General features: G+C 63.8%; 48 protein-coding genes (2 of these 48 running past the window's edge). 28 read left to right on the top strand and 20 right to left on the bottom strand.

From position 1 onward, the window contains the following. Positions 1–2,043, bottom strand: partial view of a thioredoxin domain-containing protein gene (locus tag K5607_RS02645; RefSeq protein WP_221048105.1) — the 5' portion only. Its footprint begins 42 nt before the window's first position; only the first 2,043 of its 2,085 coding nucleotides appear in the window; the start codon lies at positions 2,041–2,043; its stop codon lies off the left edge, out of view. Between the two features lie 59 nt (positions 2,044–2,102). On the opposite strand from K5607_RS02645, the gene K5607_RS02640 reads away from it, so the two are divergent. Next, complete coding sequence (locus K5607_RS02640; protein WP_221048104.1) at positions 2,103–2,723, top strand: DNA-3-methyladenine glycosylase family protein; 621 nt, start codon at positions 2,103–2,105, stop codon at positions 2,721–2,723. A gap of 9 nt (positions 2,724–2,732) precedes the next feature. Here K5607_RS02640 and K5607_RS02635 read toward each other — a convergent pair whose 3' ends face one another. Next, on the bottom strand, positions 2,733–3,131 hold the full coding sequence (locus K5607_RS02635) for a hypothetical protein (protein WP_054774513.1): 399 nt from the start codon (positions 3,129–3,131) through the stop codon (positions 2,733–2,735). Positions 3,132–3,425: 294 nt separating this feature from the next. Between K5607_RS02635 and K5607_RS02630 the strand changes: the two genes are divergently transcribed. The 13 genes from K5607_RS02630 to K5607_RS02560 all read left to right on the top strand — a co-directional run bounded on the left by K5607_RS02630 (position 3,426) and on the right by K5607_RS02560 (position 23,459). Further along, entirely contained in the window at positions 3,426–3,869 is a 444-nt protein-coding gene (locus K5607_RS02630) for a hypothetical protein (protein ID WP_156303071.1), read from the top strand. Position 3,870: 1 nt separating this feature from the next. Next, positions 3,871–4,659 (top strand): alpha/beta fold hydrolase, encoded by a 789-nt coding sequence (locus K5607_RS02625; RefSeq protein WP_221048103.1) that lies wholly within the window; start codon positions 3,871–3,873, stop codon positions 4,657–4,659. 78 nt (positions 4,660–4,737) lie between these two features. After that, on the top strand, positions 4,738–5,967 hold the full coding sequence (locus K5607_RS02620) for an argininosuccinate synthase (RefSeq protein WP_221048102.1): 1,230 nt from the start codon (positions 4,738–4,740) through the stop codon (positions 5,965–5,967). A 170-nt stretch (positions 5,968–6,137) separates the two neighbouring features. Further along, the gene (locus K5607_RS02615) at positions 6,138–8,795 is read left to right on the top strand and encodes a sensor histidine kinase (protein WP_221048101.1); all 2,658 of its coding nucleotides are present in this window, start codon (positions 6,138–6,140) and stop codon (positions 8,793–8,795) included. Further along, complete coding sequence (locus K5607_RS02610) at positions 8,792–9,436, top strand: response regulator (RefSeq protein WP_221048100.1); 645 nt, start codon at positions 8,792–8,794, stop codon at positions 9,434–9,436. The genes K5607_RS02615 and K5607_RS02610 overlap by 4 nt, the downstream gene beginning before the upstream one ends. A gap of 228 nt (positions 9,437–9,664) precedes the next feature. Continuing rightward, entirely contained in the window at positions 9,665–10,912 is a 1,248-nt protein-coding gene (locus tag K5607_RS02605; RefSeq protein ID WP_221048099.1) for a GGDEF domain-containing response regulator, read from the top strand. Beyond that, positions 10,909–14,418, top strand: coding sequence for a PAS domain-containing protein (locus K5607_RS02600; protein WP_221048098.1), 3,510 nt, complete (start codon positions 10,909–10,911; stop codon positions 14,416–14,418). The genes K5607_RS02605 and K5607_RS02600 overlap by 4 nt, the downstream gene beginning before the upstream one ends. 22 nt (positions 14,419–14,440) lie before the next feature. Then, a complete protein-coding gene (locus tag K5607_RS02595; RefSeq protein ID WP_054773196.1) occupies positions 14,441–15,859 on the top strand; it encodes a GGDEF domain-containing protein in 1,419 nt (472 codons plus the stop codon). Position 15,860: 1 nt separating this feature from the next. Next, a complete protein-coding gene (locus K5607_RS02590) occupies positions 15,861–16,955 on the top strand; it encodes an HD-GYP domain-containing protein (protein ID WP_221048097.1) in 1,095 nt (364 codons plus the stop codon). A gap of 148 nt (positions 16,956–17,103) precedes the next feature. Further along, positions 17,104–19,251 carry a methyl-accepting chemotaxis protein gene (locus tag K5607_RS18000; protein WP_054773197.1) on the top strand — a complete coding sequence of 716 codons (2,148 nt, stop codon included), beginning with the start codon at positions 17,104–17,106 and terminating at the stop codon, positions 19,249–19,251. 191 nt (positions 19,252–19,442) lie between these two features. Continuing rightward, entirely contained in the window at positions 19,443–21,758 is a 2,316-nt protein-coding gene (locus tag K5607_RS02570; protein ID WP_221048096.1) for an EAL domain-containing protein, read from the top strand. A gap of 19 nt (positions 21,759–21,777) precedes the next feature. After that, positions 21,778–22,233 carry a bacteriohemerythrin gene (locus K5607_RS02565; RefSeq protein ID WP_054773203.1) on the top strand — a complete coding sequence of 152 codons (456 nt, stop codon included), beginning with the start codon at positions 21,778–21,780 and terminating at the stop codon, positions 22,231–22,233. A 248-nt stretch (positions 22,234–22,481) separates the two neighbouring features. Beyond that, complete coding sequence (locus K5607_RS02560; protein WP_054773204.1) at positions 22,482–23,459, top strand: hypothetical protein; 978 nt, start codon at positions 22,482–22,484, stop codon at positions 23,457–23,459. Between the two features lie 24 nt (positions 23,460–23,483). On the opposite strand, the gene K5607_RS02555 is transcribed toward K5607_RS02560, so the two are convergent. From K5607_RS02555 to dapA, 9 genes are all read right to left on the bottom strand, one after another. Next, complete coding sequence (locus K5607_RS02555; protein ID WP_054773205.1) at positions 23,484–23,885, bottom strand: RNA-binding S4 domain-containing protein; 402 nt, start codon at positions 23,883–23,885, stop codon at positions 23,484–23,486. 5 nt (positions 23,886–23,890) lie between these two features. Further along, on the bottom strand, positions 23,891–24,256 hold the full coding sequence (locus tag K5607_RS02550; RefSeq protein ID WP_221048095.1) for a rhodanese-like domain-containing protein: 366 nt from the start codon (positions 24,254–24,256) through the stop codon (positions 23,891–23,893). Positions 24,257–24,333: 77 nt separating this feature from the next. Beyond that, positions 24,334–25,266 carry a 4-hydroxy-3-methylbut-2-enyl diphosphate reductase gene (ispH, locus tag K5607_RS02545; RefSeq protein ID WP_221048094.1) on the bottom strand — a complete coding sequence of 311 codons (933 nt, stop codon included), beginning with the start codon at positions 25,264–25,266 and terminating at the stop codon, positions 24,334–24,336. 59 nt (positions 25,267–25,325) lie between these two features. Further along, positions 25,326–25,892: a cob(I)yrinic acid a,c-diamide adenosyltransferase gene (locus K5607_RS02540; RefSeq protein WP_221048093.1), complete on the bottom strand. Its 567-nt coding sequence runs from the start codon at positions 25,890–25,892 to the stop codon at positions 25,326–25,328. A gap of 4 nt (positions 25,893–25,896) precedes the next feature. After that, positions 25,897–26,388 (bottom strand): ribonuclease E activity regulator RraA, encoded by a 492-nt coding sequence (gene rraA, locus K5607_RS02535; RefSeq protein ID WP_054774738.1) that lies wholly within the window; start codon positions 26,386–26,388, stop codon positions 25,897–25,899. 118 nt (positions 26,389–26,506) lie between these two features. Further along, positions 26,507–26,932, bottom strand: a complete 426-nt coding sequence (locus K5607_RS02530) for an Hsp20/alpha crystallin family protein (RefSeq protein WP_054774739.1) — start codon at positions 26,930–26,932, stop codon at positions 26,507–26,509. Positions 26,933–27,012: 80 nt separating this feature from the next. Beyond that, the gene (purL, locus tag K5607_RS02525) at positions 27,013–30,891 is read right to left on the bottom strand and encodes a phosphoribosylformylglycinamidine synthase (protein WP_221048092.1); all 3,879 of its coding nucleotides are present in this window, start codon (positions 30,889–30,891) and stop codon (positions 27,013–27,015) included. Positions 30,892–31,074: 183 nt separating this feature from the next. Then, the gene (gene bamC, locus K5607_RS02520) at positions 31,075–31,851 is read right to left on the bottom strand and encodes an outer membrane protein assembly factor BamC (protein WP_221048091.1); all 777 of its coding nucleotides are present in this window, start codon (positions 31,849–31,851) and stop codon (positions 31,075–31,077) included. 5 nt (positions 31,852–31,856) lie between these two features. Beyond that, the gene (gene dapA, locus K5607_RS02515) at positions 31,857–32,732 is read right to left on the bottom strand and encodes a 4-hydroxy-tetrahydrodipicolinate synthase (protein WP_054773592.1); all 876 of its coding nucleotides are present in this window, start codon (positions 32,730–32,732) and stop codon (positions 31,857–31,859) included. Between the two features lie 118 nt (positions 32,733–32,850). On the opposite strand from dapA, the gene K5607_RS02510 reads away from it, so the two are divergent. From K5607_RS02510 to K5607_RS02490, 5 genes are all read left to right on the top strand, one after another. After that, positions 32,851–33,411, top strand: a complete 561-nt coding sequence (locus K5607_RS02510) for a glycine cleavage system transcriptional repressor (RefSeq protein ID WP_221048090.1) — start codon at positions 32,851–32,853, stop codon at positions 33,409–33,411. Between the two features lie 7 nt (positions 33,412–33,418). Then, positions 33,419–33,892 carry a peroxiredoxin gene (locus tag K5607_RS02505; RefSeq protein WP_054773594.1) on the top strand — a complete coding sequence of 158 codons (474 nt, stop codon included), beginning with the start codon at positions 33,419–33,421 and terminating at the stop codon, positions 33,890–33,892. Between the two features lie 118 nt (positions 33,893–34,010). Continuing rightward, a complete protein-coding gene (locus K5607_RS02500; protein ID WP_221048089.1) occupies positions 34,011–36,296 on the top strand; it encodes a Tex family protein in 2,286 nt (761 codons plus the stop codon). A 106-nt stretch (positions 36,297–36,402) separates the two neighbouring features. Further along, entirely contained in the window at positions 36,403–36,993 is a 591-nt protein-coding gene (locus K5607_RS02495; protein WP_156302439.1) for a hypothetical protein, read from the top strand. A 10-nt stretch (positions 36,994–37,003) separates the two neighbouring features. After that, a complete protein-coding gene (locus K5607_RS02490) occupies positions 37,004–37,909 on the top strand; it encodes a formylglycine-generating enzyme family protein (protein WP_221048088.1) in 906 nt (301 codons plus the stop codon). A gap of 106 nt (positions 37,910–38,015) precedes the next feature. On the opposite strand, the gene K5607_RS02485 is transcribed toward K5607_RS02490, so the two are convergent. From K5607_RS02485 to K5607_RS02475, 3 genes are all read right to left on the bottom strand, one after another. Then, positions 38,016–38,774 carry an HAD family hydrolase gene (locus K5607_RS02485; protein WP_054773598.1) on the bottom strand — a complete coding sequence of 253 codons (759 nt, stop codon included), beginning with the start codon at positions 38,772–38,774 and terminating at the stop codon, positions 38,016–38,018. Between the two features lie 168 nt (positions 38,775–38,942). Beyond that, positions 38,943–39,761 (bottom strand): shikimate dehydrogenase family protein, encoded by an 819-nt coding sequence (locus K5607_RS02480; protein ID WP_246598934.1) that lies wholly within the window; start codon positions 39,759–39,761, stop codon positions 38,943–38,945. A gap of 354 nt (positions 39,762–40,115) precedes the next feature. Further along, a complete protein-coding gene (locus K5607_RS02475) occupies positions 40,116–41,846 on the bottom strand; it encodes a sulfatase-like hydrolase/transferase (protein ID WP_221048087.1) in 1,731 nt (576 codons plus the stop codon). 476 nt (positions 41,847–42,322) lie between these two features. Between K5607_RS02475 and K5607_RS02470 the strand changes: the two genes are divergently transcribed. Further along, positions 42,323–43,783 (top strand): alkaline phosphatase D family protein, encoded by a 1,461-nt coding sequence (locus tag K5607_RS02470; protein ID WP_221048086.1) that lies wholly within the window; start codon positions 42,323–42,325, stop codon positions 43,781–43,783. Positions 43,784–43,826: 43 nt separating this feature from the next. Here the strand turns inward: K5607_RS02470 and K5607_RS02465 are convergent, their stop codons facing one another. From K5607_RS02465 to gatC, 5 genes are read right to left on the bottom strand one after another with little or no spacing between them, the layout of a single operon-like run. Then, positions 43,827–44,483, bottom strand: coding sequence for a methyltransferase (locus tag K5607_RS02465; protein ID WP_221048085.1), 657 nt, complete (start codon positions 44,481–44,483; stop codon positions 43,827–43,829). A 16-nt stretch (positions 44,484–44,499) separates the two neighbouring features. Further along, positions 44,500–45,930 (bottom strand): Asp-tRNA(Asn)/Glu-tRNA(Gln) amidotransferase subunit GatB, encoded by a 1,431-nt coding sequence (gene gatB / locus K5607_RS02460; RefSeq protein ID WP_054773768.1) that lies wholly within the window; start codon positions 45,928–45,930, stop codon positions 44,500–44,502. Positions 45,931–45,948: 18 nt separating this feature from the next. Then, a complete protein-coding gene (locus tag K5607_RS02455; protein ID WP_054773767.1) occupies positions 45,949–46,284 on the bottom strand; it encodes a hypothetical protein in 336 nt (111 codons plus the stop codon). Positions 46,285–46,328: 44 nt separating this feature from the next. Next, positions 46,329–47,783, bottom strand: a complete 1,455-nt coding sequence (gene gatA, locus K5607_RS02450) for an Asp-tRNA(Asn)/Glu-tRNA(Gln) amidotransferase subunit GatA (RefSeq protein ID WP_221048084.1) — start codon at positions 47,781–47,783, stop codon at positions 46,329–46,331. An 18-nt stretch (positions 47,784–47,801) separates the two neighbouring features. Then, on the bottom strand, positions 47,802–48,089 hold the full coding sequence (gene gatC, locus K5607_RS02445; protein ID WP_054774980.1) for an Asp-tRNA(Asn)/Glu-tRNA(Gln) amidotransferase subunit GatC: 288 nt from the start codon (positions 48,087–48,089) through the stop codon (positions 47,802–47,804). Positions 48,090–48,213: 124 nt separating this feature from the next. Here gatC and K5607_RS02440 point away from each other — a divergent pair, with 124 nt between their 5' ends. The 8 genes from K5607_RS02440 to K5607_RS02405 all read left to right on the top strand — a co-directional run bounded on the left by K5607_RS02440 (position 48,214) and on the right by K5607_RS02405 (position 57,067). Then, positions 48,214–49,260, top strand: coding sequence for a rod shape-determining protein (locus tag K5607_RS02440; protein ID WP_221048083.1), 1,047 nt, complete (start codon positions 48,214–48,216; stop codon positions 49,258–49,260). Between the two features lie 25 nt (positions 49,261–49,285). Then, positions 49,286–50,182, top strand: a complete 897-nt coding sequence (gene mreC, locus K5607_RS02435; protein WP_221048866.1) for a rod shape-determining protein MreC — start codon at positions 49,286–49,288, stop codon at positions 50,180–50,182. After that, complete coding sequence (mreD, locus tag K5607_RS02430; RefSeq protein ID WP_221048082.1) at positions 50,163–50,651, top strand: rod shape-determining protein MreD; 489 nt, start codon at positions 50,163–50,165, stop codon at positions 50,649–50,651. Before mreC ends, mreD begins: the two co-directional genes overlap by 20 nt. A gap of 31 nt (positions 50,652–50,682) precedes the next feature. Continuing rightward, positions 50,683–52,533: a penicillin-binding protein 2 gene (mrdA, locus tag K5607_RS02425; protein WP_221048081.1), complete on the top strand. Its 1,851-nt coding sequence runs from the start codon at positions 50,683–50,685 to the stop codon at positions 52,531–52,533. Next, entirely contained in the window at positions 52,530–53,690 is a 1,161-nt protein-coding gene (rodA, locus tag K5607_RS02420; RefSeq protein WP_221048080.1) for a rod shape-determining protein RodA, read from the top strand. Before mrdA ends, rodA begins: the two co-directional genes overlap by 4 nt. Beyond that, complete coding sequence (gene mltB, locus K5607_RS02415; RefSeq protein ID WP_221048079.1) at positions 53,687–54,691, top strand: lytic murein transglycosylase B; 1,005 nt, start codon at positions 53,687–53,689, stop codon at positions 54,689–54,691. The genes rodA and mltB overlap by 4 nt, the downstream gene beginning before the upstream one ends. Positions 54,692–54,717: 26 nt before the next feature. After that, the gene (locus K5607_RS02410) at positions 54,718–55,611 is read left to right on the top strand and encodes a septal ring lytic transglycosylase RlpA family protein (RefSeq protein WP_221048078.1); all 894 of its coding nucleotides are present in this window, start codon (positions 54,718–54,720) and stop codon (positions 55,609–55,611) included. 85 nt (positions 55,612–55,696) lie between these two features. Then, positions 55,697–57,067, top strand: a complete 1,371-nt coding sequence (locus K5607_RS02405; protein WP_221048077.1) for a TolC family outer membrane protein — start codon at positions 55,697–55,699, stop codon at positions 57,065–57,067. A gap of 19 nt (positions 57,068–57,086) precedes the next feature. Here K5607_RS02405 and mtgA read toward each other — a convergent pair whose 3' ends face one another. Further along, positions 57,087–57,671, bottom strand: partial view of a monofunctional biosynthetic peptidoglycan transglycosylase gene (gene mtgA, locus K5607_RS02400; RefSeq protein WP_221048076.1) — the 3' portion only. It continues 171 nt past the right edge of the window; only the last 585 of its 756 coding nucleotides appear in the window; its start codon lies off the right edge, out of view — the gene reads right to left on this strand; it ends in the stop codon at positions 57,087–57,089.

Here is a 57,671-nt window from a genome sequence, read left to right as displayed (position 1 = left end):
AACGGCCGGCGGCAGGCAACGGTTGCCGGCGCATACGTAGGCCAAAGTCGCCTCTCCCGCCTGCCGCGCGGCCAACGCGCCGGGCAGGCGGCTTTCCCGGGGGATGGCAAACACCATGCGGCGCGGATGCCATGACAAGCCGGCCTGCTCCTGCCAAGCCGCCATGGCTGCCTCGTCGCCGCGCAACACGACGATTTGCGGCGGCTCCAACCACTCGCCCAAGGCCGTCAGCAAGGCCGCATGCGCCTGGGGGTGGCGGGTCATGGCGCTGCCCGCCGCCCGCAACGTCTGCTCCGCCGCTTGCAAATAACGCGGCTCGCCCAGCAAATGCCCCAACCGCGCCAGGCTTCGAGCGGCAACGCCATTGCCGGCGGGAACGGCGTCGTCGCCGAAGGACTTCGGCCGGAGGATCAGGGCCTCATGGTCGGCGGCGGTGAAATAGAATCCGCCGCGCTCCGCGTCGACATAGCGTTCCAGCAAATCGTCGGCCAAAGCCGTGGCCCACGCCAACCAATCGCTGTTCCACCGGGCTTGCAGCAATTCCAGCAGCGCATCCAGCAGATAAGCGTAATCGTCCAGATAGGCCGGCAAGCCGCCGCGCAGCGGAATACCCAAGGCTTCTTGACGGCTGCCCCCGCCGCCCGGACAGCCGGCGTACAGGCGACCGCCGACCCAGGCCCGTTGCCGCAGGAACTCGCAGGCGCGCGCGCCCGAATCGATGAAATCCGGCCGCCCCAGCCAGCGCCCGGCGAGGGCCATGGCGCGAATCGCCATGGCGTTCCAGGCGGTGAGTATCTTGTCGTCGCGGCCGGGGCGCACCCGCCCTCCCCGCGTTTGCAGCAACTTGACGCGGGCCGATTGCAACAGGGATTCGGCTTCGGCGGCTTCCAGGTTCAAGGCTTGCGCCGCCTGGGACGGCGTCGCGGCCAAGCGCAGGTGCCAGCGGCCTTCGAAATTCGGCGGCGAATCCAGGCCGAAGCAGCGCTGCGCGACGGGCCATTCCGCCTCGCTCAGGGCGTGCCGGACTTGATCCCGGCTCCACACGTAAAAGCGGCCCTCCTCGCCTTCCGAATCCGCGTCCAACGCGGCGTAATAGCCACCCTCGGGGGCTTGCATCTCCGCGATGAGCCAGCCGGCAGCCGCCAGCGCCGTGTCGCGCAACGGCGGCTCGCCGCTACGGGCGTACGCCTCGCTGTAGAGCGCCAACAGCAAGCCGTTGTCGTAGAGCATTTTTTCGAAATGGGGGATTTCCCAGCGCTCGTCCACCGAGTAACGGTAGAAACCGCCGGCCAAATGATCCTGCAAGCCGCCCACCGCCATGCGAGACAAAGCGTGCAACGCCATTTCCCCCGCCTCACGGTCTGCGCCATCGCCATAACGCAGCAGAAACTCCAAGCTGCCGGCCATGGGAAACTTGGGCGCCCCGCCGAATCCGCCCCAATGCGAATCGTAATCCGCGGCCATGGCGTCCCGGCCTCGGCGCAACACCGTCGCATCCGGCATCGACGAAGGGCCGCCGGCATCGACGGAACGCAGGATTTCCAGCACCGACCGGTTGTTTTCCGCCAGGCTGTCCTTGCGCCGGTGGTAATAATCGGCCACTTGTCGCAAGGCATCGCGGAACGACGGCAAACCGTAGCGGGCTTCCGGCGGAAAATAGGTGCCGGCGAAAAACGGCGCTTGGTTATGGGGGTTGAGGAACACCGTCAACGGCCAGCCGCCGGGCCGGCGCGCCAGCACCTGGTGGGCCAGTTGGTAGATTTTGTCCAGATCGGGCCGCTCTTCCCGGTCCACCTTGATATTGACGAACAAAGCATTCATCAACGCCGCCGTGGCCTCGTCCTCGAAAGACTCGTGGGCCATCACGTGGCACCAATGGCAGGCGGAGTAGCCGATGGACAGCAGGATGGGCAGGTCCGCGTCGCGGGCCTGGGCCAAAGCCTCCTCGCCCCAGGGATGCCAGTCCACCGGATTGTGGGCGTGCTGCAACAGGTAGGGGCTGGTTTCCAGCGCCAGGCGGTTGGTGTGGGATGTGGCTTGCATTCGCTCGCACCGGGAATATAGTGAGATTGCCAGTGTAGCAAAAACCTAGCGTTTCACTCGTGTATATCCATCCGCCGCACCACCCTCTGCATCCGGCCGAACGGCACCTGCGCGCCGCCGATCCGCTCATGGCGCAACTGATCGACCGACACGGCCCCTGCGCCCTGGCCGAGCCGCCGCCGTCCCACTTCCACGTTTTGATCAAAACCGTCATCGACCAGCAATTGTCTGTGAAAGTGGCCCAACGCATCGCCGACCGGCTGCTGGCGGCGCAAGGCGGCGAGCGCTTCGTCGCGGAAACGCTGCTGGAGTTGGAAGAGGAAGTCCTGCGCGGCATCGGCTTGTCGCGCGGCAAGATCCGCTACATACGCGGCTTGGCGGAAGCGGTGGCGTCGGGACGCTTGGATTTGGAGGAATTGCGGAAGCAACCGGACGCAGCGGTGGCGCGCGAGCTGACGGCCTACCCCGGCGTCGGCCCGTGGACGGCGGAGGTTTTCCTCATGTTCGCCTTCCAACGCAGCGACATCCTGCCCCTGGGCGACCTGGCGCTGCGCAACGCCATCCGCCGCCACTGCGAACTGGCCGCCGAGGCGCCCCGCGACGACTATTTCGCCGCGGCGGAAAAATGGCGCCCTTACCGCTCCATCGCCAGCTGGTATTTGTGGGCGGCGGTGGATTGAAACGAACGGCTATTCGGGCTTGCCCACCAGGAAATTCACCGTCATCAAGCCGCCGACGCCGGCCAGGGCGCCGTGCAGCACCACCCAAACGGGCAAGCTGTCCAGGAAAGGCGCCTGGATGCCGAACATGAATGAAAAAGCCACTGCCGCCACGGCGGTCAACAGCGTGCCGAAAGCCCCCGCGTTGAAACCGTGCAAAAAGCCTCGCTCTCCGGCGATGCGCCCCGCCACATAGCCAGCTCCCAGACAGATGGCGACACCGAGAACCTGGCGGAACCCGGACAGGCCGACGCTTTTCCAGCCGCCGTCGACGAATTTAGCCAACACCGGTATCAAAAGGATTTGCAACGTGTACAGGCCGATAAACACCAAAGTGCCTTGAATAATGGCTTTACGGTTGAAATTCATAGTCTATCTCCCGAGGCAGGGCCGGTTAACGGATGGCCGGCACTATAACTGCCGCGGGACGCATCGAACAAGTGATGCTTGCTTAGCGACGGTGGAGAACTAAAATGGCCCCACTATGCAACGATTGATCTGCGTCATCGGCGAGACCAGCGGCACTGGCGACACCCCCGTGTCCCGCGCGCTATGCCATGGCCCGGACTCGCCGGATCGGCGTACCATCGCCGTCGCCGCGTCCCCGCCGCCGCCCGAAGGGCGCCGGCGCATGGCTCGGCCCGCAGCCAAGGAATCGCGCCCGTGACGCCGGCCGCCCACCCAGCGCGACGGCGCAGAAGCTTTCCCTGGCACCAACGCCTGGCTTTGCTGGCGGGGCTGACCGCCCTGTTCTACTTCGCCAGCGACATCGTGCTGCACCTGCTGGAGGAAGGCACCCATGTGCTGCTGGAATCCCTCGAAATGCTCATCGAGGAATTCTACGAGCACGTCCTGCACATGCACCGGCGCCAAGCGGAAATCTTCACCGTCTGGACCGGCACCACCCTCATAATCATCGTGTTGTACTTCACCGCGCGCAGCCTGATACGGCGCATTGTGCGCGCCTATATCCAAGCGCGCGACTGGTGCCTGGCCACGGTCGCGGCCCTGGTCGCCTGGCGGCGCACATGGAGCGAAGCGGATATCGCCATCCTGGCGGTGGCGGGCGGCGTGGTGGTTTTCACGCTGTTGGCCCTATTCCTCTGACATGACGGCGCTGCCTCTGGCCCACGCCTGCTTCGGCACAGGCGGACCGCCCGTGCTAATCATCCACGGCCTGCTGGGCAGCGGCCGCAACTGGCAAAGCGTCGCCCAGTCCCTCGCCGAACACCACCAGGTGGCCGTGCCCGACTTGCGCAACCACGGCGCCTCACCCCACGCCGACGCCATGGACTATCCGGCCATGGCCCGGGACGTGGAAGCGCTGCTGGATCGGCTGCAATGGCCTCGGGCGCACGTCATCGGCCACAGCATGGGCGGCAAAGTGGCCATGTATCTGGCCATGAGCCGGCCAGAGCGGGTGGCATCCCTGCTGGTGGCCGACATCGCCCCCAGCCATTACCCCGACCGCCACTCGCCCTACCTGGACGCCATGGAAACCTTGCCCCTGGCAACGCTGCGCAACCGCGCGCAAGCCGACACCCACCTGGCCGCCAGCATTCCCCAAGCGGCCGTGCGGCTGTTCCTGCTGCAAAACCTGGTAGCGGACAACGGCGGCTACCGCTGGCGCGCCAACCTGGCGGCGATCCGCGCCAACCTGCCGGCCGTGCTGGCCCCGCCGCACCTGAAAGCGCTGCCGCCCTACCCCGGCGAAACTTTGTTCCTGGCCGGCGCGGACTCGGACTATATCCAGCCGGAGCACTACCCCGCCATCGGCCACTGCTTCCCCCAAGCCCGCGTCCGCACCCTGCACGGCGCCGGCCACTGGCTGCACGTGGAGCAACCCACCGCGTTCCTCCAGGCGACGCGGGACTTTTTCGCGGCCGGACAGGCCTGAGCCGCTGGGGCTATAATTTCCCTTTCGGATTTTCGCGCGCCGACCAACGGCGCTCCCTCTAGCAACTTTGGAAACACTATGTCGCAAATCAAAAAAGCGGTTCTCGCCTATTCCGGCGGCCTGGACACCTCCGTCATCCTGACCTGGCTGCAGGAAAACTACCAGTGCGAGGTGGTCACGTTCACCGCCGACCTGGGCCAGGGCGAAGAACTGGAGCCGGCGCGCAGCAAAGCGCTGAAATTCGGCATCAAGCCGGAAAACATCTTCATCGACGATTTGCGCGAAGAATTCGTCCGCGACTTCGTCTTCCCCATGTTCCGCGCCAACACCGTCTACGAAGGCGAATACCTGCTGGGCACCTCCATCGCCCGCCCGCTGATCGCCAAGCGCCTCATCGACATCGCCAACCAGACCGGAGCGGACGCCATCTCCCACGGCGCTACCGGCAAGGGCAACGACCAGGTGCGCTTCGAACTGGGCGCCTACGCCCTGCGCCCGGACATCAAGATCATCGCCCCCTGGCGCGAATGGGACCTGCTGTCCCGGGAAAAGCTGCTGACCTACGCCGAACAGCACGGCATCCCCATCGAAATGAAGCACCGCCAGGGCGGCTCGCCCTATTCCATGGACGCCAACCTGCTGCACATCAGCTACGAAGGCCGCCACCTGGAAGACCCGAAAGCCGAGGCCGAGGAAGAAATGTGGCGCTGGACGGTTTCCCCGGAGGCCGCCCCGGATGAAGCCGAATACCTGGACATCGAGTACCAGCACGGCGATCCCGTCGCCCTCAACGGCAAGAAAATGGCCGCCCACGACATCCTCGCCGAACTCAACCGCCTGGGCGGCAAGCACGGCATCGGCCGGTTGGACCTGGTGGAAAACCGCTACGTCGGCATGAAATCGCGCGGCTGCTACGAAACCCCCGGCGGCACCATTTTGCTCAAGGCCCACCGCGCCATCGAATCCATCACCCTGGACCGGGAAGTGGCCCACCTGAAGGACGACTTGATGCCGCGCTACGCCAGCCTGATCTACAACGGCTACTGGTGGAGCCCGGAACGCAAGGCGTTGCAGGTGCTGATCGACCACACCCAGCAACGGGTCAACGGTTGGGTGCGGGTGAAGCTGTACAAGGGCAACGTCATCGTCAGCGGCCGCGATTCGGCCACCGACTCCTTGTTCGACAGCACCATCGCCACTTTCGAGGACGACGCCGGCGCCTACGACCAAAAGGACGCCGCCGGCTTCATCAAGCTCAACGCGCTGCGCATGCGCATCGCCGCCAAGAAAGGCACGAAGTTCGCTTAATCCTCCATCTCCCCGGCCCAAATCGTGCCTAAGTCGACGCCGGCCCGCCTGGCGTTGACCCTATGCTGCGAGAAGGGCCGGCAGAGCCCCCCGCCCCAATGCCGCCCAGGCGGCGCTGGGGCGGCGATCGGCGACGCCTTGCGGCACCGGCATTCGTTAGAGAGACGCTTATGACAGCCTGGCCGCCCCGCATTACGCTTTCCAACTTCAATCAGCTGTTTGAAGCCAGCCCCGCCCCCATCGCGATCGCGCGCCTCGACGACGGCGTTTTCGTCCAGGCCAACGACGCCTTCCTCCGATTGTACGGCTACTCCCTCGAAGAAATCATCGGCCACACCAGCACGGAGCTGGGGTTGTGGAGCAAGCAGGAGGAACGCGACAAGATCATCGAGTTGATCGAACGCCAGGGCCACGCCCACAACTTCATCCACGAATACCGTAACAAAGCCGGCAAGGTGGGACGCAGCATGGTCTCCCTGGACTTGATCGAGATCGACGGCACACCCCACATGCTGGGCGTCCTGACGGACCTGGCCGAGCTGGACCAAGCCCAAGCGGCCCTGGTAACCAGCGAAGAACGTTTGCGTTTTGCCCAACGGGCATCCGGCATCGGCGTTTGGGAATGGCTGCCCGATACGGATGCGGTTTATTGGACGACCGAAACCGAGGCGATGTTCGGCCTGCCTCCGGGAGGCTTCGGCGGAAACTACGACAGCTTTCTTGCGCTGGTGCACCCGACCGACCGAGACTTGATCACGCAACAACGGCAAGCCCTTTTGGCGACGGACGGCGTTTTCGAACTCGAATACCGTATTGTGCGGCCGGACGGTTCGATCCGATGGGTGCTGACGAAAGGAGCGCCGGAACGGGACGAAAGCGGCGCGTTGCTGCGCGTGGCCGGCCTGAACATCGACATGACCGAGCGCAAGCAAAGCGAATTGCGTTTGCAGCAAAGCCATGCCCGCATCCAGGCCATCATCGACGCCTCGCCTGTGCCGCTCGCCCTGAACGACGAGCAAGGAAACGTCAACTATCTCAACCCGGCTTTTACCAAAGCCTTCGGTTACGACTGCCACGACATCAAAACCGTGGAGGAATGGTGGCCGCAAGCCTATCCCGATACCCAGTATCGCCAGTGGGTAATGGATTCGTGGCGCAGTCGCATGGCTCTGGCGAAACACACCCGCCTGCCTTTTTCCCCGCTGGAAGTGAGGGTCGCCTGCAAGCACGGCGGCGAAAAAGTCGTTCTTGCGACGGCGACGACCTTGGATAACGCGTACGACAACGAGTACCTGGTGGTTCTCTATGACATCACCGAAAGAAAGCGCCTGGAAGCGGAGCGGGAAGAAAACACCAGGCGCTTGCACGCGGCGGTGCGGGGCGGCAGGGTCGCCTTGTGGGAGTGGGACCTGCGCACCGACGAAGTGCTCTATTCGGAAGAATGGAAAGCCCATCTGGGCTATGAGGAAGGCGAAATATCGAATTCGTTCGCCGAATGGCAAAGCCGCGTCCATCCCGAGGACTTGGGGCCGACGCTCCAAAAAGTCGATGCGTACTTGAAACGCCACGAATCCGCCTACACGGCGGAATTCCGCATGCGCCACAAGGATGGCTCTTACCGGTGGATTTTTTCCCAAGCGACCCTGGTGGCCGACGAGCAAGACAACCCTATACGTCTTTTGGGCTCCCATGTGGACATTACGGAAACCAAGGGAATTCAGAGCCGGTTATACGAAAGCGAAGAACGGTTGCGCCTGCTCATCGAGCACGCGCCGGTCGCCTTGGCCATGTTCGACCGAGAGATGCGTTACCTGGCGGTGAGCCGCGGCTGGTTGAATGATTTCGAGCTTGGCGATAGGGACATTATCGGCGTCTGCCATTATGAAATATTCCCCGACATTCCCGAGCGCTGGAAGGACATCCACCGCCGCGTCCTTGCGGGCGAGGTCGTCTCTTCGGACGACGACTACTACGAACGCGGGCAGGCAATAACCTACAGGCTGCGCTGGGAAGTCCGCCCATGGTACGCGGCCGACGGCAGCGTCGGCGGCATCGTCATCTTCAGCGAGGACATCACCACGCGCAAGCGGATGGAAGAGGCATTGCAGCAGGCCAATACCGAACTGGAGCACCGCGTCGCGGAACGAACGCGGGAATTGCGCCAATTGGCGGCGGAAACGACCTTGCTGGAAGAAAAGGAAAGGCAGCTCATCGCCCACGATTTGCACGACGACCTGGGGCAGTTGCTCTATGCCGCCAAGGTCAAGCTCGGCTTGCTGGCCAAATCCGCGGCAGACGGCCCGGCGGCGCAATTGGCCGGGGAGCTGGACGCGCTGTTGGCGGACGCCAGCACGCGGGTGCGCACGCTGACCGCGCAATTGAACCCGCCGGTATTGGAGCGGCTGGGCTTGATACCGGCCCTCGAATGGTTGGCGGAGCAAATGGAGCAGGTGTACGGCCTAACCGTGGAAGTGGAGGACGACGGCTTGCCCAAGCCGCTGTCGCCGGTGCAAGCCGCCATTTTGTTCCGCGCCGTGCGCGAACTGGTCATCAACGTCTTCAAGCACGCCCAATCGCCGATCGCCTTCATCCAGACCCGCCTAGAGCAGGGTCAAGTGGAGGTGCGGGTCTCCGACGAAGGGGCCGGCATCACCGACCTGGAAACGGCCTTATTGAACGCGAAGGGATCGGGGCTGGCCCGGTTGCGCGAACGCATCGGCTATTTAAGCGGCTCGACCACCATTGAATCGTCGCCCGGCGTCGGCACCGTCGTGGTCATGCGCTTGCCGCTGAACCAACCGCCGCCCGGCGAAGCGGAACAGCCGTGACGATCAAAATCGTGCTGGCGGACGACCACCGCATGTTCCGCGAAGCCATCCGCGCCTCCTTGCTGGCCGAGGGCGACTTCGCCATCCTCGCCGAAGCCGGCAGCGGCAGGGAAACATTCGCCGCCTTGCAACAGGCGGCGGCGGACATCCTGGTGCTGGATATCGCGCTGCCGGACATGAGCGGCATCGACGTCGCCCAGCAAGTGAGCCGCCAGTACCCGCGGATCGGCATCGTGGCGCTCTCCGGCTATTCGGACAAACTGTTCATCCAAGAAATGTTCAAGGCGGGGGCCAAAGGCTACGTGCTCAAATCGGCGGCGACGACGGAACTGTTGCTGTCGATTCGGGCCGTGCACCAGGGCAACCGCTTCTTGTGCAACGAGCTGACCGGCGTGGTACTGGGCCGCTTTGCCGAACAGGACGCCGACGGCTGCCCCCCGGTCTCGGTGCTCAGCCCGCGCGAGCGGCAAATTCTCGGCCTCTTGGCCAGCGGCAAGCGCGCCGCGGAAATCGCCCCGGCGCTGGGCATCTCCATCGCCACGGTGGAAGTGCACCGGCGCAATATCAAGGGCAAGCTCGGGGTTCGCACCACCGCCGAACTGACGCGTTACGCGATTCGCGAAGGCCTGATCACCGCTTAGGTCGTCCGCCGGCTACCTATTTCCGGGTAGCCCTTCTACCCAAATTCGAGAATTCCCCCCGTATTTGCCTTTGGCTAGGCTAGGTGGCTCTAGTTTCCATGAGGTAATCGGTGATGGCCGGTGTTTTTTGCGCACACGAAGGACCGGGGGCCGTTGTCCGTTGTCTAGCCTAGCCGCGAAACGCCCGCGGGCAGCCCATCGGCGCCGTCGACGGACGGGCCGCTGCGCATGAATATCCTGCTCGCCGACGATTCGCGCGCCACCGCCACGCCCACCATCCACTTCCTGACAACGCAAGGCTATCGGGTCACTCACGTGCTGAACGGCCAGGAAGCGCTGGCGGCGTATCAAGCCGACCGGCCCGACCTGGTGCTGATGGACGTGGTGATGCCGATCATGGACGGCATCGAAGCCACGCGCCGCATCAAGGGGCTGGGCGGCGCGCGCTGGGTGCCGCTCATGCTGATGACCGGCTTGTCGCAGCAGGACGAGATCGTGGCCGGCTTGGACGCCGGCGCGGACGACTACCTGATCAAGCCCATCAGTTTCCAGGTGTTGTCCGCCCGCATGCGCTCCATGCATCGCATCGCCACCATGCAGGACAGCCTGTTCGGCATCCTAGACAACGTCTACGAGGCGATCGTCACCATCGACGAAGCGGGCATCGTCCAAAGCTACAACACCGCCGGCGAGCGGATTTTCGGCTACAGCGCCGCCGAGGTCGTCGGACGCAACGTCAAGCTGCTGATGCCGCCGCCGTATGCGGAAGAGCACGACGGCTATTTGGCGCGCTACCTCCGCGAGCGAACGCCGCACGTCATCGGCACAGGGCGCACGGTGCGGGGACGCCGCAAGAACGGCGACGTGTTTCCCATGCGGTTGGCGATCACCGAGATCCGCCGCGCCGACGCCAGCCTGTTCATCGGCTTGCTGCGCGACGTTTCCGAAGAAGAAGCCGCGCGCAAGCGCATCGAATTCCTGGCTCTGCACGATCCCCTCACCCGCTTGGCCAATCGGGCGTATTTCAACGAAACCCTGGCGGGTTTGTCGGCCAAGCCCGGGGACGATCCGCACGCGCTGATATTCATCGACCTGGACGGCTTCAAGCCCATCAACGACCGGTTGGGACACGAAGCGGGCGACGAAGTGCTCAAAGTGGTTGCGGGCCGATTGAGCCACGCCCTGGCGCGCTGCGATTTCGTCGCCCGCCTGGGAGGCGACGAATTCGTCGCCATCGCCAAAAACGTCGGCTCGGCGCAAAACGCCAAACGCGTCGCCCAGCGTTTGCTGGAAGTCTTGTCCGTCCCCATGACGCTGCAGGGAGCCACCTGTCGCGTGGGCGCCAGCATCGGCGTGGCCCTGTTGGGGCGGGGCATGGACACCGGCATGGCGCTGAACGCCGCGGACAGCGCCATGTACGCCGCCAAGCGCGACGGCAAAGGGCGAGTCGCCCTGGCGGGAGAGGCATCGCCGTGACCGCATCCGCCCCGCCGGCGATCCGGGTGATCGCGCTAGGCCAATTCGCCGATCCGATTCCGCCCTTGGCGCCGCGTCTCGCCGCTTTGAACATCGCCCCCCACCACTGCCCCGGCCTGGAGTCGCTGCCGCCGGCCCAAGGCGCGCGCGACGTGTTGCTGACGGATATGGATTGGCTATCCCGCCTGGACGAAGGCCAGCGCGCCGCCCTGTGCCGGCGCGCGGCGCAGGCGGGGGAGTGGATCGTGCTGACCTCCGGCGGCGCCGGGCTCGAGGAGCGACTGGAATGGCTGCGTGCCGGCGCGGGCCGCGCCCTCCCGAAGCCCTTGGACGGCGAGCGGCTTGCCTCTTGGCTTGAAGAACTGCACGAGCGGTGGATCGGGCCTCCGGTGCGGGTGATTTTGCTGGACAATGACGCAACGGCGCAGGCCTATTACGGAGAGGGCCTGCGAACCGCCGGCATAGAGGTGCAGACGCTGCGGGACCCCATGCGGGTGCTGGAACGTCTCGACGCCTTCCAGCCCGACGTGCTGCTGCTGGAAATCGAGACGCCCGGCTGCCGCGGGCCGGAACTGGCACGGCTGCTGCGCCAGCACGCCCGCTACGAGGGCTTGCCCATCCTGTACCTCGCCGCCATGGACCATTTGCAGGAATGGGTAGAGACTGCGTCCTCCGCCGCCGAGGCCTTTCTCGCCAAGCCGGCGCGCTTGGAGCTGCTGGCGGCCACCGTCCGCGCCCACGCTTTGCGCTATCGCTCCCAGCGGCGGGCGGACGAGGCACAGCGAGAGCGGGAAGCCCTTTCGCTGCGGCGTTTGGAGCGGTTGAACCGGGCCATCGACGAGCACGCCATCGTCAGCGTCGCCGACGCCCAAGGCAACATCGTCCACGTCAACGACCGTTTCTGCGCCATCAGCGGCTACGACCACGACGAATTGCTCGGCCGCAATCATCGCATCGTCAAATCCGCCCATCATCCCGCCCGGTTTTACCGGGATTTGTGGCAAACCATCGCGTCGGGGCAGGCGTGGCACGGCGAAATCTGCAACCGCCGCAAGAACGGCGAGCTGTATTGGGTGGAAGCCAGCATCGTGCCGCTGGCCAACGGCGACGGCGCGCCCCACGAATACATTTCCATCCGCACAGACATCACCGCCCTGAAGCGCAACCAAGCGGCCCTGCACGAGAGCGACGAACGGCTGCGCCGCAGCCAGGTGTTCGCCAATATCGGCACCTGGGACTGGAACATCGTCAGCGGCGAACTCTACTGGTCGGAACGGATCGCCCCCCTGTTCGGCTACCCCGCGGACGAACAGGATGTCCGCTACGAAAAGTTCTTAGCCGCCGTCCATCCCGAGGATCGTCCCCTCGTGACGAAGGCGGTGGACGCCTGCATCGCCGACGACGTTCCCTACGAGATCGAACACCGCGTGGTATGGCCCGACGGCACGGTGCGCTGGCTGCTGGAACGCGGCGCCGCGGTGCGCGACGCCGCGGGCCGGCCCTCGCATATGCTGGGCGTGGTGCAGGACATCGACGCGCGCAAGCGCGCCGAGTTGGCGCTGAGCGAACGGGAAAAGCTCTTGCGCGAAGCCCAGTCCCTGGCCCATATCGGCAACTGGCACGCCAACCTGGTCAGCGGCGAGCTGATTTGGTCCGACGAGATCTACCGCATTTTCGGCTACGAGCCGGGCGCGATCAGGCCCAGCCTCGAGGTGTTCTTCGCCGCCGTGCATCCCGACGACCGCCAGCGCGTGCGCGACAGCGAAGAGCGAGCGGCGCACACCGGCTGCCACGATGTGGTGCACCGCATCGTGCGTCCCGACGGCAGCGTGCGCCATGTGCACGAATTGGCCCGCGGGGCGGTGGATGGCGACGGCCGCCTGGTGGGGCTCACCGGCACCGTGCAGGACATCACCGAGCGGATCGAGACGGAGGCGCGCCTGCGGGAAAGCGAGGAACGTTTCGCCTTCGCCATCGAGGGCGCCGACGAAGGCGTGTGGGATTGGCACATTCCCAGCGGCGCCTTGTCGCTGTCCGGCCGTTACGAAACCATGCTCGGCTACGCCAAGGGCGAGATGCCGCCAGCCATCGAGTCCTGGGCGGCCAACGTCCATCCCGAAGACATCGAACGAGCCCGGCAATACCTGGAGGATTACCTGGCCGGGCGCATAGACCGGTACGCCATCGATTTGCGCCTGCGCTGCAAGGACGGCGACTACAAATGGATACTCTGCCGCGGCATCGTCGCGGCGCGGGACGACGCCGGCCAACCGCTGCGCATGATCGGCGTGCACACCGACATCGGCGAGCGCAAAGCGGCCGAGCAAGCGCTCATCGACGCCCGCAACGAAGCCGACCGGGCCAATCAGGCCAAATCGGAATTCCTCTCCAACATGAGCCATGAGTTGCGCACGCCCCTAAACGCCATACTCGGCTTCACTCAGCTGCTGCAAGACGACGAAAACCTGAGCGAGGATCAGCAGGATAGCCTGCAGGCGGTGATCAAGGCGGGCCAGCATTTGCTGGGACTGATCAACGAAGTTCTGGATCTCGCCAAGGTCGAGGCCGGCCACGTCGACCTGACCCTGGAACCGGTGGCGGTCGCCCCGCTGATCCACGAATGCCTGGACCTTGTGGCGCCCCAGGCGGACCGATGCGCCGTGACCTTGGAACAAGCCGGCAGCGGCGAAGCGTTCGTGCGCGCCGACCGCACGCGCATGAAGCAGGTTCTGCTCAACCTCCTGTCCAACGCCATCAAATACAACCGCGAGGGAGGCAGCGTCCAGATCGATGTGCAACCGGCGGAGAGGGGACATTGGCGCATCGGCGTGAGCGATACCGGCCCGGGCATTCCGGCCGAGCGGCTGGGCGAATTGTTCCAGCCGTTCAATCGCTTGGGCGCGGAAAGCAATGCCATCGAAGGCACCGGCATCGGCCTGGTCATCACGCGCCGCCTGGTGGAGATGATGGGAGGCTCCATCGGCGTGGAAAGCACGGTCGGCGTCGGCACCCGCTTCTCCATTCATTTGCCGGCCGCCTGGCCGACGGCGGCGGAAGCGGGCTCAAGCCATGGCCTCGATTCGGAAGCGGCTTCCCCGACGGCGGCGGAGCGCCAGGCCACCGTGCTGTATATCGAGGACAACCCCACCAACCTCAAACTGGTGACACGAATTTTCGCCCGCCGCCGCCAGATACGCCTGCTGACCGCCCTTACCCCGGAACAGGGTATCCAATTGGCGACGGCCCACCGGCCGGACTTGATTTTACTGGATATCAATATGCCCAGCATGACCGGCTACGAAGTGCTTGGCGCATTGAGGAAACAGGCCGAACTCGTTGCGGTGCCCATCGTCGCCGTAACAGCCAATGCCATGCAGCGGGACATAGAACGCGGCATCAAAGCGGGATTTGCCCGATACCTAACCAAACCGTTCGTTATTTCGGAGTTTTTAGAAACCGTGGATAGTTTGCTGACTCGTACCTGCAGAAAGTATTCGGCCATCTAATATCAAGCAGCGGACTATTGCCATGGACTATTCGCGCAAAGCCATTCGCGTTATTTACATCGAATATTTTTCCCATTTATTCGAGAGCTGCCCCCGGGCGTTGCTGGAAGACATCCGCAAAGCGATAGATCCCGTCGCCGGAACCCTGGCCGAAACCTTTTACCGTTTCATGCTCAATGACACGGAAGCCAGCCGGTTTCTCGATCATGTCCTGGTTCACCGGCATCTGCACGATTCCATGACACGCTGGCTACAGGAGCTGTTCGTCTGGCGCGGCCCGGAAGAAATCGCCCGGTTCGTGGACACGCAGTTGCACGTCGGCGAAGTGCATGCCCGCGTCGATTTGCCGCCGCATATTCTGAATTTGGGCTTCCGCGTGCTCAAGGCGGCGTTAGCCGAACAGCTGAAAGAGGCCTATCGGAACTCCCCGGAGCGCCTGGCCGAAGCATTGGCAAAAACGCATGCCCTGGTGGACATCGCCAGCGCAGTGATGAACGAAAGCTATTTCGGCGACATCATGACCACGGAAAGGCAAGCCCAGGCCTTGCAAGCGCAAGTGGTGGGACAGAACCTCGTCGTCCGCATCGAACGGATTCGCGCCGATATTTTCGATTGGCAACGGCGCATCGTGACCAAGCTGCACCAGAACAAGGCCGCGGAACTGGAGCAATTGCCCAGCGCCGTGCATTCCGATTTCGGACTGTGGATCACCCACAAGGCCAGCCTGTTTTTCAGCGGCTCCGCCGAGCTGGCCAAGCTGGAACTGTATTTGCGGCAGCTCGACGAGCTGGTGCCCTCGATGGCGGAGGCGCGTTCATCGAACGATGGCGGGGCGACGTTGGATGATGCGATACAAAAACTGGATTCGCTGGTTACCCGCATTTCCTGGCTGCTGTCTTCCCTGGCCGAGCGCTACGCGGAAGCCGATGCGGGACGCGATACGCTGACGCGGCTATTCAACCGGCGCTTTCTCGATCCGATTTTGCAGCGCGAAACGCGCCACAGCCTGCGTACCGGCTCCCGCTACGCGTTGTTGCTGGTGGACTTGGATCACTTCAAGCGGGTGAACGACAGCTACGGCCATGAGGCGGGCGATTGCGTGTTGCGGCAGTGCGCGGAATTGCTGCAAAGCCATATCCGGGCCGGGGATTTCTTGTTCCGCTACGGCGGCGAAGAGTTCCTCATCGTCATGGTCGATGTGCAGCCGTCCCAGGCGGAACATGTCGCGGACAAGCTGGTCGAGCTGAGCCGGCGGAAACGCTATCGCGTGAATCGGGATACCGAAATCGGCGTCACCATCAGCCTCGGCGTCGCTATACACGATGGCCACCCGGATTTCGGCACATTGCTGGCGCAGGCGGATCGAGCGCTTTACCGAGCGAAAAACAGCGGCCGCGACCGTTACGTCGTTGCCGATGCCGCCGAGGCGGAAGATCGATGAAATGAGCGATTTGGCTCCCGGTAAAGCCCGAATTTTCATTGTCGACGACAAGGCCGCCAATTTGCGGCGGCTGGAGGAAATGCTGACGGAGGAAGGTTACGGCCGGATTGTTTTGATAGCGGATTCGCGCCAAGTGCTGGACCGCTACCAGGAAGCGCGCCCGGACCTGATATTGCTGGCGATCCACCTGCGTCATCGCGACGGTTTTGAAGTCATGCGGCAGATCAAGGCGCTACGCGATCCCCTGTCGCCCCCTATCGTGATGCTGGCGGGCCGGCGCGGCGAGAACGATTTGGTCCAGGCATTGGCTGCCGGCGCCAGCGATTTGGTCGCCAAGCCTTTCGACGGGGTTGCCCTGCTGCTGCGGGTACGCAATCTGCTGGCGGCGCAATTGGCTCACCGCTCGCTCCATGCCCAGAAAGCGGTGCTGGAGGCAAGCATGCGGGGCCGCACCGAGGACGTGTCCCGATCTGCCTTGCAGGTGGTGCACCGTCTGGGACGAGCCGTAGGGTATCGCGACAGCCGAGCCGGCCCGAGCATTGCCCGTATCGGCGAGTATTCGGCGCTATTGGCCGAGGCCGCCGGATGGAGCAGCGCCGATTGCGAACTAATGTGGCACGCCAGTTCCATGCACGACATCGGGAACATCGGCATTCCCGACACCGTTTTGTTCAAGCCGGGGAAATTCGAGCCGCACGAATGGGCCATTATGAAAAACCACGCGGCCATCGGCGCCTACATTCTCGAGGACGGCGATTCGGACTTGTTGCGTATGGCCCACGCGATCGCCTTGAACCATCACGAAAAATGGGATGGCGGCGGTTATCCGCGCCGGCTGGCGGGCGAGGCGATTCCCCTGGCCGCCCGCATCGTCGCCGTGGCCGACGTGTTCGATGCGCTAACGTCGCCGCGGCTATACCGGCCAGCCTGGCCGGTGGAGCGGGCCGTGGCCTATTTGAGGAACAATGCCGGCACCCATTTCGATCCCGCCGTTATTGGATTGTTCATGGCGCATTTGGAAAAAGCGATCGCCCTATGGGCAAGACACCGCGAACCTGGATATGTTCACCGAGTCCCGACGAAACGCCCCCGATGAAACGGTTGCCCGGCTTGTGCGGTTCCATCGCGTTTCGTCGGTTCGCTGGAAACTTTTTAGACGTTGGTATGGCTTTGGCGGCGGATGAATCCGTCGCCGAGGAAAGCGGCTTAAAAAGCCACACTGAGGCTTGGCAACGGTATTACGCATGAGAAAAAATCTTCCCGTAACGGACAAAGAAGCGCCTTTTCCGAAAGAACAGTATCTCGTATCCAAAACGGACGAAAAAGGAATCATCGTTTATGCCAACGATGCGTTCGTAAAAATCAGCGGCTTTTCCCGTAAAGAACTAATCGGCCAAAGCCACAATATCGTCCGGCATCCCGACATGCCGCCCCAAGCTTTCGGGGACTTATGGCGCACGGTAAAAGCGGGAAAGCCCTGGCAAGGTTTGGTGAAAAACCGGACGAAAGACGGCGATTTTTATTGGGTGGATGCGTTCGTCATCCCCACGCGGCAAAACGGCGAGATCGTCGGCTATATGTCGGTGCGCTCCGAGCCGGCGCGCAAGGACATCCAGGCGGCCGAGGCGCTTTATCGCCAACTGAACCAGTCCAACCGGCCTTTGCCGAAAGCGAAGGCCGGGGTGTCGGGCACGTTGAAGGCGCGCATCGGCGCGGTGGTGGCCGTTGCGGCCGTGGTGATGGCGCTCATCGCCTGGGTGGGATTCAGCGGCATCCGGCAAGGCAATCGCTTTTTGCTGGAGGCGTATGAACAGCAGGCGGAACCGCTGTATGCGGTACAGGATGCCCTGGCGCAAATGGATGCCGCCTACAAGCACGTCGCGTTGGGCGTCATGCACGATCCGGCGGGCGCTGCGGCGAAGCAGCACGATCACCCTTTGTCCCAGCATACGGACAAGATCGACGACAAAATCGAGGGGATTCGCGCCGCCCACGGCGTTTTGCGGAAAGCCCTCGACGATGCCGAGGCCCAGGCGTTGGTGGCGGCGTTTCAGGCGACCGGAGAATCCTATATCCGCGACGCCTTGTTGCCGGCCAAGGCGTCGCTCGAGGCCGGGCAGTACCAGGTCGCGTCGGAGCTGATGGAAGGCAAGCTGTTCCTCCTTTACGAGGAGGCCAAAGCCAAAGGCCAGGTGTTGCGCCGGCACATACTTCAAACGATGGAGCAGCGGCGGGAGGAATCGGCCAAGAGCTACCACAGCGCGGTTTACGGACTAGGAGGAATCGCTTTGGGCGGCCTGCTGATCTCGCTGGCTTTGTCGCTGGGGCAGCTGCGGGCGATCATGCGGCCGATAGAAGAGGTCGTCGCTTATTTCAACCGCATGGCTGAAGGCATTTTGACCGATCGAATCGACATTTCCCGGCGCGACGAGTTCGGCGACATTTACGGCTCGCTGGCGGTCATGCAAACCAGCATCAAGGTCATGCTGGACAACATCCGCGATGCGGTGGCGGCGTTGCGGCAGAACGGCGCCGATTTGGACGCGCAAATGTTCCTGGTGACCATGCAGTCCCAGAATCAGCAGCGGCAGGTGGAGAGTGTGGTCGCCACCACCGAGCAGTTCACCCAGGCCGTGGTCGAAGTGGCGCATAGCGCGCGCTGCACCGCGGACGCCGCCGGCGACTCCCGGCAACTGGTGGCGGCCTGCAATGCCAGCATGTCCCAAGGGATGGCGGCCAATATGCGAGTGGTCGGCACCGTCAACGATTCCAGCCGGATTATCGGCGCCCTGAGCCAGAGCATCCAGAAGATCGGCGACATGACCGGCGCCATCAAGGAAATTGCCGACCAGACCAATCTGCTGGCGCTCAACGCCGCCATCGAAGCGGCCAGGGCCGGAGAATCCGGGCGGGGGTTCGCCGTGGTGGCGGACGAAGTGCGCAAGCTCGCCATCAGCACCGCCGGCAGCACCGCGGACATTACCGCCTTGGTAACGGAAATCCGCAGCATCGCCGGCAGTGCGGTAAGCTCTATGAACTCGGCCGTGAGCGAAGTGGACGAAGGCGTGTCTATGATGCGGGCCAGCGTCGACGAGCTGGACCAAATCACCGCCGCCAGCAAGGAAGTCTCCGAAATGTCGCAACGCATTTCCGAGGCCGCCGGCGAGCAGGCAAAGGCCGGAGAAATCGTGGCTTCCAGCATGATGGACGTCGCCCAGCTGGTGGAACAAAACACCACGGTGGCGCAACAGGCCTTCCAGCTTTCCAAGGACTTGCTGCAAACCTCGGAGCGAATGCGGGCGCTGATCGGAGAATTCCGTCTATTCGAGTCTAAACTGGATAGTAAGGATCCCCTGCCGCAGCAACCCGCAGGTGAATTTATCGAATTTTAACGAACGCGAGCCGGCCTATGGCGGGGCGGCTGCGGCTTCGCGCGCCGCTTTCCGTATCGCAGAGTAGCGAACGCTTGCTTGGAACCGTCATTGCCCGTCGCATGAAGCGTCTGCCAGACATGGTCGCCACCGGCGGCCATGCCCCCCGACCACCCCGTATCGAATGCCCGATGACAATTAGTCCCAAACTGTTGACTACCAAACAGGAGCGAACCTACCTGGCTTTGGCGCTGGTGGGTTCCATTTTTTTCGGTGAAATCGCGGTGATGCTGCTGCTTATGCACATCCCGCCCCTCAACCCCATCGTCGAGGCTCTGATTGACGCGACGACGCTGGTGATCCTGGTTTTCCCCACCCTGTACTTTTTCGTGTTTCGCCCTATGGCGATGCACATCAAGGCGCTCAAGCGCGCCGAACTGGAACTGCGCGTCGCCGCCACCGCCTTCGAATCCCAGGAAGGCATGATCATCACCGATGCCGACTGCGTGATCCTCCGGGTCAACCAGGCCTTCACCGACATCACCGGCTATACGGCCGAGGAAGCCATCGGCAGGAAAATGAACCTGCTCAAATCGGGACGCCACGACGCGGCCTTTTACAAAGCCATGTGGCAAAGCATCGCCGACACGGGAAGCTGGCAAGGGGAAGTCTGGAACCGGCGCAAAAACGGCGAAATTTACCCGGAATGGCTCACCATCACGGCGGTTTACGACGCCACCGGCACCACCAGCCACTATGTCGGCACGCTGACCGACATCACCGCGCGAAAATCGGCGGAAGACGAAATCCGCAATCTGGCGTTTTTCGACCCGCTGACCCAACTGCCCAACCGCATGCTGCTGGCCGACCGCATGCGCCAAACCCTGGCGCGCGCACGCCGCACCGGCGAGCTGATCGCCGTCTGCATGCTCGACCTGGACGGCTTCAAGGCCGTCAACGACAGTCTGGGCCATCACGCCGGCGACCAACTGCTGCGCGAAGTGGCGCAACGCCTATTGGATTGCATCCGCCAGGAAGACACCGCCGCTCGCCTCGGCGGGGACGAGTTCGCCCTGCTGCTCGGCGGCTTCCAGACGAACGGCGCGTGCGAGCAAACCCTCGGCCGCATCGTCAGCCTGGTGGCCAATCCCTACCAAGTGGCCGGACAGAGCGCCAAAGTCTCCGCCAGCATCGGCGTTACCCTCTATCCCAGCGACGGCAGCGCTCCCGACCTGCTGTTGCGCCACGCCGACCAATCCATGTACGAGGCGAAACAGGCCGGCAAAAACCGCTATCACATCTTCGATCCCAGCATCGATCAGCGCCAACACGCCAAACAAAGCACCCTCAAAAAAATCGGCAAGGCGCTGAACGCCGGACAGTTCGTTCTTTATTACCAACCCCAGGTCGATTGCCGCCGCGGCAAAGCGGTGGGCGCCGAAGCCTTGGTGCGCTGGAACCACCCGATACTGGGCCTGCTGGGACCGTCCGAGTTCATACCGCTGCTGGAGCACGACGACCTGATCGTCGAACTGGGCGAATGGGTGATACAGGAAGCGTCGCGGCAATTGCGCGAATGGCTCGACGACGGCTTCGACCTTAAAATCAGCGTCAATATTTCCGCCCGCCAACTGCATCAAAAGGAATTCACGCAACGCCTGCGGGAACTGCTCGCCCAGCACGGCGCGGACGTCGTCGGCCGGCTGGAGCTGGAAATCGTCGAAACGGCGGCGCTGGAGGACGTCAACGCCGTGGCGGACGCCATCCGCGCTTGCCAAGCCATGGGCATCGGCATCGCGCTGGACGATTTCGGCACCGGCTTTTCCTCGCTGGTGCACTTGAAACGCCTCGCCGCCGACATCCTGAAAATCGACCAAAATTTCGTGTTCGGCATGCTCGACGACCCGGGCGACCTCGCCATCGTGGAGGGCGTCATCGGCTTGGCGGCCTCCTTCCGGCGCGGCGTGATCGCCGAAGGCGTGGAAAGCATCGATCACGTTTTCATGCTGATGGGGCTAGGCTGCGATGTCATGCAGGGTTACGCCCTCGCCCGCCCCATGCCGGCGGAACGCATGCCGGTATGGCTCAAGGCTTTCACGCCCGATCCCCTGTGGGAACTGGCCGGCGCGTCGCGCCCCTCGCGGGATTATTTCGAACTGCTGCTGGCGGAAGCCAACCATCGCCACTGGATCGAACAAGTCGTCGCCCAACGCAGCAATCCCCAACACAACCAGGAGCAAGAGCGCGAATCGCTGGCGGATCACCGGCAATGCCGTTTCGGCTGCTGGTATTATCGGGAAGGCATGCGCCGCTTCCGCAATTTAAGCGAGTTCCAGGCCATCGACGCGGTACACCGGAACATACACGAAAGCGCGCTGCGTTTGAGCGAATACCGGCAAGCCGGCCAAGCCAGCGAGGCCCTTGCCGAAGAAAACCATTTGCTGACGCAACAACTCGACTTGATCGCGCTCCTGCGGCGGCTTCGCGTCGTGCTGGCCGATGAATTGCGGGGCAAAAGCCCCGATTGAAACAGAAGGGAACCGAACCATGGCCGACCATGACCCCATCATTTGGGACAACACGCTCGTCACCGGCATCGACATCATCGACGAGCAACACCGCATCCTCGTCAACACCCTCAACGACGCCAACGCCAAACTGACGACCGACGTCGGCGCCGCGTTTTTGGAGCAGATCACCCACGACCTTCTCGGCTATGCCTTATACCACTTCGAAACCGAAGAGGAATTGATGCACGAATACGGCTACGGCCAGGACCATCCCGGCGACGCCGATACCCACACGCGGCAACATCGCGAATTTTCCGCCAAGGTGGTCGCCGCGCGGGAAAGCCTCAAAAAAGGGCAGCCGATTTCACGAACGGAGTTGCTCGCCTTCCTCAACGGCTGGCTGGTCAACCATATCCTCAACACCGACAAGCAACTGGCCGCGTTTCTGCTGGCATCGGCCCAATATCGGCAGAAACACGCGCATACCGATTAAACGGAAAGCCAGCCGCGCCAAGCGCCCGTCCCATGATCCTAGGCCCAGCGCCGACCCACCGACAAACGATGTAAGCCAAGGCTTACGCCGTGTAAACTTTGGCCGACTTGCCGGCCACCACCGACCGGCGCTAGCGTATGCGGCTGGTAACAGGGAAGAAAAACCAGCGCCAGGGACGGCCAAGCGCCCCCGCCCACTCCCCCCGTTGCCGACCATCCTCGCTAACGCCGCAACCCCGGGAGTCACGCATGAACGCCTTGTCCGCCATCCTCGACGTCATCATCAGCCTGTCCTTCGTCTACCTGCTGCTCAGCCTGATCTGCACCGCCAGCGTCGAATACCTGGAAATCCTGCTGAAAAAACGCGGCCGCTTCCTGCGGCTGGGACTGATGGAACTGCTGGCCGGCGACAACAACGACAGCCTCGCCAAACCGCTGGTGGACGCCGTTTACAACAATCCGCTGGTCTACGGCCTATACCAAAACGACGCCAAGGAAGGCGGCATGTTCAAGCCCAGCAACCTGCCCTCATATATTCCTTCCAATACCTTCGTCCTCGCCCTGCTGGACGAAATCGCCCAAAAGCAAACCGGCGACCAACCCGCCGCGCCGCCTAAAACCGTGGACGACATCGCCCACGTCATCGCCAACACCACCCTGCTGGACGACGGCCAAAAACGCGCCCTCGCCAGCCTGCTGGCGGCAGCCAAGGACGACTACAACGCCGCCATCAAGCAACTGGAAACCTGGTACGACACCGGCACCCAGCGGGTGTCCGGCTGGTACCGCAAGCATACGCAACAACTGTCGCTGATCATCGCCGCCGTCCTGGTGGTGTGCCTCAACGTCAACACCCTCGCCATCACCCAGGCCTTGATGGTCGACGACACGCTGCGAAACCAGATCGTCGCCAATGCCGACGCCTACATGGTCAAGAATCCGGCCGCGCCCACGGCGGGGGTAAACGAAAAAGCCTTGCAAGACCAAATCCAAGACACCCAGATGGCGTTGGCGTCCCTCAAACTGCCCATCGGCTGGCAACGGAGCGAAGCCAAAGCCGGCGAAAAACAATCCGGCGAAAAAGACCGTTGCGTTGCCTATGTGGAAATTTTCTTCGGCTGGCTCATCTCCGCCATCGCCATCTCCTTCGGCGCGCCGTTCTGGTTCGACGTGCTGAACAAGGTCATGCAATTCCGCTCGGCGCTGAAGCCGCTGCCGAAAGCGTAAGCGGAAACCGTAGGCGGTGCGGACTTATCGCTCCGCCCGCTTGAAGCGGTGGATTTGGCGACGCTCTTTTTTGTCGGGACGGCTTTCCGATTGCAGGCCGTAGTCCCATTGGTCGCGTCTTTGCTGGGCCAGTTGCTGGCGCTTGGCGAGGCTCTCCGGGGTTTCTTCGTAGAGCAGCGCGGCTTCCTTGGCGGGGCGGCGCTGGGCGATGAGGGCCGTCACGGTGACGTCCCATTCGTATTGGTCTTTGTGGATGACCAAACGGGCGCCGGCGGCGATTTCCTTGCTCGGCTTGGCGCGCTGGCCGTTGAGGTGGACCTTGCCGCCGCTGACGGCGTCGGCGGCGAGCTGGCGCGTCTTGAAAAAGCGCGCCGCCCACAGCCATTTGTCCAGGCGGATTTTGCTGTCGGCTTCCGCCTGGGCCATAGGAATCAGGCCGGCGTAGCGATGGCGCCGCCGGCGTCTTTCCACGCGCCGAAACCGCCGGCCAGGCTCAGCGGCTGGTAGCCCAGCTTTTGCAACGCTTCCGCCGCCAGGGCGGAGCGGCCGCCACTTTGGCAGTACACCAGGATGGGGCTTTGCTTGTCGTCCTTGAAAACCGGAATGTTGTCGATCTTGAACTCCAGCACGCCGCGCGGGATGTTCACCGCGCCGGGCAGGCAGCCGGCGGCATATTCGGCCGGCTCGCGCACGTCCAGCACGCGCATGCCGGCCGCCTGGCCTTGCGCGTCGGCCACGGAAATTTCACGGATGTTTTGCTTGGCGGCGGCCACCAAGTCCATTGCGGTCAATGCCATGGCTATGTCTCCCGTTCAGGTTGCTGATGCCAGCATATTAGCAGAAGCTACTTTTCCCGCAACGGTGCGGAGTAAAATCAGCCGCGCAGTTCTTTCGGCAGGGAAAACACCACTTTTTCCTCGATGCCCTGCACTTCCGCAGCGCCCTGGCCGCCCCATTCCTGCAAGCGGCTCACCACGTTCTTCACCAGGATTTCCGGGGCGGAAGCGCCGGCGGTCACGCCGATGTGGTTCACGCCTTCCAGCCATTCGCGCTGCATCTGGTCGGCGTCGTCGATGAGGTGGGCCTTGCGGCCGAGTTTTTCGGCGATTTCCCGCAGGCGGTTGGAGTTGGAGCTGTTTTTGGAGCCCACCACCAGGATCAGCTCGCAATCGGCCGCCAGCTTTTTCACCGCGTCCTGGCGGTTCTGCGTGGCGTAGCAGATGTCGTCCTTGCGCGGGCCAACGATTTTCGGGAAGCGGGCGCGCAGGGCGTCGACGATGCCTTGGGTGTCGTCGATGGACAGGGTGGTTTGCGTCACGTAGGCCAGGTTGTCGGGATTCTTCACTTCCAGCTTGGCGATGTCGTCCACCGACTCCACCAGGTAGATGCCGCCTTGCGGGCTGTCGTATTGGCCCATGGTGCCTTCCACCTCCGGGTGGCCGGCGTGGCCGATGAAAATCAGCTCGCGGCCTTGCGCGGCGTGCTGGTGCACTTCGATGTGCACCTTGGTCACCAGCGGGCAAGTGGCGTCGAACACCCGCAGCTTGCGTTCCTTGGCCTCTTCCTGAATTTCTTTGGATACGCCGTGGGCGCTGAAAATCACCGTGGCGTCGGCCGGCACTTCGTCCAGCTCTTCCACGAACACCGCACCGCGATCACGCAAACCGTCCACCACGTAGCGGTTGTGCACCACTTCGTGGCGCACGTAGATGGGGGCGCCGAAGGCTTCGATGGCCCGTTCCACGATTTCGATGGCGCGGTCCACGCCGGCGCAAAAACCACGGGGATTGGCGAGTACGATTTGCATGATGGTTCAACCGTTAATTCTTGGGTGGGTTAGTAGGGAATTGTGCCACGGGCCAAGGGTTAGGGCAATGGCGGTTCCGGCGCTACGCGGCCGTGGCGCCATTGCGTCTCGCCGCCCGCGCCGCGGGCCAGCAGCCGCGCCAGCACGAACAGCAGGTCGGACAGGCGATTCACGTAAGCGTAAGCGGCCGGACTCACGCGCCCTTCCAGCAACAGAGGCGTCAAACGCCGCTCGCAGCGTCGGCACACGCTGCGCGCCACGTGGCAAGCGGCGGACGCCGGACCGCCGCCGGGCAGGATGAATTCTTGCAGGGGCGGCAGGCCGGCATTGCCGTAGTCCAGCCAACGCTCCAGCCACTCCACTTGGACCTGGCCCACGCTGTCGCGGCCGGGCAGGCTCAAGTCGCCACCCAGGTCGAACAGCGCATGCTGGATTTCTTCCAGGCAGGGCAGCCACTGGGGCGGCAGCGGCTGGGCCGCCAGCCAGCCGATCAGGCTGTTCAGTTCGTCCACTTCGCCCAGGCACTCGATGCGCGCATCGTGCTTGGGCAATCGGCTGCCGTCGGCCAAGCCGGTGGTTCCGGCATCGCCGCCGCGGGTGACGATACGGCTCAAGCGATGGCCCACGGCGCTACACCAGTTTGCTGGAACTGACGACAATGCCGTCCTCGTCGGCGTAAACGTAGTGGCCGCTGCGGAAATTGACGCCGGCGAAGGTGATGAGGATGTCCCGCTCGCCGTGGCCGCGCTTATGGCTTTTCAACGGATGGGCGTGCAAAGCGCGGACGCCGATGGGCAGGCCGGCAATGGCCGCCGTGTCGCGGATGCAGCCGTAAACGATGATGCCGCTCCAGCCGTTGTCCAGCGCCAGCTTGGCCAGGTCCTCGCCCAGCAGGGCGCAGCGGTGGGACGCGCCGCCGTCCACCACCAGCACCTTGCCCTCCACTTTTTGCTCCAGGGCTTGGCGCAGCAGCACGTTGTCCTCGAACACCTTGAGGGTGGCTATCTCGCCGCAAAAGGACGGCTGGCCGCCGTAGCTGCGGAAGGCCGGCTCGGCGATTTGGAAATGCTCGGTGTCGCCGTGGCGGTCGCACAAATCGGCGGTTTTTATCGCGCAGGTCATGGTGGTTCTCCCAAAGAGGTTTGTGCGAATGGGCCGGAACGCCCGGCGCCGCTCAAGAAAAAGCCCGCGTCATCCTCGCGCGGGCCTCTCCTTGTCGCCATCCGCGGGCCGGATGTGTTCAGGTGGAAATCACGATCTTACGCGGCTGCACGGCGGCCCGCTTGGGAATGGAAATTTCCAGCACGCCGTTGCTGCATCGGGCGGTGATGCCCTCGGCGTGGGCCGTGTCCGGCAGGGAGAAGCGGCGGTAAAACGCGCCGTGCACGCGTTCGATGCGCTTGTAGCCTTCCTTCGCCGCGTGGGCCTCGGTTTCGCGGAAGCCTTTTACGGTGAGGATGCCGTTCTCCATGGTCACCTCGATGTTTTCCGGTTTCACGCCCGGCACGTCGGCATACAGCACATAGCCGTCGGCTTTTTCCTTGATGTCCACCGGCGGCGTCCACTCGGCGGTGGCAACGCTGCCGTCGCCGCCCCGCGCCTCCATCGATCGCTCCAACTCCCGCTGCAATTGGTGCAGCAGGCTCCAGGGTTCGTTACGGGTCATGGCTTGTTACCTCCGCTTGGGTTGCCTTCCAATTGAATATTGCACCCGCACCGGAGGAATTCAAGGCGAAATCCGCCGCCTTAACCCACCCAAACCCTGGCGTTGCAGAACATGCGCAGCCACGGGCCGTCTTCGCCCCAGCCGTCCGGATGCCAGGAGTTCTGCGCGGTGCGGAAGCAGCGCTCCGGGTGCGGCATCATGATGGTGAAGCGGCCGTCGGTATTGGTCAGGCCGGTGATGCCGAAAGGCGAACCGTTGGGATTGGCCGGATAGCGTTCGGTCGGGCTGCCGTAGTTGTCCACGTAGCACAGGCTCACCAGCTCCCGGTGCAGCACGGTGGCCGGGTCGCGGCTGAATTCGGCGAAGCCTTCGCCGTGGGCCACGGCCACCGGCATCCGTGAGCCTTCCATGCCGCGCAGCAGGATGGAGGGCGACGGACGCACTTCCACCATGGCGACGCGCGCCTCGAACTGCTCCGACACGTTGCGCACGAAGCGCGGCCAGTGCTCGGCGCCGGGGACCAGATCGCGCAGCTGCGCCATCATCTGGCAGCCGTTGCACACGCCCAGGCCGAAGGTGTCGCCGCGGCGGAAAAACGCTTCGAACTCGTCCCGCGCCCGGCCGTTGAACAGGATGGACTTGGCCCAGCCGCCGCCGGCGCCCAGCACGTCGCCGTAGGAGAAGCCGCCGCAGGCGGCGAGGCCGGCGAACTCCTTCAGGCTGACGCGGCCGGCGATGATGTCGCTCATGTGCACGTCCACCGCCGCGAAGCCGGCCTTGTCGAAGGCCGCCGCCATTTCCACGTGGCCGTTGACGCCCTGCTCGCGCAGGATGGCGACGCGGGGACGGGCGGCGGCCACATACGGCGCCGCCACGTTCTCGCCCGGATCGAAGGTCAGATGGGCGTGCAGGCCCGGATCGTGCGGATCTTCCAGGGCGTCGAACGCCTGGCGAGCGCAGTCGGGATTGTCGCGCAGGGCCTGCATGCGGTAGCTGGTTTCCGACCAGGCCCGTTGCAGTTCGATGCGGGGCTTCTCCAGCAAGACGGCGGAACCGCTGCGAATCCGGATGTGCTGGTCGGCCAGGGGAGCGCCGACGATGTGGCTGCACAGGTCCAATCCTACTTCCCGCAAGCAACCCAGCACGGTGGCCGCCGCGTCGGCCTTCACCTGGATCACCGCCCCCAGTTCCTCGTTGAACAGGGCCGCCAGGGCGTCGCCGGCCAGCGGTTCGAGGTCGATGTCCAGGCCGCAGTGGGCGGCGAAAGCCATTTCGCACAGGGTCGCCAGCAGGCCGCCGTCGGCCCGGTCGTGGTAGGCCAGCAACAGACCCTCGTCGCGCAGCACCTGGATCGCGCCGAAAAAGGCTTTCAGGCGCTCGGCATCGTCCAGGTCCGGCACTTGGCTGCCCAACTGGCCGTACACCTGGGCCAGGGCCGAACCGCCCAGGCGGTTTTTGCCCGCGCCCAGGTCGATGAGGATCAAGCGGCTGTCGCCCTGGTCCAGCCGCAACTGCGGCGTCAGAGTGCAGCGCACATCCAGAACCGGGGCGAACGCCGTGACGATGAGGGACAGCGGCGAAGTCATGGTCTTGTCGCCGGCCGCGTCCTTCCACACGGTTTTCATGGACAGGGAGTCCTTGCCCACCGGAATGGCGATGCCCAGTTGCGGGCACAGCTCCATGCCCACGGCGCGCACCGTGTCGAACAGGGCGGCGTCCTCGCCGGGGTTGCCGGCGGCGGCCATCCAGTTGGCGGACAGCTTGATGTCGCCGATGCCCTTGATGGATGCGGCGGCGATATTGGTGATGGCCTCGCCCACCGCCATGCGGCCGGACGCCGGGCCGTCCACCAGGGCCAGCGGGCTGCGCTCGCCCATGGCCATGGCTTCGCCGGTGTAGACCGTGTAGCCGCTGGTGGTGACGGCCACGTCCGCCACCGGCGTCTGCCAGGGGCCGACCATTTGGTCGCGGGCCACCAGGCCGGTGATGGAGCGGTCGCCGATGGTGATGAGGAAGGTTTTGTCCGCCACCGCCGGGAAGCTCAGCACCCGCCGGACGGCATCGGCTAGGTCGATGCCCGCCAAATCCAAGCCGGGCACGTTGGGAGCCTGGTGGGCCACTTCGCGGTGCATTTTCGGCGGCTTGCCGAACAGCAAGGACATGGGGATGTCGATGGGACTGTTGCCGAACTCGCGGTCGGCCAGCAACAAATGCTCGTCCTCGGTGGCGTGGCCGATCACCGCGTAGGGGCAGCGCTCCCGCTCGCAGAAAGCGCGGAACGCTTCCAGTTCCTCGGCCTTCACCGCCAGGATGTAGCGTTCCTGGGATTCGTTGCTCCAGATCTGCATGGGCGACATGCCGGGATCGTCGCTGAGCACTTCGCGCAGCTCCAGTTTCCCGCCGCGGCCGCTGTCGTGGATGATTTCCGGCACGGCGTTGGACAGGCCGCCCGCCCCCACGTCGTGGATGGAGATGATGGGGTTGGCATCGCCCAGGGCGGTGCAACGGCTGATGACTTCCTGACAGCGGCGCTGCATTTCCGGGTTTTCCCGCTGCACCGAGGCGAAGTCCAAATCTTCCGCCGCTTCGCCGGAGGCTTGCGAGGAAGCCGCGCCGCCGCCCAGGCCGATGAGCATGGACGGGCCGCCCAGCACCACGATGGGCGTGCCGGGCGGGATGTCCTGCTTATGGGTGTGCATGGGACGGATATTGCCCATGCCGCCGGCGATCATGATGGGCTTGTGGTAGCCGCGCAGCTGCTTCTCGTCCGTGCCCGGCACGGCCTGCTCGAAGGTGCGGAAATAACCGGCCAGGGCGGGCCGGCCGAATTCGTTGTTGAAGGCCGCGCCGCCGATGGGGCCTTCCAGCATGATGTCCAGGGCGGTGGCAATGCGGCCCGGCTTGCCGAAGTCTTTTTCCCAGGGCTGCTGGAAGCCGGGGATGCGCAGATTGGACACGGTGAAGCCGGTCAGGCCCGCCTTGGTCCAGGAGCCGCGGCCGGTGGCGCCCTCGTCGCGGATTTCGCCGCCGGAGCCGGTGGCCGCGCCCGGATGGGGCGAAATGGCGGTGGGGTGGTTATGGGTTTCCACCTTCATGAGGATATGGGCCGGCTCGTCCTGGTAACCGTAAGCGCCGGTTTTGGGGTCGCGCAGGAACACCCGGGCCTGATGCCCTTCCATGATGGCGGCGTTGTCGCTGTAAGCGGAAATCAGGCCGGCCGGGCTGTGCTCGGCGGTGTTGCGGATCATGCCGAACAGGGACTTGTCCTGCTCCTGGCCGTCGATGGTCCAGCGGGCGTTGAAGATCTTGTGGCGGCAGTGCTCGGAATTGGCCTGGGCGAACATCATCAACTCCACGTCGGTGGGGTTGCGCCGCAAAGCGGTGAAGCTTTCCGCCAAGTATTCGATTTCGTCTTCCGACAGAGCCAGCCCCAGCTCTTCGTTGGCGCGCCACAGGGCGGGCTTGCTTTCCTCCAGCAGCGGGACGTAACGCAAGTGGCCCGGCTCATGGGCGGCGAACAATTGCTGCTCGTGGCCCTTGCGCAGCACCGCCTGGGTCATGCGATCGTGCAGCAGGGCTTCGATGGCTTGGCGCTGCGGCAACGTCCAGGTGGCGTGGCTGTGGATATGGTAGGCGATGCCCCGCTCGATGCGGCGCACGGCGTCCAGGCCGCACTGGCGGGCGATGTCGGTGGCTTTGCTCGACCAGGGCGAGATGGTGCCCAGGCGCGGCACGATCAAAATCGCCTCGCCTTCGGCCTCTTCGGCTTGCTGGCCGTAATGGAGGATGTCATGCAGCGTGGCGGTTTCCGCTTCGCTCAGGGCACGCCGGCAATCAGCGAAATGGACGTGGCGGGCGGAAACGGCGCAAATATGCCCGTCCACGCCGCGCAGGGTTTCCAGCAGCTTGCGCAGGCGAAACGGCGACAGGGCGGACGGACCGGGGATGGTTAGCAACATAACGTTCTCGGCAGGACGGTGATAATCGTGTGGGTTCGGACACGCTCCGCGTTTAACGGGCGCCACCCAGGCAGGGATGCGCCGAATGGATCGGCGCCGCCTTGGTTAAAGAGGTGCGTCGTGGCTCGACGGGCGAAGCAAGATGCCATCGGGCGCGAAGATCGGGGGCCTTGCCGCCCCCGATCAGGGAGCGTCTTCCTCGTCCCCGGGGCGCTCGTTCTCCGGCGTGGTCTCGCCGCGCCGACGATCAGGCTCCGGCTCGGAAAGCGCGACGATCTTCTTCTGGATGAGTTGCAGCAGCTGGTAGCCCTCCCCTTCCGCTTGAGCTTTCTCGCCAGCGCCATCGAACACGCGCACCTTGGTCAAAACGTCCCCCAGGTCCTCCAGCCGCACCTGGTACTCACGCTCGTCGTCCCGATGCTTGGAACCGCCGAAAGGCGCCAGGAGGTCGTCGCTCCAGCTCGGCTCGAACGGCTTGGCGTTCTCCGAATAATAGACGTACAGCACTTTCTGCGAACGGTTCTTGTCCTTGATTTCCAGGCGCAGGCGATTGATGGCCTTGTCCACCATGGTCCAGGCGTTGGGGAAAGGCGCTTCGATGGCGATATGGGGGCTGGTGGAGTCCTTGGCCAGGACGGCAGTCAGCTCCGCGCCCACCGGGGACGGCCGGTACTTGCCGATGGGACTGTCGGCAATGGCGCCCGCCGGGGAGGGAGGCGCCGCGCCGGCCGCCGCCGTCCCTGCCGCCGCGGCGGCAGGGACGGGCTCGGGGGGCTCGTCCGCATAGCCGGGCGGCCCGTCCATCGTACCGACCAGATTGGGGGGAATTTCCAGCGGCGGAATTTCCGTGCTGTAGCGGTATTCCTTCTGCTTGTCGGGGAACCAGCTTTGCACCGTGCTGCAAGCGCTCAGCCCCATGGCCAACGCACTGGCCGTCGTCGCTTTAAGAAAACGATTCATAACGTTCAAATGACTCCCGCCTGCCGCATGGCCGACCGCACCGCTTCATGGCAAGGGTCCGACAGCCAAGTGAGGGGCAAGCGGATGCCGGCTTTCATCAAACCCATTTGCTGCACCGCCCACTTCACCGGGATAGGATTGGATTCGATAAACAAGTCGCGGTGCAACGCCTCCAGCTTGGCGTCCAGCGCTTGGGCCAAAGCCGCGTCGCCGGCCAGGGCCGCCGCCACCATGTCATGCATCAAGCGCGGCGCCACGTTGCCGGTGACGGTGATGGTGCCGTCGCCGCCCAGCAGGCAAAACTCGCGGGTGGTGGCGTCGTCGCCGGAATACAGGGCGAAGTCCGCACCGCACAAGTCGCGGATTTGCTTGACCCGCTCCAGCTTGCCGGTGGCTTCTTTCACGCCGACGATGTTGGGCACGCCGCACAGCCGGCCGACGGTTTCCGGCAGCATGTCGCAGCCGGTGCGGCCGGGCACGTTGTAGAGAATCTGCGGGATGTCCACCGCCTCGGCCACCGCCTTGTAATGGCGGTACAGGCCTTCCTGGGTGGGCTTGTTGTAATAAGGCGTCACCAGCAGGCAGGCGTCGGCGCCGGCTTGCTTGGCGGCGCGGGTCAGGCTGATGGCTTCGGTAGTGGAATTGGCGCCGGTGCCGGCGATCACCGGAACGCGGCCGGCGGACTGTTCCACCACCCAGCGGATGACGTTGCAGTGCTCTTCCTCGTCCAGCGTAGCGGATTCGCCCGTAGTGCCCACCGCGACGATGGCGTCGGTGCCTTGCTCCACGTGGAAGTCCACCAACCGGCGCAGACTCGTCACATCCAAAGAGCCGTCAGCCTCCATCGGCGTCACCAACGCTACGATGCTACCTCGAATCATGCCTTGTCCAAAAATCCTAAGGAAACGTGCCATGTTACCCCGCCGGACGGCGGCCTGACAAGACGACGCCACCGCCCTCGGCGGGCAATAGGAAAAATCCCGTGATACACTTTCAGCCTTGCTTTTTTTGGTCCTGGAGACTGCCGTTGCCATGCAGCTAATCGTCACCGCCGTGGGGGCCAACCCCACCGACATGATCGAGGAACTGAGCCGCGCCGTTAAGGAGAGCCGTTGCTCCGTCGAGGAGGCCCGCATGACCGACATGGCGGGCGACCTGGCCGCCTGTTTCATGGTGGAAGGCAACTGGAACCACGTGGCTCGACTGGAAACCTCCCTGGAAGCCTTGGCCAGCCGCTTCAACTGGAAGCTGCGCACCCATCGGGTCGAAGAAACCCCGCAGGAGCAGCCCGACCTCATCCCCTATTCCGTGGACGTATACGCCGCCGACCAGCCGGGCGTGCTCAACGAGGTGGTGTCCTTTTTCTCCTTGCGCGGCATCCGCATCCACGACGTGGCGGCCAGCCGCTACGACGCGCCTTACAGCGACTCGCCGCTATTCACCGCCCATTTGATCGTCAAGGTACCGGCCGCCGTGCGCGTGATTTCCCTGCGGGACGAATTCCTGGACTTCTGCGACCACGCCAACCTGGACGCCATCATGGAGCCCATCAAGCGCTGAACGACATATGAGCGAAATCACCATAGGACAAGCGGTACCCGACTTCACCTCCCCCGCCACCGGCGGCAAAACCATCGCGCTGGCCGAGTTGCGCGGCAAGCCCGTGGTGCTGTACTTCTACCCCAAGGACAGCACCCCCGGCTGCACCCAGGAAGGCCAAGCCTTCCGCGACAACTTCGCCCAGTTCCAGGCCCACGACGCAGTGATCCTGGGCGTATCGCGGGACAGCCTCAAGTCCCACGAAAATTTCAAGTGCAAGCAGGAATTCCCCTTCGACCTGCTGTCCGACCCGGACGAAACCCTGTGCCGGCTGTTCGACGTCATCAAGCTGAAGAACATGTACGGCAAACAGGTCATGGGCATCGAACGCAGCACCTTCCTCATCGGCCGCGACGGCAAACTTGCCAACCAATGGCGCAAGGTGAAAGTGGCCGGCCACTGGGCCGAAGTGCTGGAAGCCATCAAGAATCTCGCCCCTTAATTCGTAGGGTGGGTTAGGCGCGCACCGCGCTCATCGAGCGAAAGCCGCAACGGCTTCGCCGCGCGCCGTCACCCACCGCTGTCCCGATACAACCCCACAATAACGGAATCCCAACCCCATGAACGTCATCGCGCGCATCGCGCAAGAATTGGCCGTGGCCGCCCGCCAAGTGGAAGCCGCCGTGAAGCTGCTGGACGAGGGCGCCACCGTGCCCTTCATCGCCCGCTACCGCAAAGAAGCCACCGAGGGCCTGGACGACACCCAGTTGCGCAACCTGGAAGAGCGGCTGCACTACCTGCGCGAGCTGAACGCCCGCCGCGAGGTGATCCTGGAAAGCATCCGCGAACAGGGCAAGCTGACGCCGGAGCTGGAGCAGGCCATTCTGGAAGCCGAGACAAAAACCGTACTCGAAGACCTCTACCTGCCCTATAAACCCAAGCGCCGCACCAAGGCGCAGATCGCCCGCGAAGCCGGCCTGGAACCGTTGGCCGACAGCTTATTGGCCGATCCGACCCTGGACCCGCGCGCGGAAGCCGCCAAGTTCATCGACGAGGAGAAAGGCGTGGCCGATGCCGACGCCGCCCTGGAAGGCGCCAAGCAAATCCTCATGGAGCGCTTCGCCGAGGACGCGGAACTCACCGGCCGGTTGCGCGAAAAGCTGTGGAATGAGGCCATCGTCATCTCCCGCGTGGTGCCCGGCAAGGAGCAGGAAGGCGCCAAGTTCCGCGACTATTTCGAATACGACGAACCGCTGTCGAAAATTCCCTCCCACCGCGCCCTGGCCCTGCTGCGCGGCAGGGGCGAAGACGTGCTGCGGGTGGACGTGCAGCCGGGCAAGGAACCGGACCTGGCCCACCAGGCTTGCGAAGGCCTGGTCGCCCACCGCTTCGAGGTGCAGAACCTGGGCCGCCCCGCCGACGCCTGGCTGGCGGAAGCCGTGCGTTTCGCCTGGCGCATCAAGCTGTTCACCCGCATCGAGCTGGACCTGATGCAGCGTTTGCGCGATGCGGCGGAAGAGGAAGCCATCCGCGTCTTCGCCCGCAACCTGAAGGATTTGCTGCTGGCCGCCCCGGCCGGCGCCAAGGCCACCATGGGCCTGGACCCCGGCCTGCGCACCGGCGTGAAAGTGGCGGTGGTGGACGCCACCGGCAAGGTACTGGACACCGCCACCATCTACCCGCACCAGCCGAAGAACCAGTGGGACCAATCCATCGCCGTCCTGGCCGCTTTGTCCGCCAAGCACGGCGTCAAGCTCGTCAGCATCGGCAACGGCACCGCCAGCCGCGAAACCGACCAGTTGGCCGCCGACCTGATGAAACGCCATCCCGAATTGGGGCTGACCAAGATCGTCGTCTCGGAAGCCGGCGCCTCGGTGTACTCGGCCTCGGAGCTGGCCGCCAAGGAATTCCCCGACCTGGACGTGTCCCTGCGCGGCGCCGTCTCCATCGCCCGCCGTTTGCAAGACCCCCTGGCGGAACTGGTTAAGATCGAACCCAAGGCCATCGGCGTCGGCCAGTACCAGCACGACGTCAACCAGGGCCATCTGGCCCGTAGCCTCGACGCCGTGGTGGAAGACTGCGTGAACGCCGTGGGCGTGGACGTGAATACCGCCTCCGTGTCGCTGCTGCGCTACGTGTCCGGCCTGTCGCAGACCATCGCCCAGAACATCGTCGAAGCCCGCGACGCCAACGGCGCCTTCAACAGCCGCGACGACCTGCTGAAAGTGCCGCGCCTGGGGCCCAAAACCTTCGAACAAGCCGCCGGCTTCCTTCGCATCACCAACGGCGCCAACCCGCTGGACGCCTCCGCCGTGCACCCGGAAGCCTATCCGGTCGTCCACAAAATCATCGCCGCCACCGGCAAGGACGTGCGGGAGATCATCGGCAACGCCGCCTTGCTCAAAAGCGTCAACGCGGAAAACTACGTGGACGAGCGCTTCGGCCTGCCCACCGTCACCGACATCCTGAAGGAACTGGAAAAGCCCGGCCGCGACCCGCGCCCCGAGTTCAAGACCGCCACCTTCAAGGAAGACGTGCAGGAAATTTCGGACCTCAAGCCCGGCATGTGGCTGGAAGGCGTGGTGACCAACGTCGCCAATTTCGGCGCTTTCGTCGACATCGGCGTCCATCAGGACGGCCTGGTGCACGTCTCGCAACTGGCCGACAAGTTCGTCAAAGATCCCCACGAAGTGGTCAAGGCCGGACAGGTAGTGAAAGTGAAAGTGCTGGAAGTGGACGCGCCGCGCAAACGCATTTCGCTCAGCATGAAGAGCGACGCCCAGGTTACGGAAAGCCGTCCGGCGGATAAGAAAGCCAACGATCCGCGCGCGAAGCCGCGCAACAACCCCGCCCCGGTGCCCCGCTCCAGCTTGGCGGACGCTTTCGCCAAGGCCAGAAGCAAATAGCTGCCTCATTGCTGGGGAAAGCGAAGCGAGGCGGCAATGTCCGCCCCGCTTCACCAGGGACCACGCCGACCCGCTCGCGCCCTTTCATAGGACCAAGGACAGCCCCATGCCCCAAAGACATCCTCCTCTCGCCTGCCTGATCGCCGGACTTGCCCTGTTCTGCGCCGGGCAGATTCATGCGGGCACGGCGGACACCTTGGCCTTCGACGGTCGCGCCAAAACGCCGGACGGGGAAAGGCAAGCCCAGTTGCTGCTCACTTGCCAACCCGAGCACAACAACCTGAACCTGCAATTGGTCGTGTCGGGAGCCTATCCCGAGCCGCAGCAATTCGATTACGACGCGTTCGAAGGCCCCGCCCCCACGGCCGGCAAAACCAAGCTCACCGTGCTGAGCGTCACGGGCGCGCAAGGCAAGCACGAGCTGCGCACCGACATCGGCGGCTGGTACAGCGCCGAAGTCCAGGGCGCCTTCGTCTTCTCCACCAACCAGTACTCCGCCATCCGCCGGGACTTGGCCGATGTGGCCGCCGCCATGGCCCAGGGCGAATCGACCCTGAGCTGGGTCCAGCAAGGCTACGCCGATCGCCTGCGCAAAATCGAAGCGGCCTTCCCCTTCCACACCGCCGCCTCGCAGCGAATACAGGCGACGGTCGCCGGCTGCCTTGCCAAGGCGAAGAAGACCAAGCGCCGACCTTAGGACATTGCCCGTGCCCCTGAACCATAGAACCCGCTGGTCGCTGATGTTGCTGGCATCGCTTGCGCTGGCGGGCTGTTCGGGCGACGAAGCGCCGGCCAAGAGCGGCGCCAAGCGGCCGAGGCCGCCGGAAATGGTGCGCCTCCCCGCCGGCAGTTTTCAGATGGGCGCCGCCAGCGACGAAGCCGACAGCGCCGACGACGAACGGCCGCTGCACACGGTGCAACTCCAGGCTTTCTACCTGGGCCGCTTTGAGGTGACCGTGGCCGAATTCGCGGCATTCGTGGCCGACAGCGGCTATCGAGCCGGCTCCTCCTGCTGGACCTACGAAGGCTCGCCCGCCACGGTGGAGGAACGCGCCGGCCGCGACTGGCAAAACCCGGCTCTGCCCCAGAGCGGCAACCATCCGGCGGTGTGCGTCAGCTGGGAAGACGCCAATGCCTATATCCGCTGGCTGAACGGCAAGACCGGCCGGCATTACCGCCTACCGACCGAAGCGGAATGGGAATACGCCGCCAAGGCCGGCACCGCCGGCGCCCGCTATTGGGGCAACAGCGAAAGCCGGGCGTGCCGCTATGCCAACGTGGCGGACCACAGCACCGAGCGGCAGACCGACTGGCACGTGGACGACCCGTTCCACTGCGACGACGGCTACATCCACACCGCCGCCGTCGGCAGCTACCGCCCCAATGCCTTCGGCCTGTACGACATGCTCGGCAACGTGTGGGAATGGACCTGCTCGGCCTACACGGCACGCTACGACGGCACGGAAACCACCTGCGGCGGTCAAGCGGGCTACCGGGTGTACCGCGGCGGCTCCTGGGGCAACGAGCCGGATCTGGTGCGAGCGGCGCTACGCGGCAGGGAGGACCCCGAGACGCGGGACAACGGCATCGGCTTCCGGCTGGCCCATGACTAATTATTTCAAGTCTTAGTCCGTGTAGTTATGTGGTGAGCGGCAGCGAACCGCATCGAGCGCGAACGACCGGTTTCGCGGGCTCACCGCACCCGACAGCCCCACGGAGCTAGGAAAGATCAGACAAGAACTCGTCGAGCTGCAGCCGTTTGAATTCATGGGTTTGCGCCAGGCGCTGGTCTTCCTCCGTGTTATAGCCCCACATGCCGAACAACAGCTCCACGGCGGCAAGCGCCGGTTCCTGGCTGACTTTGACAAGGGTCAGCAGCCGATCCTCGACAAAACGGATCGGCTGTCCGGGGTGGCGCTCCAGCAACAGCTTCAGCACCTCCGCCTTGCTCATGTTGCGGTCCAGGCCGAAGATCCGCTCGTCCGGCAACTCGACCCGATTGCCGGACAGGATCATCTTCACAAAGCGTTCCTGCTTGGTGGTGACGACGTACCAGGTGTTGGTCTGGCCGAGCTTGGCCAACTTTTCCGCCATGCCCGGATAGAGCGAATTTTCCCGTATCCACTCGGCCGGGTTCGCGGCGATCCATTCGTCGCGGGTAGCGCCGAACAAGGCCTTCAACTCGCCGCTGTCCACCCCCGCCTCCCGCATCAGCCGCTGGAATTCGGTCGCGTAGCTGCCAAACAGGGTTTCCACGGAAGCGCCCAGGTGCAGCATGCGCATGGCGAGGATCGCTTCGTAGCCCGTCTCGATGACCGGCCTGACTTGGCGGAAAGCCTCGACCTTATCCGCCGGAGCGTCCCTGGGCATGTCGCCCCACAAACGGCAGGCGGCTTTCCAGCCGGAGATTCCGGTTTCCAGGGCGCTGTCGCAAATGACGCCGTCGAAGTCGAGGGCGTAAACAATCGAATGGTTCATCGAGTCAAAATCTACGTTGGTTTATGGAATGTGCGCGAGGGGCGCCAGGATAAGAGAGATTCGGCTTCGGCAAAAGCGGGTGGGCTGGGTAGAAACGACGAACCCCCGGCGGCTTGCGGCCCCACCCAGCCCACGAGCTTCCCGCTCAGTGAGTCCCGAAGCGCCGGTCTATTCTCCCAGCGCCTGGGCAACGGCCCGCTGGAAGACGGTTTCATCGGGTTCGATGCCGGTCCACGCTTGGAAAATCTGCATAGCCAGCTGAACCAACATTTCGACCCCGTCGACAATCGGGCAGCCTTTGGAACGCGCCGCCTGTAAAAACGGCGTGATGCGCGGGTTGGTAATAACATCGACGACGGTAGTGGCCGCCGGGACGCTGTCCCAGGCGACCGGCACCGGCTCCAGCGCCGGCGCACAGCCCAGGTGGGTGGCGTTCATCAGGATGTCGGTGCCCGGCGGGACGACGACTTCGCCGCGCCATGGCAGCCATTCGGCGGGAACGCCCGATGCCTTGGTCACCGTTTGCGCCACTTCGACGCCTTGCTCCTCGCGCCGGGTGACGAGGGTCAGCTGCGACGCGCCGGCCCAAGCCAGTTCCACCGCCATCGCCCGGCCGGCACCGCCGGCACCGAGCATAACCACCCGCTTGCCTTGGATCGGCGTTACCTTCTTGATGGCTTTGACCACGCCCTTGCCGTCGTTGTTGTGCCCGACCAGACGGCCGTCCTCGACGGTCATATAGTTGGCCGCACCGATGGCCCGAACGTCGTCGTCCACCTCGTCAAGGTGCGGGATAGACACCACCTTATACGGTACGGTGATGCAGGCGCCGGAAAAGCCCAATGCCCGGACGCCGGCTATCGCGGCGGCGATTTTGTCTGCCGAGTCGACGTCGCATTTCCAGAACTGCCAATGCAGGCCATAGCGGGCGAAAACCGCATCGAACATCCGATCAATAGGGTTCTCCGCAACCGGATGGCCGAGCATGCAAGTCAGTTGTTTTTGCGGCGGTAGTGTTGCGTTTGCCATGGCGATGCCCCTTGTCGTTACGGGTGATGGAATAAGCGATATTTGGATCAGGACAGGAAAATTGTAGCGCTGGGCCAGCACTCACAAAGCAATATAATCCGCGCTATTCCAAAGCCCCCAACCGCGCCGCCAATACCACGTCGCCGGCGAGGCAAGCGCGGCTTCGTCCACAGAGGCAGGGGATGCCTCAGCCGATAGGCTGGGTGGCGGCAAGGGAGCCCCCGCGCCCTTGCCACGCGCCGGTCATGCCGCATCGCTTGGCGCCGGGGTGCGGCCGCAGGCCGGCAATCGCACCCGCCACCGTGATTTCCCTTATTGCTGGTTCAGCGTTTGCGGCAGCAGGCGCTTAGTTTCCCGCTCGGATATCAGCGTCGCCCGGAGGGTATGGACGAGCTGCTGGGAAGGTGGATTGGCGCAGCACGGCGCGAGCAGGTTGTTCGCCTCGTAGGGGTCGGCGTCCAGGTCGTACAGTTCCCACTCGTCGGGCACGCGGTACTCGGAAACCGTACCGTCGGGATTGCCAGGGGCGGTGCCGACGAATCGCGGGTTTTCGAAGTAGCGGCTGTATTTGTACAGCACGCCGTCGATGCGGGTGACGACGGTTTCGATGTGATGGGGCTCGATGGTGGGCGTGTACGCCTGCTGCACCACGGTTTGGTTCCACGCCTTGCCCAGCGTGCTCACCAGATCGTCGCCGGACTGCATCATCTGGCGCGAGGCCAGCGTCTGCACCACTTTGTTGACGCTGACTTCGTTCAAGCCCTGGTCCACTTCGTCGTCGGTCATGAAGTAAATGCTGCGCGCAGGCTCCGGTTGGTTGTCCAGCAGCGGCACCAGGCTTTCTCCCACCAGGGTCCGCGCTTCGGTGTAGTCCCGCGCAAGCGCCTGGCGCGCCGCTTCCGCGTCGATGCCGGCGAGTTCCAGCACCGTGGGCAGCAAATCCACATGGCTGGTCGGCGTATCGACGACCTTGCCCGCCTTGCCCGGTTGGCGAATGACGAGAGGCACGTGGATGGTCTCTTCGTACACGTTGTACCACTTCTGGTGCATGCCGCCGTGCGAGCCCAAAGCATCGCCATGGTCCGATGTGAAAATGACGACGGTGTTTTGGCTCAGCGCCGGGCAGCTGTCCAAGGTGTCGACCACCTGGCCTATCAGCGCGTCCGTGACGCTTTGCAGGTAGAAATAAAGCTGCCGGTAGCGTTCCCGCGTGGGCTGCGGGTAATAAAAGTTGCCGTAGTTGATGACGTAATCTTTCTGGCAACGCGGCTTGCAGGTCAGGTCTTCGTCGGCGGTGGGCGGTGCGGGAAACTTCGGCAAGTCGCCGTAGGGGACGCTGGGCAAGCCCAGCAGCGTCCAGCCCTGCCCCGAGAAAACGATGTCGTGGGGATTGACGAAGGAGCAAACCATCAGCCAGGGCGGCAAGTCCTCGCCCGTCAGCGCCTGTTGGTTGAGCTGTTGCAGCGAGTCCACCGCCTGCTGGGCGAAGCCCGGGTCGCGGATGATGCCGGCATTGTTGGCCAGCGCGCCGTGGGGCTCGGGACCGATCCAGCCGTCGAAACCGTATTGGCCCAGGCGATTGGCGGCCTGGTAAGCCCTGACCCGGTCCGGATAGGGCGTGCCGTCGGCGGCATTGCTGAGCAAGGCGGTATGGGTGCCCGGTATCGTCAAGTCCTGGTCGGAGATGTGCCATTTGCCGTGGTAGAGGGTTCGATAGCCGCCGGTGCGGAAATAGTTGCCCATAGTGGGCACGGTATTGGGCGGCAACCAAAACAGGCCCGGATCCTGGGAATTCTTGGCCAGGCCGCTGGTCTGCGACACGCCGTGCAGCGAGGGATATTGGCCGGTGAACAAGGACGCGCGGCTGGGTTCGCAAGCGGTCGCAGCGGCGTAGTGGCGCTGGAAGGAAACGCCTTCCTGCAACAGCCTGGCCCGGTTCGGCATGTGCTGCTGCCTATAACTTTTTTCCGTTTCGGTTTCGTAAGCGGGCGGAAAACGCTCTTCGTCGGTCATGATGATGAGGATATTGGGTCGTTTTACCATGGCGGTTTCTCTTGGGTTGGCTGCTTTTCATGGTCGGGGTCGGCGGCTGTCGATCCGATCCCGTGCAATCGTTCACGCCGGAAACTCGTTGGAAAGCGCCCATGAACGGCATCCTTACCCCAGTTCCCTGAATCATCTCCGATTGGCGCGCAAGCTAGCTCGCGCGAAGAACAGTACCGCAGGCCCGACTCGATGTATGCAGGCCCAGGATTACAGGAAAGTCATCCCAAACTTACCCGGCCGGCTCGGCTAAGACTTTTCTATGCGACGACAGCAACAGAGCTCAGCGTCGGCGCAACCGCCGGGCGTGAGCGGGCCTAACGGCCGGCCGACCGCCACGATCTTTTGAAATCGCGCATCGACTATCGGATGATGTCCCCGCCGGGGTCTACGCCCTATCCGCTGTTCAACCATTTCAACCGAACGCCCCGGCTCGGCGCTCGTTTAAACGTCTAACAATCCGGGAGCGGCTTGCCATGGCCAGAGGGAGTCACATACGGCGGTTTATCGTTTGCATTCCGGCCCTGCTGGCGGGAGCCGCGGCCGTAGCGGATGGCGGCATCCCCCTGGGCGTCGCCGCCGGCGACGTGTCTGCCGACAGTGCCGTGCTATGGGCGCACGGGGCCGGTTCGGGAGCGCTGCGTTTCCAATTGGGCAAGCAGTGGCGCGAAGTGCCGGTGGACGAAAGCAGCAACTACAGCGGCAAAACGCTGTTTCACGGTTTGCGGCCAAACCGGCTGTACCACTACCGCGTCAGCTTCCGTGCCGCCGCCACCGCCGACTTCGGCCCGGCTTCCCAGGGTGAGTTCCGTACCGCTCCCGACGCCCAGCAGCCTAGCCCCCTGCGCTTTGCTTGGGGCGGGGATTTGGCCGGACAAAACGTTTGCCGCGACCAAGCCGAAGGATTCCCCGCCTTGCGCGCCATCGACGCCATGCCGTTGGATTTTTTTGTCGGCCTGGGCGACATGATCTACGCCGACAACACTTGCGAAGCGGTCGGGCTGTTCGGTAACGCGCAGGTCAAAGGCGACTTCGGCCCGGCGGCGGACATGGCGGATTTTTGGGCGCATTGGCGTTATGCCCGGCAGGATCCGGTGTACCGGCGCTTGCAAGCCAAGCTGCCCTATTACGCCGTGTGGGACGACCACGAGGTGGTGAACGACTTCGGCCCGTTGCAAGACACCCGCCAGCAGGAACCGTATACGCCCGGAAAGCATTTGATGCCGCTGGGGCTGAAGGCGTTTTTGGACTACAACCCCATCGCGGAGCTGCCCCATACGCCGCAACGCTTATACCGCAATATCCGCTGGGGCAAACAGGTTGAGCTGTTCTTCTTGGATACCCGGCAATACCGCGACGCCAATGCGGCCCAGGATTCGCCGCAACAGCCCAAATCGCTGCTGGGGCGCGAGCAATTGGCCTGGCTGAAGGCCTCTTTGAAAGCCTCCGATGCCGTCTGGAAAATCATCGTCACCAGCGTGCCTTTGTCGATTCCGACCGGCTTTCCGGAGGGCAACGGCCGCGACGGCTGGGCCCATTACGATCAGAGCACCGGCTTCTCCAACGAGCTGTCGGACATCATCGGCTTCATGCATCAAAACGCCATCGGCAACTCCCTTTGGCTCACCACGGACGTGCATTTTGCCGCGGCGTTTCGCTACACGCCTTATGCGGACGATCCGGATTTCAAAATCCACGAAATTGTCAGCGGCCCGCTGAATGCCGGACTTTTCCCCAACGACAAATTCGACCCGGCATTCGGCGCGGAACGGCTGTTTTTTTATGGCCCCAAGGACAGCGGCGCGGTGAAAACCTGGGATGAAGCCAAGCTGTGGCTGAATTACGGCAGCGTCGCGGTGGACGAGCGGGGCCGGCTGACCGCCAACCTTCATCGCGCCGATGGGCGCATCGTTTATTCCCTGGTGCTGCCGCCGTAACGGCCGTCGCCGCTCCGATCCGGAGGCAAGCCTGGGACGCTGGCTACGTCTTGGTGATTTCGTAGATGTAATGCTCGCCGGCCTCGTTCGCCACGCTGGCCGCCACCGAGCAAGCGAAGCCGAAGGCCGCGCCGATGCGCTTGGGGTCGTGCTCTTCGCCGACGAATTGCGAGTAAGGGATATAAATCCTCGCGCCGTCGTTGATATAAGCGGGAACCTGGCGGAAAAACCGCTCGAGGATTTCCCTGCCGCCGTCCGCGTTCAACCCGTATGTCCCGTCGGACGGGTAATAGTTGAAGTTGAACATGATGGCGTCGAGCTTCACCGGCGGAACGTCGGCGAATAAATCGCTGTGGATGAATTCGATGGGAGCCAGGGCGGGATTCAAACCCAGGTTTTCCTTGGCGCAAGCCACGGCGTCCCGGTTGAAATCCACGCCGTACACGGTGGAACAGCCGATTTTTTTCAGCAGGAAAGCGAAATAACCGCTGCCGCAGGCCATGTCCAAGGCGACGCCGACCGGTTGCTGCCTCAGCATGAAGTCGCCGACGAACGAGCTGGTGATGCCGAAATCCGACGGGAAAACGTTTTTGGCGATTTTCAGCCGGATGCCGTCCTGCTCGACGAAATAGGGCTGCCGCTCCAAATAGACCGACAGCTCTTTTTCCCGTCTCCCGATGCTGATGGGTTCCTTCGACATCGTCGTCACGCGGACTTCAGCCGAGTTTTTTCTTCAGCAGGTCGTTCAGCTGGGCCGGATTGGCCTTGCCCTGGGTGGCTTTCATGGCCTGGCCGACGAAGAAGCCGAACAGCTTGTCCTTGCCTGCCTTGTACTGGGCCAGCTGCTCCGGGTTGGCGGCGATGATGCCGTCGATGATGGCCTCTATCGCCCCGGTGTCGGTGATCTGCTTCAGGCCCTTCTTTTCGATGATCTCGTCCGCCGTGCCGCCTTCCGACCACAGGGCCTCGAACACGTCCTTGGCGATCTTGCCGGAAATGGTGTCGTCGCTGATGCGTTGCAGCATGCCGGCCAGTTGGGCGGCGGTCACTTTGCTCTGGCCGATTTCCAGGTTGCCTTCGTTGAGGCGGGCGGACAGTTCGCCCATCACCCAGTTGGCGCACAGTTTCGGATCGCAGCCGGCGGCCTTCACCACCGCTTCGTAATAGTCGGCCAGGTCGCGGCCGGCGGTGAGCACACCGGCGTCATAGGCATTCAGGCCATATTGCTGCTGGAAGCGTTCGCGCTTGGCGTCCGGCAGTTCCGGCAGGGTGGCGCGCACTTTTTCCTTGAATTCCTCGGAGATATCCAGGGGCAGCAGATCCGGATCGGGGAAGTAACGGTAGTCGTTGGCTTCCTCCTTGCTGCGCATGGAGCGGGTTTCGTCCTTGGCCGAGTCGTACAGCCGGGTTTCCTGCTTGATGGTGCCGCCGCCCTCGATGATGTCGATCTGGCGCTCCACCTCGAAGTTGATGGCTTTTTCCACGAAGCGGAAAGAGTTGAGGTTCTTGATTTCGCAGCGGGTGCCGAACTTGCTCTCGCCCATGCGACGCACGGACACGTTGGCGTCGCAGCGGAACGAGCCTTCCTGCATGTTGCCGTCGCAGATCTCCAGGTATCTGACCAGCTCGTGCAGCTTTTTCATGTAGGCCACCGCTTCCTTAGCGGAACGCATGTCCGGTTCGGAGACGATTTCCAGCAAGGGGGTGCCGGCGCGGTTGAGGTCGATGCCGGAAGAGCCGTGGAAGTCCTCGTGCAGGGACTTGCCGGCGTCTTCTTCCAGGTGGGCGCGGGTGACGCCGATGGTCTTCACCTCGCCGTCCACTTCGATGTTCAGATGCCCCTGGCCCACCACCGGCAGGTCGTACTGGCTGATCTGGTAGCCCTTGGGCAAGTCCGGATAGAAATAGTTCTTGCGGGCGAACACCGAGCGCGGCGTGATCTTGGCGTCGATGGCCAGGCCGAACTTGACGGCCATGCGCACGGCTTCCTCATTGAGCACCGGCAACACGCCGGGCAGGCCCAAATCCACGGCGCAGGCCTGGGTGTTGGGCTCGGCGCCGTAGGCGGTGGCCGCGCCGGAGAAGATTTTCGACTTGGTGGCGAGTTGGGCGTGGATTTCCAGCCCGATGACGGTTTCCCATTGCATACAATTCGATCCGCGGTGCTAAGGTTGATTGTCGATCAGTTCGTCGCGCCTCTGGCGCAGGGCTTGGGGCATGATCAAGGTATTGCGATCCCATTGCTCGATGGCCAGCACATCCTCCAGGCAGGTTTCCATGATGACGTGGGCCTCCTCCACGGCGGCTGCGATGCGCTCGTGGGCATCCTGCAACTGCGGATTCTGCTCACGGCAACTCTGCTGGTAAGCGTGCAACTGGCGCAACTTGGCCGCCAACTCCGCCACCTGGGCCGGACAAGCGCATTGATACAGCAGCGCCTCGTTGATGATCCGGCTCAATTCCTCGTTGCTGAAACGGACAGGCAATACCGAGTCGCTCATTGGATACTCCCCTCGCTGGCGGGCAACGTCGCGTTACAGCGACTTCAATTGAAGTCTTTCGGCGCCTGCCGGTGCCAGTCCGTTGCCTGCTGGTAGCGGTGGGCGGCATTGAGCAAACGCTCCTCGGCGAAATAATCGCCGATCAGCTGCAGCCCCACCGGCAGGTTGTTGCTGAAGCCGGCCGGAATGGACATGGCCGGCAGGCCCGCCAGGTTCACCGCGATGGTGTAGATGTCGGACAAATACATGGACACCGGATCGCCGCTCTTCTCGCCGAAACGGAACGCCACGCTGGGAGCGGTCGGGCCCATGATCACATCCACCTCCTGGTAGGCGCGCTTGAAGTCGTCGCTGATGAGGCGGCGAATCTGCTGGGCCTTCAGGTAATAAGCGTCGTAGTAGCCGGCCGACAGGGCGTAGGTGCCGATGAGGATGCGGCGCTGCACTTCGGCGCCGAAGCCTTCGCCGCGGGAACGGGTGTACAGGTCCAGCAAGTCCTTGGGATTGTCGCAGCGGTGGCCGTAACGCACGCCGTCCATGCGCGCCAGGTTGGACGAGCACTCCGCCGGAGCCACCACGTAGTACACCGGCACCGACAGCTTCATGTTGGGCAGGGAGATTTCCTTGACCTCGGCGCCCAGCTTACGGAACTCCTCGATGGAGGCCTGAATGACCTTCGCCACGTCGCCGTCCAGCCCTTCGTCGAAAAACTCCTTGGGCAGGCCGATGCGCAGGCCCTTGAGATCGCCGTTGAGGCCGGCGCTGTAATCCACCACCGGACGATCCAGGCTGGTGGAATCGCGCGGGTCGAAGCCGGTCATGGCGGAAAGCATCAGGGCGCAGTCCTCTGCGGTGCGCGCCATGGGGCCGCCCTGGTCCAGGCTGGAAGCGAAAGCGATCATGCCGTAGCGGGACACCAGGCCATAGGTGGGCTTGATGCCGCTGATGCCGCAGAAGGCCGCCGGCTGGCGGATGGAACCGCCGGTGTCGGTGCCGGTGGCGGCCGGCGTCAGACGGGCGGCCACCGCCGCCGCCGAGCCGCCGGAAGAGCCGCCGGGAACCGTGCCGGTGTCCCAGGGATTCTTGACCGGGCCGTAAAAGCTGGTCTCGTTGGAAGAGCCCATGGCGAACTCGTCCATATTGAGCTTGCCCAAATTCACCATGCCGGCGTCTTTCAGCTTGGTCACGACGGTGGCGTCGTAGGGCGAAATGAATTTATCGAGCATTTTCGAGCCGCAGGCGGTTTTCACCCCCTTCGTGCAGAAAATGTCCTTGTGCGCCATGGGCACCCCGGTCAGCTTGCCGGCTTTGCCTTGGGTGCGGAGTTGATCCGCCGCATCGGCCTGGGCCAGGGCCTGCTCGGCCGTGACGGTGACGAAAGCGTTAAGCTGGGGATTGTGGCGTTCGATGCGGGCCAGGAAGGTTTGCGTCAGTTCCCGGCTGCTGTATTCGCCGGCGGCAAGACCGGCCGCCAGTTCCGCGAGGGTTTTATCGTGCATGATGGAATTCGCTGGGCTTTATTCGATGACTTTGGGAACCAGATAGAGGCCCGCCTCCACGCGGGGAGCGATGCCCTGGAACAACTCGCGCTGGTCGGTCTCGCTCACCACATCCGGCCGCAGCCGCTGGGACAAATCCTGGGGATGGGCCATGGGAGCCACGCCGGCGGTGTCCACCTGGTCCATCTGCTCCACGAAACCGAGGATGCCGGATAAATCGCGGGCGTAGGCGTCCACTTTGTCCACGTCGATGGCCAAGCGCGCCAGCCAGGCGATCTTATTCACCTCGTCAGCCGTTAATGACATGAGTCACAACTCCATAACAGTCAATAGATATTGGATGCTGATATAATACTCCATCATCTTGCTGGCAGCCGCGCCAGGTAGTTAAATTAGCCCGATTCACCACACCTCAATTCAGTGACCCATCATGCTTAGACGTCTGCGTGGACTTTTTTCCAACGACCTTTCCATCGACTTGGGAACGGCCAACACCCTCATTTATATGCGCGGCCAGGGCATCGTATTGAACGAACCCTCCGTGGTGGCCATCCGCGAGGACCGCTCCAGGGGAGCCAAGACCATCGCCGCCGTGGGCGCCGACGCTAAGCTGATGCTGGGCAGAACGCCGGGCAACATCACCGCTATCCGCCCGCTGAAAGACGGCGTCATCGCCGACTTCATGGTCACCGAAAAAATGCTGCAGTTCTTCATCCACAAGGTGCACGAAAGCCGCTGGTTCCGCCCCAGCCCGCGCGTCCTGATCTGCGTGCCCTGCGGCTCCACCCAGGTGGAACGCCGCGCCATCCGCGAATCCGCCGCCGGCGCCGGCGCCCGCGAGGTGTATCTGATCGAAGAACCCATGGCGGCGGCGGTGGGCGCCGGCCTGCCGGTCAACGAAGCCAAGGGCTCCATGGTGCTGGACATCGGCGGCGGCACCTCGGAAGTGGCGGTGATTTCCCTCAACGGCGTGGTGTACGCCACCTCGGTGCGCATCGGCGGCGACCGCTTCGACGAAGCCATCATCAGCTACGTGCGCCGCAACTACGGCACCCTCATCGGCGAGGCCACGGCGGAGCGCATCAAGAAAGAAATCGGCACTGCCTACCCCGGCAACGAAGTCCGGGAAATGGAAGTCAAGGGCCGCAACCTGGCGGAAGGCATTCCCCGCAGTTTCCTGCTCAACAGCAACGAAATCCTCGAAGCCCTGCACGAACCCCTCACCGGCATCGTCGGCGCGGTGCGCGAAGCCCTGGAACAAACCCCGCCGGAGCTGGGCGCGGACGTGGCCGAACGCGGCATCGTGCTCACCGGCGGCGGCGCGCTGCTGCGCGACCTGGACAAGCTCATCGCCGAGGAAACCGGCCTGCCGGTGTACGTGGCGGAAGACCCTCTCACCTGCGTGGCGCGGGGCGGCGGCCGCGTGCTGGAAATGCTGGACGAAAAGAGCAGCGCCGGCTTCGTTGCCTTGGAATAAGCCCGCCATTCCTCGCCCTGCCTGACTGGAGGCTTCAGCCATCGGACGCCGTTTATTCGCCAAGGGCCCTTCCACAGGGTTTCGCGCGCTGGTGGGCGTTATCGCCGCCATGCTCATCATGGCCGCCGATCACCGCAGCGCGCTGGACGACGTCCGCGCGCTGCTGGCTTTAGCGGTTTACCCTTTGCAACTGGTGACGGATATCCCCATCCGTCTGGCGGATCGCTTGAGCGAATCCCTGTCCAGTTACAACGAGCTGGTGCGCGAAAACCAGCGCCTGACGGCGGAAGAATCGTTTCTTAAGACGCGGCAGCTCAAGTACGCCGCCCTGGAAAAAGAAAACATCCGCCTGCGCAACCTGCTGGATGCGGCCCACAAGCTGGAACAGCAGGTGGTGGTGGCTGAACTGCTGGCCATCCAGCTGGACCCTTATCAGCACGTGGTCACCGTCAACAAAGGCAGCCGCGCCGGCGTCAAGGTGGGCCATACCGCCTTGGACGACAACGGCGTAGCCGGGCAAGTGCTGCGCACCTCGCCGCTGACTTCCGAGGTTATCCTCATCACCGACCCCAACCACGCCATCCCGGTGCAAGTGAACCGCAACGGCCTGCTGACCATCGCCGTGGGCGGCGGCCGCATCGACCAGTTGGTGCTGCCCTATTTGCCCAACAACGCCGACATCCAACCCGGCGATTTGCTGGTGACTTCCGGCTTGGGCGGCGTGTTTCCTCCCGGCTACCCTGTGGCGACGGTTACCCAGGTCGAACCGCAATCCGGCCGGCCGTTTTCCATGATCACCGCCACGCCGCTGGCCAACCTGGACCGCAGCCGCGAACTGCTGATCGCCGCGCAGAACGATCCCGTCGCCGCGCCCGACGCGGCCACCGCCGCGCCTTCCGCCGATGCCAGCCCAGCCCCCTAGCCGCGGCGGCATCATCCTGGCGACCTTTCTGGCAGCCATGGTGCTGCGCATCATCCCGTGGCCGGACGGCTGGGGCGCCTACAACCCCGACTGGGTACTGCTGGCATTGATCTATTGGTGCATCGCCCTGCCGGACCGCGTAGGCATCGGCGTGGCTTGGAGTCTGGGGTTGCTGTGCGACGTCCTGGGCGGCAAGATTCTCGGCCAACAAGCCTTGGTTTACACCATGGTGGCCTATCTGTGCCTGAAGATATACCAGCGCCTGCGGCTGCATCCCGTGACGCAACAAACCCTGGCGGTTTTGGGCTACTTGCTGTTCGCCCAGTTGCTCAACTACTGGATTCTCAACGTGAAAGGACTCGGCCCCATCGAATGGGACTACTGGCTTTCGTCGGTATTCGGCGCGGCGGCCTGGCCCCTGGTATTTTTGTCCTTGCGTTACCTGCGCCGCGCTTTCCAAGTGCTGTAACGGTGATAAAGAACACACATCGAGATTCGCCGTGGCGGCCCCGCTAACCATACGCGACCATTTCCTGGAAACCCGGTTGTTCGTCAACCGGATCATCGCCGCCCTGGTGCTGGTGGTGCTGGCCAGCGCCGGCCTGGTCGCGCGCCTGGCCTACTTGCAAGTCGCGGGGCACGAGCACTATTCCACCCTGTCGCGGGAAAACTACATCAAGATCGCGCCGCTGCCGCCCACCCGCGGCTTGATCCTGGACCGCAACGGCGAGGTGCTGGCCAACAACGCGCCGACTTACAGCCTGGAAGTCATCCCGGAGCGGACGCCGGGGCTGAGCAAAACCCTGGAGCAGCTGAAAGCGCTGCTGCACCTGGGCGACGACGACATCCGCCGCTTCCACTCGCTGCGCCAGCGCCACAAGGGCTTCGAAAGCATTCCGCTGAAGGTGCATCTGAGCGACGAGGACATGGCGCGCTTCGCCGTCAATCTGAACAAGTTCCCCGGCGTGTCCATTCAGGGGCGGCTGGTGCGCAACTACCCCTACGGCGACTTCACCTCCCACGTGGTGGGTTACGTCGGACGCATCAACGAGCAGGAACTGCAGACGCTGGACCAAGCCGCCTACCGGGGCACCCACTACATCGGCAAAACCGGCATCGAGAGGACCTACGAAGAACAGCTGCACGGCAAAACCGGCTACGAGGAAATGGAAACCAACGTGCAAGGCCGCTCCATCAACGCCGTCGGCACCGTGCCCGCGGAGAGCGGCTACAACCTCCAGCTGAGCCTCGACGTCAAGCTGCAGCAAACCGCCTACCAGGCCCTGGACAAATACGACGGCGCGATCGTGGCGATGGAACCGGCCACCGGCCGGGTGCTGGTGCTGGCCAGCAAGCCCGGCTTCGACCCCAACCTGTTCGTCACCGGCATCGACGACGCCAGTTACAATACCCTGCAGAACGCCGAGGACAGGCCGCTCTACAACAGGGCCATACGGGGCCACTATCCGCCCGGCTCCACGGTAAAGCCGTTCATGGGCCTGGCGGGACTGGAAATCGGCGGCGTCCTGCCGTCCGAGCGGGTATCCTGCCCCGGTTTTTACCAATTGCCGGGCCAGGAGCACCGCTACCGCGACTGGCGCAAAAGCGGACACGGTTCGGTGGACATGCCCAACGCCATCACCCAATCCTGCGACGTATACTTTTACGAGCTGGCCCATCGCCTGGGGATAGACCGTATGCACGATTTCCTGGGACTATTCGGCTTCGGCCAGAAAAGCGGCGTGGATTTGCCCGGCGAAACCGCCGGCATGTACCCGTCGCGTGAATGGAAACGCAAAACCCGGCGCCAAGCCTGGTATCCGGGCGAAACCTTGATCGCCGGCATCGGCCAAGGCTACGTGCAGGTGACGCCGATCCAATTGGCGCGCGCCGTGTCCATACTGGCCAACCGAGGCAAGCGGGTCACGCCGCGCCTGGTGGACAAGCTGGCCTCCACCGCCGGGGCGGAATACGAGAATCCTAATGCCGCCAACGACGGCGCGGAATTCATCAAAGTACGCGACAGCAGCTGGAATACCGTCATCCAAGCCATGATTGACGTGGTGCACAGCCCCCACGGCACGGCCAAGGGCATCGCTCCGGGCCTGACCTATCAAGTCGCCGGCAAAACCGGCACGGCCCAGGTGTTCACCGTGCGCCAGGACGAGGAATACAAGGACATGCACGTGGCGGACAAGCTAAAAGACCACGCCTGGTTCATCGCCTTCGCGCCGGCCGACAACCCGCGCATCGTCATCGTGGTATTGGCGGAACACGGCGGCCACGGCGGCTCGGTGGCGGCCCCCATGGCCCGGCAAGTGATCGAGCAATACCTGAGCGGCATCTTATGAACTTCGACCCGATCAAATTCGATCGACGACACGATCACTTGAACCTCAACCGGCAGCAAAACGCCCTGGTGTTGCGCCGCCTGCACCTGGATTTCCTGCTGTTGGCCGGATTGGTGTTCCTCGCCAGCATCGCCTACCTCATTCTCTATAGCGCCGGCGGCCAAAGCACCGAACTGCTGGTACGCCAGACGGTGCGCCTGGCCATCGCCGGCGGCGCCATGCTGGCCGTGGCGCAAATTCCGCCGCGCTTGCTGAACCGCTATAGCCCGGCGTTTTACATCGCTTCGGTGACGCTGCTGCTGGCGGTGTTGGTCATGGGGGAAATCGGCAAAGGCGCGCAACGCTGGCTGGACCTGGGCGTGTTGCGTTTCCAGCCCTCCGAGTTCGCCAAGGTGGCCACCCCCATGATGGTCGCCTGGTATCTGGCCGAGCACCCCCTGCCGCCTCGCTGGAAGCAATTAGGCGTAGCGTCCCTGCTGATCCTGCTGCCCACCTTGATGATCGCCAAGCAACCGGACCTGGGCACCGCCATGCTGGTGGCAGCGGCCGGCCTGGCGGTGGTGTTTTTCGCGGGAATCTCCTGGCGCATCATCATCGGCGCCGGGGCTTTCATGGCGGCTTTGCTGCCGGCCATCTGGTACAAGCTCCACGACTACCAGCGCGACCGCATCCGCACCTTCCTCGATCCGGAAGCCGACCCGCTGGGCAAGGGTTACCACATCATCCAGTCGAAAATCGCCATCGGTTCCGGCGGCATCTTCGGCAAAGGCTGGCTCAACGGCACCCAGGCGCGGCTGGACTTCCTGCCGGAAAGCTCCACCGACTTCATTTTCGCCGTGCTGGCGGAAGAGTTCGGCCTGTTCGGCTGCTTGACCCTGCTGCTGGTGTATTTGCTCATCATCGCCCGCTGCTTGTACATCGTCCTGGAAGCGAAAAACTCCTACAGCCGGTTGTTGAGCGGCAGCTTGACGCTGACTTTTTTCGTCTACGTGTTCGTCAACATCGGCATGGTCATCGGCGTGCTGCCGGTGGTGGGCGTGCCCCTGCCGCTCATCAGCTACGGCGGCACGTCCATGGTGACGCTGCTGGCCGGCTTCGGCATGCTGATGTCCATCCACACCCACGACAAACGACTGCTGGCGGGGAATCGCCTATGAAAACCCCGTCCCTGCCCTGCCTGGCCTTGGCCGCCCTGCTGCTCTCCGCCAACGCCGCCCGCGCCGACGATACGGCCGCCCCGCGCCCACTGCCCTTGGGCAAAGGCTCGGCGGCCGGCAACTTTATCGCCGAGATGGCGGACAAGCACCATTTTTCCCGGCGCCAGCTGCGACGGCTGTTCCAGCAGGTGGCCATACAGCCCTCCATCCTGGAACGCATCGCCAAGCCGGCCGAGGCCAAGCCGTGGCACGCCTACCGCAAAATTTTCCTCACCGAGGCGCGTATCCAGAACGGCCTGTCGTTTTGGCGGGAACACGCCAACGTTTTAGCCATGGTCCAGGACCGCTACGGCGTACCGCCGGAAATCGTCGTCGGCATCCTCGGCGTGGAAACCGGCTACGGCCAGAATACCGGCGGCTTCCGCGTCATCGACGCCCTGTCCACCCTGGCGTTCGATTATCCCAAGCGGGCCGATTTTTTCCGCAAAGAGCTGGAAGAGTTCCTGCTGCTGTGCCGGGAGGAAGCCGCCAATCCGCAAGACCCCAAAGGCTCCTATGCCGGCGCCATGGGATTGCCGCAATTCATGCCCAGCAGTTTCCGCCACTTCGCCACGGACTTCGACGGCGACAGCCGCCGCGATATCTGGCGCAATCCCAACGACGCCATCGCCAGCGTCGCCAACTACTTCACCGAACACGGCTGGCGCCGCGACGAAACGTCGGCCGTTCCCGTGACCGTGGAGGGCGACGGCGCCCGGCAGTTGCTCGACAACGACCTGAAGCCGCACCAGAACCTGGCGCAGCTGCAAGCGGCCGGCGTGAAAATTCCGGCCGGCTTGGCGCCGGATACCAACGTCAAGCTGTTGGCGCTGGAGCAACCGGATGGCTACGATTATTGGCTGGGAATGCACAACTTCTACGTCATCACCCGTTACAACCACAGCCCCCTCTACGCCATGGCTGTGCTGGAATTGGGGCAAGCGATCAAGGCACGGTTATGAGAACGATAGGCTACGCAGTCGGACTAATGGCTTTGGCCCTGCTCGGCGCCGGTTGCAGCACCGATCCGGCCAAGGGCGGCCGCGGCCATCGCGCCAACGTGCCCACCGACATCGCCAACATTCCCGATGCCGTGCCCAAGGTTGAGCCCCTGGCCCGCTACGGCAACCCGGACAACTACATGGTGTTCGGCCAGCGCTACAACGTCATGCGCGACAGCCGCGGCTACGTGGAACGGGGCGTCGCGTCCTGGTACGGGCCGGGCTTCCACGAGAAGCTCACCTCCACCCGGGAAAACTACGACATGTACGCCATGACGGCGGCCCATAAAACCCTGCCCCTGCCCACCTACGCCCAGGTGACCAACTTGCGCAACGGCCGCAGCATCATCGTGCGCATCAACGACCGCGGCCCCTTCGTGGACAATCGCATCATCGACCTGTCCTACGTGGCCGGCGTCAAGCTCGGCATCGACGGACCCGGCACCGGCTTCGTCGAAGTACGCGCCATCGACCCCATCGAGTGGGCCCGCAACCGCGACCGGCGCAACGACAGCATCGACACCGGCACCGTCGCCACCGTCACCCCGCTGCGCGCACCGCAAGAGCCCAAAATCGCCAGCGGCCAACCGGCGGCGGGCGAGTTCCAGCCCGCGCCACCCAATAACGGCGGCGAGGAAGGCGCCCGCATTTACATCCAGGTCGGCGCATTCTCCAGCCCCGACAACGCCTTCAAGCTGCGCGACAGCTTGCAGGTACCCAATGTCGCGGCGCGGGTGCAGCCCAACGGCGCTTTGTACAAAGTGCAAATCGGGCCACTGGCGTCGGTGGAGCAGGCTGACGAACTCTTCAAGCAATTGGGGCAATACGGGGTGCAACAAGCCCATTACGTCACCGAAGACGGCAGCTTATTGCGCCGTTGATCCCGTCCGCCCCCGCGCGCGCCGGGGCGAAGCCGTATCGATTCTCCGCGGCACCTTGCCGCTATCTCGGAAATATTGGTGGAGCATGAGCAAGCAGTTAGGGAAATCCATCGCGGCGGCCGGGCTGATGCTGGCGGCCCAACAAGCATCGGCGCTGAATTTACTGCAAGCTTACGACATGGCGCTGCAAAGCGACGCCAAATTCGCCCAGGCCGCCGCCGCCCGCCGCTCGGCGGAGGAAAAGAAGCCGCAGGCCGTCTCCCGCTTGCTACCCACCGTCAATCTCACGGCGGCGGCCGATAATGTCAACAACGACAACAAAACCGGCTTCGCCTTATACGGCGGCAAGCGCAACGACAGTTTCTGGAACCTGTCGCTCAACCTAAAAATGAACCAGCCCATTTACCACCACGACTATTGGGTGAAACTGGGCCAAGCGGACAGCGAAGTGGCGGCGGCGGAAGCGGACTACCAAGCCCAATTCCAGGACCTGGTCATCCGCACGGTCAAAGCCTATTTCGACGTGCTGGTGAAAAAGGACGGCTTGGAATACGCCACCGCCGAAAAAACCGCCAATGCCCGCCAGTTGGAGCAAGCGCAGCAACGCTTCGACGTGGGCGTGTCGGCCATCACCGATTTAAACGAGGCGCAAGCGGCCTTCGACCTGTCCTCCGCCAACGAAATCAAAGCCCAAGACGAACTGGAAAAAGCCAAGGAGGCGCTGCGGGAAATTCTCGGGCAAACCGTGGCGGATGTGGCGCCGCTGTCCGAAGAAGCGCCGCTGCAGCCGCCCGATCCCGTCGACGTTCAGCAATGGGCCGAGCGCGCCACCCAGGGCAACTTTGACGTGATCACCCAGCAGAACGCCGTGGACATCGCCAGAAAGGAAGTGAGCGTCCAACAATCGGGCCACTATCCCACCCTGGACCTCGTGGCGTCCCATCTGGTGCAGGACAGCTCCCGCGACCGCCCCTTGGCGGACGCCGCTGGCAACCTTACGGGCGGCTGGCAAAAAATGGGGCCTAGAGCCGAAACCGACAGCGTCGGCCTGCAGTTGGTCGTGCCCTTTTTCCAGGGGGGATCCGTCACGTCGAAAACCCGCCAAGCCGGGCATGAATTGGAAAAAGCCCAGGAAAAGCTGGATGAAAAGCTGCGCGCCGCCGACCGTAGCGCCAGGGACGCTTTTCGCGGCGTCGTATCCAGCATCAGCCAGGTGAAAGCCTATAAAACCGCCGTGCGTTCGGCGCAAAGCGCCGTGGACGCGGCGGAAGCCGGCCTGGAAGTAGGCACCCGCACCATGGTGGACGTCGTCACGTCGCTGCGCAACCTATACCGGGCCAAGCAGGACTACTCGAAAGCGCGTTACGATTACGTGGTCAACGGCTTCCTGCTCAAGCAAGCGGTCGGCGTCCTGTCCCGCGAAGACGTGGAACTCACCAACGCCTGGCTGCGTTGAACGCGGCAAGCGGCACGCCTCATTCGTCCCAGGAAGCGTAGCCGGCTCCCAGGCGCTGCATCTGCTGCGCAATCCACTGCTGCCGCATGAGCAGGTAGCCGCTCGGCTTGTCGGGCCGAAAGCGGCGCGGATTGGGCAAGCTGGCGGCGAGCAACGCGGACTCGGCGCCGCCGAGCCGGGCGGCCGGTTTGCGGAAATAGCGCTGGCTGGCGGCTTCCGCGCCGAACAGATGGTCGCCCCACTCGGCGATGTTGAGATACACCTCCATGATGCGCCGCTTGGACCAGAGCGCCTCGATGAGCACGGTGAACCAAGCCTCCAATCCCTTGCGCAAATAGCTGCGTCCCGGCCACAAAAACAGGTTTTTCGCCACTTGCTGGCTGATGGTGCTGGCGCCGCGCAAACGCCGCCCCTGCAGCGACGCATCCACGGCGCTACGCAGCGCGCCGAAATCGAAACCGTAATGGGACGGAAACAGCTGGTCTTCCGACGCCACCACCGCCAGGGGCAAGGACGGCGCAATGGCGTCGTAAGGACGCCACACCTGGACCATGGGGCTGAAGCCGCGCCCCGCTTGCCAGTCCTCGAAATGCCGGTAGGCCAT

The organism is Methylogaea oryzae, from assembly GCF_019669985.1.
In the GTDB taxonomy this organism is placed as follows: domain Bacteria; phylum Pseudomonadota; class Gammaproteobacteria; order Methylococcales; family Methylococcaceae; genus Methylogaea; species Methylogaea oryzae.
The sequence above is the reverse complement of the archived record's forward strand: the minus strand, read 5'-3'. Positions and strand labels throughout refer to the sequence as shown.

Coding starts and splice junctions, on each gene's coding strand:
- K5607_RS02635 (WP_054774513.1), bottom strand. CDS start 3,131: ATGAATTTCAACCGTAAAGCCATTATTCAAGGCACTTTGGTGTTTATC.
- K5607_RS02625 (WP_221048103.1), top strand. CDS start 3,871: ATGACGGCGCTGCCTCTGGCCCACGCCTGCTTCGGCACAGGCGGACCG.
- K5607_RS02620 (WP_221048102.1), top strand. CDS start 4,738: ATGTCGCAAATCAAAAAAGCGGTTCTCGCCTATTCCGGCGGCCTGGAC.
- K5607_RS02615 (WP_221048101.1), top strand. CDS start 6,138: ATGACAGCCTGGCCGCCCCGCATTACGCTTTCCAACTTCAATCAGCTG.
- K5607_RS02605 (WP_221048099.1), top strand. CDS start 9,665: ATGAATATCCTGCTCGCCGACGATTCGCGCGCCACCGCCACGCCCACC.
- K5607_RS02595 (WP_054773196.1), top strand. CDS start 14,441: ATGGACTATTCGCGCAAAGCCATTCGCGTTATTTACATCGAATATTTT.
- K5607_RS02590 (WP_221048097.1), top strand. CDS start 15,861: ATGAGCGATTTGGCTCCCGGTAAAGCCCGAATTTTCATTGTCGACGAC.
- K5607_RS18000 (WP_054773197.1), top strand. CDS start 17,104: ATGAGAAAAAATCTTCCCGTAACGGACAAAGAAGCGCCTTTTCCGAAA.
- K5607_RS02565 (WP_054773203.1), top strand. CDS start 21,778: ATGGCCGACCATGACCCCATCATTTGGGACAACACGCTCGTCACCGGC.
- K5607_RS02560 (WP_054773204.1), top strand. CDS start 22,482: ATGAACGCCTTGTCCGCCATCCTCGACGTCATCATCAGCCTGTCCTTC.
- K5607_RS02555 (WP_054773205.1), bottom strand. CDS start 23,885: ATGGCCCAGGCGGAAGCCGACAGCAAAATCCGCCTGGACAAATGGCTG.
- K5607_RS02550 (WP_221048095.1), bottom strand. CDS start 24,256: ATGGCATTGACCGCAATGGACTTGGTGGCCGCCGCCAAGCAAAACATC.
- ispH (WP_221048094.1), bottom strand. CDS start 25,266: ATGCAAATCGTACTCGCCAATCCCCGTGGTTTTTGCGCCGGCGTGGAC.
- rraA (WP_054774738.1), bottom strand. CDS start 26,388: ATGACCTGCGCGATAAAAACCGCCGATTTGTGCGACCGCCACGGCGAC.
- K5607_RS02530 (WP_054774739.1), bottom strand. CDS start 26,932: ATGACCCGTAACGAACCCTGGAGCCTGCTGCACCAATTGCAGCGGGAG.
- purL (WP_221048092.1), bottom strand. CDS start 30,891: ATGTTGCTAACCATCCCCGGTCCGTCCGCCCTGTCGCCGTTTCGCCTG.
- bamC (WP_221048091.1), bottom strand. CDS start 31,851: ATGAATCGTTTTCTTAAAGCGACGACGGCCAGTGCGTTGGCCATGGGG.
- dapA (WP_054773592.1), bottom strand. CDS start 32,732: ATGATTCGAGGTAGCATCGTAGCGTTGGTGACGCCGATGGAGGCTGAC.
- K5607_RS02505 (WP_054773594.1), top strand. CDS start 33,419: ATGAGCGAAATCACCATAGGACAAGCGGTACCCGACTTCACCTCCCCC.
- K5607_RS02500 (WP_221048089.1), top strand. CDS start 34,011: ATGAACGTCATCGCGCGCATCGCGCAAGAATTGGCCGTGGCCGCCCGC.
- K5607_RS02495 (WP_156302439.1), top strand. CDS start 36,403: ATGCCCCAAAGACATCCTCCTCTCGCCTGCCTGATCGCCGGACTTGCC.
- K5607_RS02485 (WP_054773598.1), bottom strand. CDS start 38,774: ATGAACCATTCGATTGTTTACGCCCTCGACTTCGACGGCGTCATTTGC.
- K5607_RS02480 (WP_246598934.1), bottom strand. CDS start 39,761: ATGCTCGGCCATCCGGTTGCGGAGAACCCTATTGATCGGATGTTCGAT.
- K5607_RS02475 (WP_221048087.1), bottom strand. CDS start 41,846: ATGGTAAAACGACCCAATATCCTCATCATCATGACCGACGAAGAGCGT.
- K5607_RS02470 (WP_221048086.1), top strand. CDS start 42,323: ATGGCCAGAGGGAGTCACATACGGCGGTTTATCGTTTGCATTCCGGCC.
- K5607_RS02465 (WP_221048085.1), bottom strand. CDS start 44,483: ATGTCGAAGGAACCCATCAGCATCGGGAGACGGGAAAAAGAGCTGTCG.
- gatB (WP_054773768.1), bottom strand. CDS start 45,930: ATGCAATGGGAAACCGTCATCGGGCTGGAAATCCACGCCCAACTCGCC.
- K5607_RS02455 (WP_054773767.1), bottom strand. CDS start 46,284: ATGAGCGACTCGGTATTGCCTGTCCGTTTCAGCAACGAGGAATTGAGC.
- gatA (WP_221048084.1), bottom strand. CDS start 47,783: ATGCACGATAAAACCCTCGCGGAACTGGCGGCCGGTCTTGCCGCCGGC.
- gatC (WP_054774980.1), bottom strand. CDS start 48,089: ATGTCATTAACGGCTGACGAGGTGAATAAGATCGCCTGGCTGGCGCGC.
- K5607_RS02440 (WP_221048083.1), top strand. CDS start 48,214: ATGCTTAGACGTCTGCGTGGACTTTTTTCCAACGACCTTTCCATCGAC.
- mreD (WP_221048082.1), top strand. CDS start 50,163: ATGCCAGCCCAGCCCCCTAGCCGCGGCGGCATCATCCTGGCGACCTTT.
- rodA (WP_221048080.1), top strand. CDS start 52,530: ATGAACTTCGACCCGATCAAATTCGATCGACGACACGATCACTTGAAC.
- mltB (WP_221048079.1), top strand. CDS start 53,687: ATGAAAACCCCGTCCCTGCCCTGCCTGGCCTTGGCCGCCCTGCTGCTC.
- K5607_RS02410 (WP_221048078.1), top strand. CDS start 54,718: ATGGCTTTGGCCCTGCTCGGCGCCGGTTGCAGCACCGATCCGGCCAAG.
- K5607_RS02405 (WP_221048077.1), top strand. CDS start 55,697: ATGAGCAAGCAGTTAGGGAAATCCATCGCGGCGGCCGGGCTGATGCTG.